This is a genomic window from Nocardioides marmoriginsengisoli (assembly GCF_003725695.1).
In the GTDB taxonomy this organism is placed as follows: Bacteria; Actinomycetota; Actinomycetes; order Propionibacteriales; family Nocardioidaceae; genus Marmoricola; species Marmoricola marmoriginsengisoli.
The window spans coordinates 524,831-568,093 of the sequence record NZ_RJSE01000009.1 but is presented as its reverse complement, the minus strand read 5'-3'; the positions used below and the strand labels follow the sequence as shown (position 1 = coordinate 568,093).

Sequence of the window (43,263 nt, the reverse complement as noted above, 5' to 3'; positions counted from 1 at the left end):
CCACCACGCGCCGACAACAACGCCACCACCTCATCGAGGTCCAGCGCAGCACCGCGCTCCGCACGCACCAGCGCACGGCGGATCTGTTGCGGGGTGGCGATCAGGGGTACAGCCCGCGCTGCTTGTGAGCCTGCGCGACCGTCTGTACGGCGAGCTGCGTCGCAGCCGCGCGCAACGAGATGCTTCGACCCGTCGCGTAGGCACTGACCCGCTCCCACGCGGTCAGCATCCGCACGCGCAGTCGCTCCTCGACCTCGACCTCGCTCCACCAGTAGGCCTGGTTCGCCTGGACCCACTCGAAGTAGGAGACGATCACGCCGCCGGCGTTCGCCAGGATGTCGGGGACGACCAGCTGGCCGCGCTCCTCGAGGATCCGGTCGGCCTCCGGCGTCGTCGGACCGTTGGCGCCCTCGACGATGATCGGTGCGACTACCCGCGCGGCGTTGTCCGCGCGGATCACGCACTCGACCGCAGCCGGGACCAGCACCTCGACGTCGCACTCGACCAGCAGCTCGCCGTCCAGCGGCTCGGAGCCGGGGAAGCCGACGACCGAGCCGGTCCGGTCGACGTGCTCCTCCAGCGCCGCGACGTCCAGGCCGTCCTCGGAGCGGATGCCGCCGTACTGGTCGGAGATCGCGGTGATCCGCACCCCGGCCTCGGCGAGGAAGACGGCCGCGCTGCGACCGACCTTGCCGAATCCCTGGATCGCGGCGCGCGACCGTGTCGCCTCGAAGCCGCGGTCGGCGAGCGCGGCCAGCGCCACGTGCACGACACCGCGGGAGGTCGCCGTCGCCCGGCCGAGCGACCCGCCCAGCGAGATCGGCTTCCCGGTGACGACACCGAGCACGGTGTGGCCGGAGTTCACCGAGAACGAGTCCATGATCCACGCCATGGTCTGCTCGTCGGTGCCCACGTCGGGCGCCGGGATGTCCTGCTCCGGCCCGATGATCGGCATGATCTCGCTGGTGTAGCGACGCGTGACCCGCTCCAGCTCGGCCGGCGAGTAGTTCCGCGGATCGATCCGGACCCCGCCCTTGGCGCCGCCGTACGGGACGTCCAGCAGGGCGCACTTCCAGGTCATCCACATCGCCAGCGCCCGGACCTCGTCCAGGTCCACGTCCGGGCTGTACCGCAGACCGCCCTTCGCCGGACCCCGGGACAGGTTGTGCTGCACCCGGTGACCGGTGAGCACCTCGACGGTGCCGTCATCCCGACGCAGCGGGATGCTGACGGTCATCTCGCGACGCGGGGAGGCGAGCATCTCGAACATGTGCTGGTCGTAGCCGAGCGCCTCGACCGCCTGCCGCAGCCGGCTGCGGGCGTCGCCGAGCGGATCGGCCGCCTCGGCGACCTCCTGGGCGGCCTCCTGGACGACGGTCATCACTGCACCTGGGCCGAGCTCAACCGGGTGTACAGCTCGGGGCGGCGGTCGCGGAGGAACGGACGACGACGGCGTACGGCGTCCACCTCGGCCAGGTCGACGTCGGCGATCGCGAGCCCGTCCTGGTCGTCGGGAGCCTGCGCGAGCACGTCACCGTTCGGACCGTAGACCGCGGAGAGCCCGAAGTACTCCTTGCTGCCCTCGACCCCGAACCGGTTCGCGCAGATCACGAAGAGACCGTTGAAGACCGCGTGCGCACGGAGCTCGAGCTGGAAGACCTCCTTCATCGGCGCGCTCGCCGAGGCGACCGGCACGCAGAGCACCGAGCCGCCGCGCAGCGCGACGACGCGGCCCAGCTCCGGGAAGTGCCGCTCGTAGCAGATGATCGTGCCGATGCCGCCGTCCGGCGTCTGCACGACCTCCGGCTCGGTCTCGCCGGGACGGAAGTAGAACTTCTCCGGGAACCCGTTGGAGAACGGCAGGTGCGACTTGCGGTAGACCGAGCGCAGCTCGCCGCCGACGTACGTGCAGGCGGTGTTGTGGTAGACCCCGGGCACCGCGCTGGCCTCGAAGATCGAGGAGACCACCGTCATCTGGTGCCGCCGGGACGCCTCCTGGGCCATCGTGTTCGACGGGCCGTCGAGCGTCTCGGCGTGCACGAAGTACTCCGGGTCCGGCTCGGGCTGGACGAACGGGACCGCGAACATCTCCGGGAGCAGCAGCATCCGGGTGCCCTGGGCCGCGGCGTCGTCGATCAGCGCCTCGGCGCGTCCGATGGTCTCCGCGCGGTCGTCGGAGGCGCGGAGTTGTACGGCGGCGAGCTTCATGGTGTGACCTCCAGCGATCGGTAGCAGCAGAACGGGGTCAGGCCCGGGCGGCCTGGGCGAGCCGGGTGAGCGTCTGCTCCTTGTCACCCAGCGTGGAGATGATCGGGCAGCGGACGCCGGCCTCGTGGTAGGAGACCAGCTTCTCGAAGGCCTGGTCGGTGGTGCCGCACGCGGTCACCCGCTGCACCAGCTCGTTGGGCACCAGCACCATCGCGCGCTTGATGTCCTCGGGGGTGGCCGGCCAGCCGGCGATCTCCTGGAGCCGGTCGACCAGCTCGCGCTCGACACCGCAGTGCTCGGCGATGTGCGGCTGCTGGCACAGGTAGAGGGTCAGGAACGCCTTGCAGGCGTCGATGGCCTCCTGCGGGTCCTTGTCGTTGACGCTGCACGAGACGATCTGGGTGAGGTCGATCTCGGTCTTGCCGTCGGTGCGCTTGGCGATGCCGCGGTCGATGGCCTCGATCGCTCCGGTCATGTACGACGGCGGCAGCAGGAAGTCCATGTGCACGCCGTCGGAGATCTCGCCGGCGAGCTCGAGCATCTTCGGGCCGACCGCGCCGATGTAGATCGGTACGTCGACCGGCTTGTTCTCGCGGTACATCGAGTCGAACCGGACGTCGCGCATCTGCACGAACTCGCCCTCGAAGTTGACGACCTCGTTGCGGAAGAACGCCTGGCAGACCTCGATGTACTCGCGCATCGACTTCAGCGGCTTCTCCAGCGGCTGACCGACCTTGGTGGCCAGCGGCTCCCACCAGGCACCGATGCCGAGGATCGCCCGACCGGGAGCGACCTCGTCGAGGGTCTTGAAGGTGACGGCCATCAGCGCGGCGTTGCGGCTCTTGTTGTTGAGCACGCCGGTGCCGATCTTCACGTTGTTCGTCTTGCTCGCGATGATCGCGGCCGGGACGATGCCGTCGCGCGAGAGCCGGCCCTCGGCGACCCACACCGACTCGAAGCCGTTCTCGTCGGCGACCTGGGCCTGCCAGTAGGTCTGCTCGAGGCTCAGTCGCTCTCCGACATGGATCCCAAGGGGCAACGCCTGCATCGAATTCCGTCCCGTCTGTGTCTCGGTCGGTGGTTCAGTAGTTGAACCACTGGTTCATATACTTGAGGACTTCGCAGGCTCTGTCAACACCTGACGACCACAAGTTTCCGCCCCCGCGCGAAACCCGTGGTCAGGAGGCTTCGCCGACGTCGACCGACGGGTCGCACCGGACGTCGAGCAGCAGCGGACGCCGGACCTCGGCGAACAGCTCGCCCGCCCGGTCGAGCTCCTCGCGGGTGCGCACGGTGATCGCGTCGGCACCCAGCGCGCGACCGATCTCGACGAAGTCCGGCCACGCGCACCGGGCCGGTGAGGGGTCCAGCCCGGCATGCACCAGGTGCCGGTACTCCATCCCGTAGGCGCCGTCGTTGCAGACGACCACCACCAGCGGAAGGCCCAGACGTACGGCGGTGCTGAGCTCGAGCAGGTTCATCAAGCCGCCGCCGTCGCCGACCACCGCGACGGTGAGCCGGCCGCTCGCGACCGCCGCCCCGATCGCCGTACCGAGTCCGAGGCCGATCGACGCGAAGTTGCAGGTGTGCACGAAGTCCGTCGGGGCGGCCACGCCGAGGTAGCGCCACGGCGCGTAGACGAACCGGCCGGTGTCGGTGACCACCACCCGCTCCCGCGGCAGCACCGCGTCGAGCGCCAGCATCACCGTGCGGCCGTCGAGGGTGTCGACGCCGCTGCGGTCGGTGAACTCGTCGTACGGATCGTGCGCGGCGAGCCGCTCGGCCAGGTCCGCGGGATGACCCGAGGAACCCGGGTGCTCGACCTCGACCAGCAGCTCGGTCATCGCCAGTACGGCGGCCCCGACGTCCGCGACCACCCCAACCGCGGCCGCTCCGGAGAGCCGAAGCGCATCGTGGTCGACGTGCACCACCGCGGCGCCGGCGAACAGCGAGCCGTCGACGGTGGTGTAACGGTTCAGCCCGGCGCCGAGCACCAGCACGCAGTCGGCGTCGCCCACGGTCCTGGCGGTCACCTCCGAGCTCAGCGTGCCGATCACGCCGAGGTCGAGCGGCTCGCCCGCGAAGAGGCCCTTGCCGAGCAGCGTCGTCCCCACCGGTGCCCCGAGGACCGCGGCGAGGCGGAGGATCTCGTCCCGGGACCCGGCGGCACCGCGGCCGGCGAGGATCACCGGCCGCCGCGCACTGGCCAGCACGCCGAGCGCCCGGTCCAGGTCGTCGGCTCCCGGAGCCGGTCCGGCGCCGAGGTCGACCGGACGCAGGATCGGCGCCTCCGCTGCCTCGGTCCCGTGCAGGTCGACCGGGACGTCGAAGAGCACCGGCGTGCCCGACCGCAGCACCCGCCGGACGACGGCGTCGAGGTCGCCGGCGACGTCCTCGGCCCGCAGCACCCGGTGGTAGCCGGCACCGGCCACGGTGGCGAGCGCGCGCAGGTCGAGGGCCTGCAGGTGGTCGGGCCGGGAGACGGTGTCGCCGGTCAGCACGATCAGCGGCGTCCGCGCGCGGACCGCCTCCACCAGCGCGGTCAGCATGTTGGTGGCGCCTGGACCGTGCGTCACCGAGGCGACGCCGAGCCGGCTGCCGACCCGGGCGTACCCGTCGGCCATGCTGACCGCGGCGCCCTCCGTCACGGCGGTCACCACGGTGCCGCCGAGGTCGTCGAAGTCGATCAGGTGATGCAGGTTGCCGTCACCCATCAGGCCGAAGACGGTGTCGACTCCGAGCTCGCGCAGCGCCGCGGCGAGGCGGCGGGGGACCAGCACGTCAGTCCGCGACGGCACCCACGAGGGCCACCGAGTTGCCGAAGACCTGTTCGCCACGGCCCATCTCGGAGTGCACCCGGGGCAGGTCGGCGAAAGCGACGACGCGGCCGAGGCAGGGGTCGAGCTTGCCGGCCACCATCAGGTCGTTGTACGCCCGGGCCTGCTCGTCGTTGGTTCCGTGGCTCCCCTGGAAGCGCTTCTGCCGGGTCCAGTGGTAACGGAGGTCGACGACGGCGTCGAAGCCGGTGGTGCCGGCGCAGATCACGACCATCCCGCCCGGCTCGCAGACCATGATGCTGGTCGGCACGGTGGCCGCGCCCGGGTGCTCGAAGACGATCGCGGGGTCCTTGCGCTCGCCGACGATGTCCCAGAGCTTCTTGCCGAAGGCGCGGGCCTGGCCGAGCCACTCCTTCTGGCCGGCGGCGTCGTCGACCAGCGGCGGGATGCCCCAGTGGGTGAAGTCGTTGCGGTTGATGTAGCCGATCGCACCGCGCTCCATCACGTACTTGCCGCGCTCGTCGTCGGAGACCACGGCCACCGCCTTGGCTCCGGCGAGCGCCGCCAGCTGGACCGCCTGGGTGCCGAGTCCACCGGAACCACCCCAGACCAGGACGACGTCGTCGGGCTGGACGGTGTTGCCAGCGAAGCCGTGCAGCATCCGGTACGCCGTCGTGCCGACCAGCGTCGGGGCGGCGGCCTCCGCCCAGGAGAGGTGCGGTGCCTTGGGCAGCACCTGGTGCGCCTGCACGCGGGTGAACTGGCCGAACGAGCCGTAGTTGGTGTCGTAGCCCCAGATCTTGGCCGACGGCGCGATCATCTGGTCCTTGCCAGCGGCGATCCACGGGTCGTCGGCGTCCCAGACACCCGGGTGCACCACGACCTCGTCGCCGACCGCGACCCCGGTGACGCTCTCGCCGACGGCGTAGACGATGCCGGAGGCGTCCGAGCCGCCGACGTGGAAGTCCTCGGTCTCGCCGCGCTTCTGCCGGGTCGCGATCTGGTCGACCGGGTAGCCGCGGGCGGCCCACACGTTGTTGTAGTTGACGCCGGCGGCCATCACCGCGATCAGCACCTCGTCCGGGCCGATCGGCGGGACCGGGATCCCGGTCTCGACCTTGAACGCCTGCTCCGGGTCCCCGAAGCGGTCCTGGCGGACCACCAACGCGGTCATCGTTCGCGGTACCTCACCCACCGGCGGCAGCTGGCCGAGCTCGAAGGTGGCATCGGTGGTGGAGACATTCTTGCGAACGATGTCGGTCATGGGTTCCTTCCCTAGAGCCTGGGCCGGTGCCTCAGGCGATCGCTTCCAATCCGGTGATCCGCACCCCGGTATGGGTCTTGTAGCGCATGTTCAGGCCGATCAGCAGCGGCGTGATCGACTCGGTGAGCCGGCTCGCCTCCAGCGGTCCGGCATCGATCGCGCGGAGCCCGGGCACCACCTGCAGGTGGTCGGCCACGACCTTCTTCGCCTCCGCGGCGCCGGCCAGGAACGTGTCCTCGTCGACCTCGTGCCCGAGGTCGGTGAGCGCCGCGGCGCTGATCGTGTGCAGGGCGCTGACGACCCGGACGCCGGCCGGCACCAGGGCTGCCGCCTGCTGGGCGGCGGAGCCTTGCCAGACACCGACGAGCTGGGTCGGCCGGCCGCCGACCGCGGGCGCGAGCGGGACGGTCGTGTCGAGCACGACCATCCCCTCGCGCAACGATCCGGAGACCGCCTTGAGCGTCTCGGCCTGGCTCGCGAACGGCACCGTCAGCACGACCAGACGGGTCGCGTCGGCAGCGGCGTCGGCGTACGACATGCCGTGCACCCAGGCCTCGGGCACCAGCTCGGTCGCGCGCTCGGCGGCCGCCTTGGCGCGGTCGGCGTCACGCGACCCAATCGCCACCTGATAGCCGGCCGCGGCGAACCGGAGCACCAGGCCGAAGCCGAGTGCACCGGTACCCCCGAGCACCGCGACGGTCGCCATCAGGCGGTCGCTGCTGCTTCGTCGGCGATGCCGAGCACGTCGTCGAGGATCCCGACCGCGAGGTCGATGTCCTCGGCGCCGATCACCAGCGGGGGAGTCAGCCGCAGCACGTTGTTGTTCGCCGACAGGTAGAGACCCTGCTTCTTCGCGGCGGCCACGATCGCGCCCATCGGCGCGGCCGCGGGACCGACCGCGTTGAACGGCACCAGCGGCTCGCGGGTGCTCCGGTCCTTGACCAGCTCGACGCCCTGGAAGAGACCCAGACCGCGGATCTCGCCGATGCTCGGGTGCCGCTCGGCGAGCCCGTCGAGGCCGGCGCGCAGGCGCTGGCCCATCTCCCGGGAGTTCTCGACGATCTTCTCCTCGCGCATGATCTCGATCGAGGCGACGCCGCTGGCGCAGGCCAGCGGGTGACCGGCGTACGTCTGGCCGCCCCAGAACTTGTTCTTCATCAGCCAGCCCGAGATCTCCTCGTTCACCGTCATCGCGCCGAGCGGCACGTAGCCGGAGTTGAGGCCCTTGGCGGTGATCAGGATGTCCGGGGTGACGTCGTAGTTGTCGCACGCGAACCACTCGCCGGTGCGGCCGAAGCCGGCCATCACCTCGTCGAGGATCAGCAGGATGCCGTACTTGTCGCAGGTCTCCCGGATCGACTGCAGGTAGCCCGGAGGCGGCGGCAGCAGACCGTTGGTGCCGGTGACGGTCTCCAGGATCACCGCGGCCACCGAGGTCGGGTCCTCGTACTGCAGGATCTCCTCGAGGTGCGGTCCGCCGGTGCAGACCGGGCACGGGTCGGGGTGACCGGCCGAGCAGCGGTAGGTGTAGGGGTCGAACATCCGGACGACGCCGGACGGCGTCGGCTCGGCGTGCCAGCGACGCGGGTCCCCGGTCATCGCGATCGCGCCCGCCGTCGCACCGTGGTAGCTGCGGTAGCGCGCGACGACCTTCTGGCGGCCGGTCACGTGCCGGGCCAGCCGGATCGCGTTCTCGTTGGCCGCGGCACCACCGGTGGTGAAGAAGCTCATCTTCAGGTCACCGGGGGTGACCTCGGCCATCAGCTCGGCGAGCTCCGCGCGGGAGCGCTCGGCGTAGTTCGGGCCGATGTAGCACATCTCGGCGGCCTTGGCCTGGATCGCCTCGACCATCTTCGGGTGCTGGTGGCCGAGGTTCATGTTGACCAGCTGCGACTGGAAGTCGAGGTACCGGTTCCCGTCGTAGTCCCAGAACCACGCGCCGAGTCCGCCGGCGATCGGAGTTGCGTTCACTGCTCCCTGGTTGGACCAGGAGTGGATCACGAACTCCTTGTCGGCAGTCCGGATTCGCTCTGCGTCCCAGGTGGAGGCCACATCGCTGGTTGTCATGGGGTCCTACTTCTCGCCGGTCTCGGCACCGAAGGTCGCCAGCCGCGAGAGCGGACGGCCGGAGCTGGTCGCGACGCAGCCGACGAGGATCTCGTTCGGCAGCGGGGCGCCGGGGACCTGCAGCGTCACCGTCTGGTGGTGCGAGCGGGTCTTGGAGTCGGTCTTGTGCTTGAGCGGTACGTCGATCGGGTCGCCGGGCAGGCCGACCTTCTCCGCGGCGGGCAGCAGCTCGGTGCCGCCGGCGGCGTTGCGGAAGACGTTCCCGAACTTGAGGTTGTGGATCAGCGCCGAGCCGTGCTCGACCTCACCGCCGATGCCGACCAGGGCCACCTTGCCGAAGGCCTCGACAGGGGCGCCGAGGAGCTCGACGCACGCCGGGCCGGTCAGGTCGCCGATCGACTCGGCGATCTCGTCGGCCAGGGTCACCAGGTCCTGGGTGTAGCCGGAGCCGTAGGGGTTCTCGATGACGATGCCCACGAAGGCCAATCGATGCTCCGGCGAAACCGGCTGCCCGTTCTCGAGCTCGGTCACCTCCAGGTGCCGCACCGTCTTCCGCACCGAAATGGTCATCATCTTTCCCTTCTCCGTCTGGTTCATTAGTTGAACCGGTGGTCCACATCCTCGCGAGACGACGACGCCATGTCAAGTACCTGGGGAAATTCGATACGCCCGATTTCACGCTCCGGGTACGACGACGGCCCCGGAACGAGCCGGGGCCGGGCACGGCGGAGCGGACCTCCCGCTAGGGGAGGCCGGGGGGCGAGGCGGGCAGCCTCAGACCTGCATGTCGCTGGGCAGCCGCAGATCCGTGTAGGTGAGCAGCTCGCCGAGCTTCGCCGACGCCTCCAGCAGCAGCGGCGCCACGCCCTCCATCCACTCCGGCGTCAACCGGAAACTGGGTCCGCCGATCCAGACGGCGTACGGGAAGGTGTCGCCGACCCGCACCGGGGCGGCGACCGAGGTCGCACCGTCCTCGAGCTCGTCGCGGGTGTAGGCGTAGCCGCGGTCCCGGATCGAGTCCAGGGCGGCGACGAACTTCTCGACCCCGCCGATCGACGGCGGCGCGTTCTTCTCGATCTCCTCGGCGTACTCGTCGAGGAAGAGCTGGCGGTCGATCTTGGCCAGCAGCACCTTGCCGGTCGAGGTCGCCCACACCGGCTGGGTACGCGGGACCGGCTTCATCGTCTGGCCGATCAGTCGCGGACCGGCCGCCTGGGCCACGACCATGACGTTCGGCGGGTGCAGGACGTCGAAGCCGCAGGTCTCCTGGGTCGACGCCGCCAGGTCGGTGATCACCTGGCGCATGTGCCGGTAGCCGCCGTTGCTGTCGAGGAAGCCGCCGACGATCGAGAGCAGCCCGAGCGAGACCTTGTAGCGCCGGGTGTCCGGGTCGAGGGTCAGCCAGCTCTCCCGCTCGAGCACGTTGAGCACTCGGTAGCAGGTCGCTTTCGGGATCCCGGACTCGCGCGAGACCTCGCTGAGCCCGACGCCGTTGGGGTGCGCAGCGACAGCACGCAGTACCCAGATCGTGCGTCGTACGAGCCCAGACTCACTGGCTGACATGTCAACCTTCCGTAGGTGATTTCCGCCGAAGACTAGCGCAGTGGGGTCAGCGCAGGGTGGGGTCGAAGGTGTCGCGCAGTCCGTCACCGACGAGGTTGAGGCACAACACCGTCACCAGGATCGCGAGTCCGGGGAAGATGCTGATGTGCGCTGCCGAGGCCACGTACTGGCGACCGCCGGCGAGCATCGCGCCCCATTCCGGGCTCGGCGGCTGCGCTCCGAGGCCCAGGAAGCTGAGCGAGGAGATGCCCACGATCGCCAGCGCCAGGCCCACCGTGGTGATCACGATGATCGGCGCGCTGATGTTCGGCAGCACGTGCTTCCAGGCGATCCGAGGCCCCCGTACGCCGGAGGCGTGCGCCGCTTCGACGTACTCCTTGCCCATCACCTCCAGCGTCGCGCCGCGCACCACGCGGGCGTACTGCGGGATGTAGGTGATCCCGATCGCGATCGCGGCGTTGCGCAGGCTGGGCCCGGCGACAGCGACGACCAGGATCGCCAGCAGGAAGTACGGGAACGAGAGCACCAGGTCCATCGAGCGCATCAGCAGGCTGTCGGCGAACCCGCCGCGGTAGCCGGCCACGACGCCGATGATCGTGCCGATGATGCCGCTCAGCAGGACCGAGCCGACGGCGGCGAGCAGCGTCGCCCGGGCACCGACCATCACCCGGGACAGGATGTCCCGGCCGAACTCGTCGCGCCCGAACCAGGCGTCTCCGCTGGGGCCCTGGCGTCGCAGGTCCAGGTTCTGGGCGACCGGGTCGTGCGGGGCGATCCAGGGAGCGAGGAGCGCGACGACGATCAGCACGACCAGGATGACCAGACCGACGACGGCCGCCTTGTTCTTGGCGAAGGCGCCCCAGGTCTCCGACCAACGGCCCTGCTCGGCGAGCTGCGTGGGAGCTGCTTGATCACTCATCTCAGATCTCTCTCTGCCGGGGGTCGACCCACTTGTACAGGACGTCGACGATCAGGTTGATCAGCACGAAGACGACGGTGCCGAGCAGCACCGCCCCCCGCACCAACGGGTAGTCGCGGCCCTCGATGGCGGTCACCATCAGCCGGCCGAGGCCGGGGATGCCGAAGACGGTCTCGGTCAGCACCGCGCCGCCGATCAGGGCACCGAACTGGAGGCCGATCACGGTCATCACCGGGCCGAGCGCGTTCTTCAGCGAGTACTTGAGCACGACGGTGCGCTCGGGCATCCCGGCCGCGCGGGCGGTCCGGACGTAGTCGCTGCCGAGCACCTCGAGCATGCTCGATCTGGTGAGCCGCGCGATCACCGCCAGGGGATAGGTGCTCAGTGCCAGCGCCGGGAGCACCAGGTGGTCGTAGGTCCCCCAGCCGAACGCCGGGAACAACGACAGCTTCACCGAGAACATGATGATCAGCAGGATGGCCAGCCAGAAGACCGGCACCGAGACCAGCGCCAGCACGCCGACCCGGACCACGTTGTCGATCCACGTGTACTGCTTGACCGCCGAGATGATCCCGACCGAGACGCCGACGATGATCGCCAGCAGCATCGCGGTGATCGCCAGGGTCGCGCTGACGCCGACGGTGCGGGACAGCTCGGAGACCACGTCGCGTCCGCTGCGGTACGACTGGCCGAGGTCGCCCTGGACGGCGTCGCCGACGAAGGAGAGGTACTGGACCACCACCGGTCGGTCGAGCCCGAGGTCGGCGTTCAGCTTGGCGACCTCCGCAGGGGTGGCGTTCTGGCCGAGCAGCAGGGTCGCGGGATCGCCCGGCGCCATCTCCAGGGCGATGAAGACGACGAAGGCGATGATCAGCAGCAGCGGCACGATCTGTGCCACCCGCTTCGCGATGTAGAGGGCCATGCTTTGTCCTTCCCGGCACGTCGGCCCGATCCGGGTGAGGATCGAGAGCCTAGGCGGAGATCAGTCGGTCTGGTACGGGGTGTCCCTGGCTTCGAGGAAGGCCTTGAAGCCCTCTTCCTGTCGGATGGTGCGCAGCCGGTCGCGCTCGGGCAGGCCGGTGGAGTCCAGGACGAGGGTGTCGGCGAACCGGTGCCCCATCTGGGTTCCCTTGAATCCCTGGGCGTCGAGCATCATCCGCACCGAGCGCTTCACCGACTGCAGCGTGAGCAGCGGGGCGTTGGCGATCCGGTGCGCGAGCACGAGCGCTTCCGCGTCGACCCGGTCGTCCTCGACGACCTTGTTGACCAGGCCGAGCCGGTAGGCCTCGTCGGCCGCGACGCTGTCGCCGGTCAGGTACATGTGGTTCATCAGCTTGAAGTGCGTCAGCCAGGGGAGCAGCAGCAGCGGCGACAGGGTCCCGTGCCGGATCTCGGGCTCGCCGAACGACGAGGACTTGCCGCAGACGGTGAGGTCGCCGATCAGGGCGAGGTTGCAGCCGGCCGCGAGCGCGACGCCCTTGACCGAGGTGATCAGCACCTTGTCCAGGTACCAGAGCCGCTCGATCATCCGCGCGTTCCGCTGGGCGATCGCGTCGACCTCCATGGTGTTGGCCGGTGCCGGGTCGTTGACCAGGTCCACACCCGAGGAGAAGGCCCGGTCCCCGTCGGCGCCGAGGACGACGACCTTGACGTCCGGATCCGCCTCGACCTCGTCGATCGCGCGGTTCAGCTCGATCACCGTCTGGGCGCGCAGAGCGTTGAGCGCCTTGGGCCGGGCGAGCGTGATCAGCGCGACCTGTCCGTCGCGCGTCAGCCGGATGTCCTCGAACGTCACTGAGCAGCTCCTCCTGGTTCGATAGTCGAACCGTTGATTCGATTTAGGACAATCAACTTCACCGGAGTGCCGGCTGTCAAGACCCAGATCACCATCAGGCCCGGATCATTGACACCAGCGGCAGTCATTGATTCACTAAAGTGAACTGGCAGTTCGATGAGTGAACCAGTCGAGGTTCGCTCGCACCGAGGAGAGGCGGGACCCCATGGAGTTCGACGTTGCGATCACCGGGGGACGACTCGTCGATCCGCAGTGGGGTGAACAGCAGGCTACGCTCGCGATCCGCGACGGCCGCATCGCGGGCATCTTCGCGCCCGACGTACCGGTCCAGGCCGCGGAGGTCATCGACGCCACCGGGCTCGCGGTGCTGCCCGGCGTGATCGACCCGCACACCCACTTCGGCTACGCGCAGACCTTCGCCGAGGACCTCCGGTCCGAGACCAGGTCGGCCGCGGTCGGCGGCGTCACCTCGATCCTCTCCTTCTACCGGCAGTACAAGGGCGCCGACCCGGCCCCGTACGACGAGCTGCCGGAGCTGATCTCGGACGTCGACAGCTCCTCCTACGTCGACGTCGGCCTGCACTTCGGCATGCTCGCCGAGTCCCAGGTCAACGAGATCGCCAAGTACAACGACCTCGGCGTCAGCTCGCACAAGTTCTACATGGCCTACCGCGGACCCGACGGCGCCACCGTCGGCATGGTCAACGAGTGCGACGACGGCCTGCTCCTCGAGGGGCTCGCGAAGATCGCCGCGATCGACGGCGTCGCCTGCATCCACGCCGAGAACACCGACATCGTCAACCGGTCGATGAAGCTGGTGAAGGAGGCCGGCGAGGAGGGCCTGCGGGCCTGGTCGAACGCACGCCCCGCCTTCGCCGAGGCCGAGAACATCCGCCGGGTCGCGTTCCTGGCCGACCACGTCGACGCCACCGTCTACCTGGTGCACATCGGGTCGCAGGAGAGCCTCGACGCGGCCCGCTACGTCCGCGACAGCGGCAGCAAGGTGTGGGTGGAGACCTGCCCGCACTACCTGACGCACACCTACGACAGCCCGGTCGGCCCGATGGCCAAGATCAACCCGCCGGTGCGCAGTGCCGAGGACGTCGAAGCCCTCTGGCAGGGCCTGATCGACGGATCGGTCGACACCGTCGGCACCGACCACTGCGCCGTACCGCTGGCGAACAAGCAGACCGACATCTGGTCCGCCGCGGCCGGCTTCCCGGGGATGGCGACCACGCTGCCGGTGCTGCTCTCCGAGGGGCACCACAAGCGCGGCATGTCGCTGCAGCGGGTCGCCCAGGTCCTCTCCGGCAACACCGCGTCGATCTTCAACATGCCCGGCAAGGGCACCCTCCGCCCGGGAGCCGACGCGGACCTCGTCCTCGTCGACCTGGACCTCGAGCGCACCGTCGCCCACGAGGACCTGGACAGCTTCTGCGACTACAGCATCCTCGACGGCCAGGCCCTGCGCGGCTGGCCGGTCCGCACGATCGTCCGCGGTACCACCGTCGCTCTCGACGGCAAGGTCACCGGGGAACCCCTTGGCAAGTTCATCCGCCGCTGAGCGTGACAGCGCCCCGCGTCAACTAATTGAAAGATGAGGAAGCCCCACCCATGAAGGCAAAAGTACTGCTGATCCAGAACGGACCGGCCGGGACCGACACCCAGAAGAACATCGACGACAACCTGGCCCTGGTCCGCGAGGCGACCAAGGACTTCAAGCCGGACTTCGTCCTGTTCAGCGAGCTCTCGAACACGCAGTACTTCTGCGGGTACAACACCCCGGAGCACTTCAACCTCGCCGAGCCGATCGACGGCGAGTCGGTACGCCGGCACCAGGAGCTGGCCAAGGAGCTCGGCGCCTACGTGATCTTCCCGTTCTACGAGAAGGGCGAGGTCAAGGGCGAGTTCTACAACAGCGCCGCGGTGATCGACCGTGAGGGCAACCTGATCAAGGGCGACCTGCCCGACGGCCGCCAGGTGAGCGTCTACCGGAAGAACCACATCCCGGACCAGTGGAGCTACAGCCCCGGCCTGAACGAGCGCTACTACTTCAAGGAGGGTCCCGGCCTCGCGACCTTCAAGACCGAGTACGGCAAGATCTCGATCCTGATCTGCTACGAGCGCTCCTTCCCCGAGGCGTGGCGCGTGCTGGCCCTGCAGGGCTCGAAGATCATGTTCGTGCCGGTCGCCGCCTGGGGTCCGAACCGGGCCGACTCGTGGGGCGGCGAGCTGCGCACCGCGGCCATCCAGAACGGCCTCTTCGTGGTCGCCTCGAACAAGGGCGGACTGGAGGAGACCGAGGGCCCGCGGCACATGTTCGGAGCCAGCCGGATCTTCTCCCCGATGGGTGAGGAGCTCGCTGCCGGTCCCGCCGGCGAGGGCCCGTTCGTGATGACCGCCGAGCTCGACCTGGACCAGGTCGACCAGCACGGCGTCCGTTACACCTTCTTCCGCGACCGCCGCCCCGAGCTCTACGGCACCCTGAGCGACGACGTCGCCCGCGGCGTCCTCTGAGAAGGGGGACGACCATGGACGTCGGAGTCTTCCTCGGGTCGCAGTACTCGGCCGACGAGGACATCTCCGTCGCGGTCCAGGACCTGATCGAGCAGACCAGGCTGATCCGCGACACCGGGTACGACGCGATCTGGCTGGGGCAGCACTTCCTCAGCCACCCCGCCCAGTACCTGCAGACCACGCCGTTGCTCTCCCGGCTCTCGGCCGAGGCCGGGGACATGAACGTCGGCACCAACCTGCTGCTGCTGCCGATGCTCAACCCGGTGGACGTGGCCGAGCAGTACGCCACCCTCGACGTGATCACCGGTGGCAAGCTGATCCTCGGGGTCGGGCTGGGCTACCGCGCCGAGGAGTTCGCGGCGATGCAGCTCGACAAGAAGGACCGGGTCGGCCGGCTCGTCGAGGGGGTCGAGATCCTCAAGCGGCTCTGGACCGAGGACAACGTCTCGTACCAGGGCAAGCACTTCACCCTGGACAACGTCAGCATCGCGCCGAAGCCGCTGCAGAACCGCCCGCAGATCTGGTTCGGCGCGACGGCCGACAAGGCCATCGAGCGGGCCGCGCTGCAGGCCGACGCCTGGATCGCCACCTCGATGACCGAGTGGGGCGAGATGAAGCGCCAGGTCGACCTGTACCACCAGACCCGGGCCGACGCCGGCCTGGCGAAGGAGGTCCGGTTCGCCAAGTGCGTCGAGCTCTTCGTCGGCGACGACAAGGAGAGCGCGCTGCGCGAGGCGGAGCCGTTCATCGGTGCGAAGTACAAGGCGTACTACAGCTGGGGGATGGGCGACAACGTCCCCGGCGAGAGCGGTGCGGGGATCAGCGACTTCGGTGAGCTGACCAAGAACCGGTTCATCGTCGGCGGCGTCGACGACGTCATCGAGGACTGCCTGTACCACCGCGACGTCCTCGGCGTCACCGACCTGATCGTCCGGCTGAACTTCCCGGGGATGCCGCGCGAGCTGGTCCGTCGCAACATCGAGCGCTTCGCGTCCGAAGTGATCCCGCAGGTTCGCTGACTCCCCTTCGGCGTAGCTGCTTTCCCCAGACGTGGCCCTGTCTCCCCCGACAGGGCCACGTCTGCGTTTCCGGGGTCAGGCCCCGGCAGGCTCCTCGTCGCGGATCAGCAGGCAGTCGACCGCCGCGACGCCCTGGCCCTCCTCGCCGACGAGCAGCGGGTTCATCTCGGCGGCCGCCAGTCCCGGCAGCGAGGCCGCCAGCGCGGAGAACCGTACGGCGGTCTCCACCAGCGCGTCCCGGTCGAAGGCCGGCCCGCCCCGGTAGCCGGCGAGCAGGGTGCCCAGGACGCTCGCGTCGATCAGCTCCTCGGCGTCCTTGCGGGTCAGCGGCACCGGCCGGGCGGCGGCCGGGCCCATCAGCTCGGCGAGCACGCCGCCGGGCGCGATCGACATGCAGAGGCCGACCTGGGAGTCGGCGACGACGCCGATCAGGCACTCCAGCCGCTCGCCGGCGACCATCTCCTGGATCAGGATGCCGTCGATCCGGGCCTCGGGCTCAGCGGCCCGGACATCGGAGAGCAGCCACTCGGCCTCGGTCAGCGCGGTCTCCGGGCGGACCCCGAGCCGGACGCCTCCGACCTCGGTCTTGTGGGCGATGTCGGGCGAGTCGATCTTGAGCACCACCCGCTCACCGACCGAGGCGACCAGCTCCGCGGCCGCGGCAGGGTCGGCGGCGACGTCGTACCGGGCGACGGGGATGCCGGCGGCCACCAGCGCGTCCAGGGCGTCCCTCCCGGCCGCTACCGGGTACTCGGAGGGCCACCGGTCGGCGCGCTCGACCTGCGGCCGCTCCTCGGCGACCAGGCCGGGCCAGCGCAGCCACGAGGAGATCGCCTTCAGCGCCGGGCGCAGCCCCATCACCACCGGGACGCCGGCTTCCTGGGACACCGCGGCGATGCCCTGGTCGAGCGCGCCGCCGGTCAGGGCGAGCAGCACGACCGGCTTGGCATCCGCGGCGGCCTGGCGGGCCAGGATCTCGGCCTGGGTGCGGTAGAAGTCCTCCTGACCGGGTCCGGCCAGGCCGACGTTCATCGCGAACGCGACCAGCCCGATCGCGGGGTCGGCGGCGGCCACCCGGAGCGCGGCGCCGAGGATCTCGGGATCCTCCGCCGCGGCACCGGTGACGTCGAGCGGGTTGTTGACCGCGGCGAAGTCGGGAAGGACGGCGACCAGCTCGGCCGTGGTCTCCGGCCCGAACACCGGAAGGTCGACGCCGACCGCCTCGGCCGTGTCCGCGGTGAGCCCGCAGGCTCCTCCGGAGATGGAGAGCGTCGCCACCCCGGCCGCGGCCGGCGTACGGCCGGCGAGGGCGGAGAAGAGCAGCAGCGTCTCGCGCAGCTCGTCGAGGTCGTCGACCCGGATCGCGCCGCTGGTGGCCAGCAGGCCGTCGAGCGCCGCGGAGCCGCCGGAGATCGCGCCGGTGTGCGCCATCGCGGCCCGGCGTCCGCTCTCCGACCGGCCGGAGGCGAGCACCACGACCGCCTTGCCACGGGACCGCGCCAGCCGGCACGCGGCGGCGAACTTGTCGGCGTCGCGGAGGCCCTCGATGAAGACGCCGATCACCTCGGTGCTGGCGTCCTCGGCGTAGTGCGCGACGTAGTCGGAGACGGTGGCCGAGGCCTCGTTGCCGGTGGTGACGATCGCGGAGACCGCCAGGCCGCGGCCGATCGCCGAGTCGGTGACGGCGTGGGTCAGCGCGCCGGACTGCAGCACCAGCGCCACGTTGCCGGCCGGCAGCGGGTCGACGATCCGGCCCGAGTACGCCGCCGCGCCGCTGGCCAGGTCGAGGGTGCCGTAGCAGTTCGGGCCGCAGCCGACCATGTCGTACTTCTCGAGGGTGCCGACCAGGGCGGCGAGCCGGTCGCCGCCCTTCTCGCCCTCGCCGAAGCCGCTCCCGATCACGACCACGGCGCCGATGCCGCGCTCACCGGCGGCCTGGACGACGTCGAGCGCACGCTCGGCGGAGACCGCCACCACGACCAGGTCGATCCCGTCCGGGAGGTCCGCGACACTGGGCACGCAGCGTCGTCCGAGCACCTCCTCGTGCTTCGGATGGACGACGACCACATCTCCGGCGAACCCGAACCGGTCGAGGTTCTCGAGCACCCTCGAGCCCCGGTTCCCGCGGGGCGAGGCCCCGACGACGGCGATCGCGCGGGGTGCGAGCAGAGGCTGGAGATTCCGGAAGTTGGTCGTCATCATCAATGGATCCCAATCTTTTTCTGTGCCTACGCTTGTGGGGTCCCATCGTAGCGGTTATCTTGATCCAACGGTTTACCTAGTGAACCGCACTAGTCAGTTGATCAGGCCAGGGAGACGTCATGTCAAGCAACGCCGAGCACAGCGGTGTGATCCTCGAGCTCCGAGGACTCCGCAGTCGCATCGAGACGCAGCGCGGTCCGGTCTATCCGGTCAACGACGTGTCCCTGGAGTGCCACCGCGGCCGGACCCTCGCCGTGGTCGGCGAGTCCGGCTCCGGCAAGTCGATGACGTTCCTCTCGACCCTGGGCCTGCTCCCCGCCGGCGGCGTGATCGAGTCCGGCGAGATCCTGTTCGACGGCCAGTCCATCGACGTCACCGACAAGGACTCCCGGCGCGCGCTGCGCGGCAAGTCGATCGGGATGATCTTCCAGGACGCGCTGGCCGGCCTGAACCCGGCGTTCACGATCGGTCAGCAGATCGGCGACGTGATCCGCCACCACGACAAGGTCTCCCGCAAGGTGGCCCGCGCCCAGGCGATCGAGACCCTCGGCCTGGTCGGCATCCCCAACCCCGAGCAGCGGGTGGACGCCTACCCGCACCAGCTCTCCGGCGGCATGCGCCAGCGGGTGATGATCGCGATGGGGATCGCGCTGCGGCCGCAGGTGCTGGTCGCCGACGAGCCGACCACCGCCCTCGACGTGACCGTCCAGGCGCAGATCATGGAGCTGCTTGACAGCCTCCGCACCCAGCTCGGGATGTCGCTGGTGATCATCACCCACGACCTCGGCGTCGTCGCCCGGTACGCCGAGGAAGTCGCCGTGATGTACGGCGGCCGGATCGTCGAGCGCGGCACCGTGCACCAGGTGCTCGAGTCCTCGGTGCACCCGTACACGCAAGCCCTGCGCAACTCGACGCCGCGCCCGGACTCGGACGCCGCCGGGCTGGCCGCGATCCCCGGGCAGCCGCCGAGCATCGCCGACGTACCGGCGGGCTGCAGCTTCCACCCGCGCTGCCAGGTCACCGCCGGGCGCGACGACTGCCGCCAGGTGATCCCGGTACTCCGCCGGCTCACCCCGGACGGTCAGCTGACCGCCTGCCACCACGCCGAGGAGATGTCGCTGTCGGCGACCCGTCAGGAGATGAGCGCGTGATGTCCGTCCAGCCGCTTCCGTCGACCGAGACCCTGCCCTTCGTCTCGGGCGACAACCCGATCCTGCGGGTCGAGCACCTGAGCAAGGAGTTCGGCAAGCGCCGCCGCCGCGGCACCAGCACCACCGTGAAGGCCGTCAACGACGTCTCCTTCGACCTGGCCCGCGGCGAGACCCTCGGCCTGGTCGGCGAGTCCGGCTGCGGCAAGACCACGCTGAGCCGGATGCTGCTGCGCCTGATCGAGCCGACCTCCGGCAGCGTCGAGGTGGAGGGCGAGCAGGTGACCGGCCTCAAGGGCAACGACCTGCGCCGCTTCCGGCAGCGCGCCCAGGTGGTCTTCCAGGACCCCTACGCCTCGCTCGACCCGCGGCAGCGGATCTCCGCGACCGTGGCCGAGCCGCTGGTCAACTCGGGCAAGTCCAAGGCCGAGAAGAAGGAGATCGTCGACGGGCTGCTCGCCCGGATGGGTCTGCTCCCGGCGCACGCGAGCCGGTTCCCGCACCAGTTCTCCGGCGGCCAGCGGCAACGGATCGGCATCGCCCGGGCGCTCTCGGTGACTCCCGACCTGCTGCTGCTCGACGAGCCGGTCTCGGCGCTCGACGTCTCCATCCAGGCCCAGGTGCTGACCCTGCTCAGCGACCTGCGCGAGGAGTTCGACCTCAGCTACATCCTGATCTCCCACGACCTGTCGGTGGTCCGCCACGTCAGCGACCGGGTGATGGTGATGTACCTGGGCCGGATCGTGGAGATGGCCGACAAGAACAGCCTCTTCACCGCGCCCCGGCACCCGTACACCGTCTCGCTGCTCTCCGCGGCGCCGGTCCCGGACCCGACCATCGAGCGCACCCGGCAGCGGATCGTCCTGCGCGGCGACCCGCCGAACCCGGCCAACCCGCCGTCGGGCTGCGCCTTCCACCGACGCTGCTTCCACGCCACCACGATGGCGGCACAGCTCCCCGGCGACCAGGTGACGACCCTGGACGACGGCAGCCGGGTTCCGACCGCGTGCACCACCACGGTGCCGCTGCTGACCCCGGACAGCGCGACGCACTGGTCGGCCTGCCACTTCCCGATGACGCCCGAGGACAACGCCGCGGTGGGCGTCACCGCAGCTCTCTGACAGACCCTGACAACGCAAGAGGCCGGCGCACCAGCGCCGGCCTCTTCGTCGTTCCGGCTCAGGAGGCGAACGGGTCCGCGATCGCCAGGTAGCGGACGTCCAGGTACTCCTCGATGCCCTCGGCGCCGCCCTCGCGACCCATCCCGGACTGCTTGATGCCGCCGAACGGAGCAGCCGCGTTCGAGATGATCCCGAGGTTGAGACCGAGCATCCCGGACTCGATCGTCTCGGCGAGGCGCAGACCGCGGGCGCCGTCCCGGGTGAACACGTACGCCGCCAGGCCGTACTCGGTGTCGTTGGCGAGCGCGACCGCCTCGTCCTCGGTGCTGAACGTGACGATCGGGGCGACCGGCCCGAAGACCTCCTCGGCCAGGATCCGCGACCCGGCCGGTACGTCGACCAGCACCGTCGGGCGGTAGTAGTGGCCCGGCCCGTCGACGAGCTCGCCGCCGGTGAGCGCCCGGGCGCCGCGGTCGACGGCGTCGGTGACCAGCTCGTGCACCTTCGCCCGGCTGGGCTCGTCGATCAGCGGGCCGATGTCGGTCCCGGCCTCGGTGCCGCGCCCGGTGCTCAGCGCGTCCATCCGCTTGGCCAGCCGCTCGGAGAACTCGACCGCGACCGACTCGTGCACGATCATCCGGTTGGCCGCCGTGCAGGCCTGGCCCATGTTGCGCAGCTTCGCGGCCAGCGCGCCCTCGACGGCGAGGTCCAGGTCGGCGTCCTCGAAGACCAGCAGCGGGGCGTTGCCGCCGAGCTCCATCGAGGTGCGCAGGACCTGGTCGGCGGCGTCGCGGAGCAGCCGGCGGCCGACCTCGGTGGAGCCGGTGAAGGAGAGCTTGCGCAGCCGCGGGTCCGCGATCAACGGGCCGGTGACCTTGCCGGCGCTGGTCGTCGGAACGACGTTGAGGACGCCCGCGGGCAGTCCGCACTCCTCCATCAGCTGGGCGAAGAACAGGGTCGAGAGCGGGGTCAGCGCCGGCGGCTTCATCACCATCGTGCAGCCGGCCGCGACCGCGGGGGCCACCTTCCGGGTGGCCATCGCGAGCGGGAAGTTCCACGGGGTGATGAACAGGCACGGGCCGACCGGGCGGCGGTGCACCAGCAGCCGGTTCTTCCCGTCCGGCGCGACCGTGTAGCGGCCGTCGATCCGGACCGCCTCCTCGGAGAACCAGCGCAGGAACTCGGCGGCGTACAGGACCTCGCCGCGGGCCTCGGCGAGCGGCTTGCCCATCTCGATCGTCATCAGCAGGGCGAAGTCGTCGGCCCGCTCGATCATCCGGTCGTAGGCCTTGCGCAGGATCTCGCCGCGCTCCCGAGGCGCCGTACTGCCCCAGGCTGCCTGCGCCCGGACGGCGGCGTCGAGTGCGGCGGCACCGTCCTCGGCGGTGGCGTCGGCGACCGCGGTGAAGGCCGCCCCGGTGGCCGGGTCGGCGACGTCGAACGTCCCGCCCCCGGTCGCCGGGCGCCACTCACCGTCGATCAGCAGGTCGGTACGCACCTGCGCGAGCAGGCCGGCTTCGTCGTGGTTGTGGCTCACTGTTCTCTCCCGTGGTGATCTCTCGTTGGTTGCTCGGTCCGGGCTCAGACCCGTCCGAACCTGTCGATGTCCTCTTGGAACGCCGCGGCCATCTCGGCCCCGACGGTCGGTCGCACCAGGGCGATGGCGTCGAGGTAGTCCTCGGTCTCCGCGCCCCGGCTGCCCCGGGGCTGGCCGACGGCGAGGCCGCGCTCGAAGGAGCGGTGCGCCGCGGCCTGGGCGCAGTGCGCCAGGTCGGCCGGGGTCATGTTCTCCGACGCGTCGACGAGGCGGTCGAGGTCGACGTCGTCGCGCTCGGCGCGTCCGACCAGCGAGGTCCAGATCGCCCGGCGGCCGACGTCGTCCGGCGGGCCGACCGGCACGATGTAGTCGAAGCGCCCGGGCCGGAGGAAGGCGCTGTCGATGCTCCGCACCGAGTTGGTGGCGCAGATCAGCAGCCGGGAGTCCCGCTCCCGGAACGCCGGCACCAGCTTCAGCAGCTCGTTGACGACGCCGTGCGCGCCCCGGCCCGGTTCGCTGGCCGCGGGCGTCGAGCGCTCGGAGACGATCTCCTCGACCTCGTCGATGAAGACGACGACGCGTTCCAGCAGGTCCAGCCGGGCGAAGGTCTCGCGCAGCCCGATCGCCAGGCCGTGCGGGTGGCTGGAGAGCCGCGACGGGTAGATCTCGACGAACGGCCAGCCGAGGCGGCTCGCGATCGCCCGCGCGAAGCTGGTCTTGCCGGTGCCCGGCGGACCGAACAGGATCACCGAGCGCGGCGGCACGAAGCCGTGCGCCCGGGCCTCCTCGCGGCGCTGCAGCGGGAGCACCACGTGCGACTCGATGAACTCCTTCTCGAAGGTCATCCCGGAGAGCCCCTCCCAGAGGCCGTCGGGCTGGATCCGTCCGCCGAGCGACTCCAGGGTGGCCGCCTCGCCGGGGCCGAGACCCTCGCGACGCTCGTAGTACGCCGCCGCCGGCAGCCGCTCGTAGCCGGCCTTCTCCAGCCCCATCGCCAGCTGCTCCTCGTACGGGAGCACGTAGGAGATCCGGCGGGCGCCCTGGCTGAGCAGGTAACGCTCCAGGCTGGTCAGCAGCGAGCTGACCAGGCCCTGCCCGCGGTGGTCCGGGTGCACCGCCATCCGCATGATCCAGGCGCGGTCGGTGTCCACCGTCGAGACGGCGGCCGCGACCAGGTGCCCGTCCCGGACCGCCACCACGGCCGGCTGCTTGGCGGCCAGGGCGGCGAGGCACTCGCCGACGCTGAAGATGCTGGGCTGGCCGAGGGTTGCGGTGGCGTCCCACAGATGAACGATGTGATCCAAGTCGTCATCGGTGTACTCCCGCACCAAGTACTCCATGTCGAGCCTCGATCTCTCCGGTGTCAGGACCGGGTCAGGCCCGGGTCACGCACCGCGGCGCTCGGCCGAGTCCATGGTCTGGGCGAGCAGCGTCGCGATCGTCATCGGGCCGACCCCGCCGGGGACCGGCGTGATCCAGGAGGCCCGCTCCGCGGCGGCGCCGTACTCGACGTCACCGACGTTGCCGGCGTTGTAGCCGGCGTCGACGACGACCGCGCCGGGCTTGATCCAGGCGCCGCGCACCAGCTCGGGCCGGCCGACCGCGGCGACGACGACGTCGGCCTCGGCGACCCGGTCGGCGAGGTCCGTCGTCCGGGAGTGGCAGATCGTGACGGTCGCGTTGCGCTCGAGCATCAGCATCGCCATCGGCTTGCCGAGGATCCGGCTCCGGCCGACCACGACCGCGTGCTTGCCGGCGAGGTCGACGTCGTACGCGTCGAGCAGCCGCATGATGCCGCCGGGTGTGCACGAGGCGTAGCCCGGCTCGCTGAACGACATCGCCGCGAAGCTCGCCAGCGTCACGCCGTCGACGTCCTTCTCCGGGCTGATCGCCTCGAACGCGAGGTGCTCGTCGATCTGCGGCGGCACCGGGTGCTGGAGCAGGATGCCGTCCACGGCGTCGTCGGCCGAGAGCGCCTCGACCGCGGCGACGAGCTCCTCGGTCGTGGTCTCCTGACCGAGCTCGACGCGACGGGACTCGATGCCGACCTGGCGGCACCGGTTCTGCTTCATCTTGACGTAGGTGTGCGAGGCGGGGTCCGAGCCGACGAGCACGGTCGCCAGCATCGGCGCCCGGCCGGTCCGCTCGGTGAATTCCGCGGCGCGGAGGCCGACGTGGGCCAACAGGTCCGCTGCTGCTGCTTGGCCGTCGAGGATGGCCATGGACGTTCCTTCCGTGGTTGCTTCAGGGGGGTGAGGGTGCGCGGGTGTCCGGTCCGCTCAGCGGAAGACGACGGTGCGGTGACCGTTGAGCAGCACCCGGCGCTGGACGTGCCAGAGCACCGCGCGGGCCAGGGTGTGCGACTCGGTGTCGCGCCCCAGGGCGACCAGGTCCTGCACCGACGCCTGGTGGTCGACGCGGGCGACGTTCTGCTCGATGATCGGGCCCTCGTCCAGGTCCGAGGTGACGTAGTGCGCGGTGGCGCCGACCAGCTTGACGCCGCGCTCGTGCGCCTGGCGGTAGGGGTTCGCGCCCTTGAAGCTCGGCAGGAACGAGTGGTGGATGTTGATCGCGCGACCGTCGAGCTCCTTGCAGAGGTCCTCGGAGAGGATCTGCATGTAGCGCGCCAGCACCACCAGGTCGACGTCGTGCTCCTCCACGATCGCGAGCAGCTCGGCCTCGGCGGCCGCCTTGGTCTCCTTGGTCACCGGGATGTGCCGGAACTCGATGCCGTGCCGGGCCGCGAGCGGTTCGAGGTCCGGGTGGTTGGAGACGATCACCGGGATCTCGGCCGGCAGCAAGCCGCTGGACCAGCGGTACAGCAGGTCCTGGAGGCAGTGGTCGAACTTGGAGACCATCAGCAGCAGCCGGACCGGGCGGCCCAGGTCGCTGATCTCGTAGTCCATCGCGAACTCCGCCGCGATCGGTGCGAAGGCAGCTTCGAGCTCGGCCAGTGCGGGCGTGGAGTCGCCGGTGCGCATCTGCACCCGCATGAAGAACAGACCGGACGACGGTTCGCCGAACTGGTTGCTCTCGACGATGTCGCAGCCGTTCCGGAAGAAGAAGTCGACCACCGCGCGGACGATCCCGGGCCGGTCGGCGCAGGACAGGGTGATCACCAGCCCCCCGGCGTCCGGCTCGGTCTTGCGCTGCGGGGCGGTGAGGGTGCTCTCGCTCATGTCCTCAGCCCTTCAGCCGCGAGCCGGTCGGGTCGTACGGCGCCTTGAGGCTGACCTCGGCGTCGAAGACCACGCCGGCCGCCTCGACCTGGTAGGTCCCGCCGCGGACGTAGTCGGCGTCGGCGATCTCCACCTCCGGCTCGACGTACGCCATCGCGACGCAGCGACCGAGGACAGCGCTGTACGCCGCCGAGGTCACGAACCCGCGGGGCTCACCGTTACGGAGCAGCAGCTCACCACCCCAGAGGACGGCGTCCGGGTCGTTGAGGGTGACCGAGACCAGCCGGGCACGCGGGCCGGCGGCCTTCGCCTTCTCGACCGCTTCCCGGCCGCGGAAGTCGACCCCGCTCGCCAGCTTGCAGGTGAACGTCATCCCGGCCTCGACCGGGGTGCGGTCCGGGGTCAGCTCGCGGCCCCAGGCCCGGTAGCCCTTCTCGATCCGCATCGCGTCGACCGCGTAGTGGCCGACTGCGGTCAGGCCGAGATCGGCGCCGGCGTCGACCAGGCGCTCGTAGGCGGTGACGGCGTACTCGGTGGGGATGTAGAGCTCCCAGCCCAGGTCGCCGACGTACGAGACCCGGGTCGCGCGGACCGGAACCGGCCCGATGTCGATCTTCTGGCTGGTGTAGAACGGGAACGCCTCGTTGCCCAGGTCGGCGTTGCTGAGCCGGTTGAGCAGGGTCCGCGACTGCGGCCCCATGATCCCGAGCACCGCGTACGACGAGGTGACGTCGACGACCTCGACCCGCGAGCCCGCAGGCAGGTGCCGGTTGAGGTAGTGCTCGTCGCGGGTGCCCTGGGCCGAGCCGGTCACCAGCAGGTACTCGTCGATCGCCGTCCGGGTCACAGTCACGTCGGACTCGTAGCCGCCGCGGTCGTTGAGGATGCCGGTGTAGACGGTGGTCCCCGGTGCGACCGCCATGTCGTTGGCGCAGATCCACTGCAACGCCGCCTCGACGTCCGGGCCGCGGAGCAGGAACTTGGAGAACGCGGTCTGGTCGAGCAGTGCCACCTGGTCACGGGTGGCCTGGTGCTCGGCGTTCACGTACGGCCGCCAGTTCTGGTGGCCGAAGGAGTACTCGGTGACCCGGGCGACGCCCTCGGGGGCGAACCAGTTCGGCCGCTCCCAGCCGTTGCGGTTGCCCATCACGGCACCGCTGTCGTCGAGCAGGTGGTGGATCGGCGAGCGGCGCAGCGGGCGACCGGTGTCGGGCTCCTTGTTCGGCCACGGGATCGCGTAGTGCAGGCCGAGGGTCTCCTTGGTGCGCTCGCGCAGCCAGGTCTCGTTGGAGTTGAACGGCGCGAACCGGCGGATGTCCACCGGCCACAGGTCGCGGTCGGGCTCACCGGCGACGATCCACTCGGCCATCGCCATACCGGCGCCGCCGGCCGACGCGATCCCGGTGGAGTTGAAGCCGGCGAGCACGTACATGTTCGGGCACTCGACGGCCTCGCCCATGATGAAGTTGTTGTCCGGCGTGAACGACTCGGGGCCGTTGTAGAGCTTCTTCATGCCGGCGGTCTCGAGCGCCGGGACCCGGGTGATCGCGTTCTCCATCAGGATCGCGAACTGCTCCCAGTCGTCCTCGAGCAGCTGGAAGACGAACGGGTCCGGGATGTCGTACGGACCGACCCACGGCTTGGCGTCGGGCTCGAACCCGCCCATCACCAGGCCGCCGACCTCTTCCTTGAAGTAGATGTAGCCGTCCTGGTCGCGCATCACCGGCAGGTCGCGGTGGACGCCCTCGATCGGGTCGGTCACGACGTAGAAGTGCTCGACGGAGTGCAGCGGGACCTTCACCCCGGCCATCGCGCCGATCTGGGCGGCCCACTGGCCGGCGCAGTTCACGACGGTGTCGCACTCGATCAGGCCGTTCTGGGTGCGGACGCCGGTGATCCGGTTGCCCGCCATCTCCAGGTCGGTGACCTGGGTGTCCTCGCAGACGATCGCGCCATGGCTGCGGGCGCCGCGCGCCAGCGCCTGGGTGAGGTCGGTGGGGTTGGCCTTGCCGTCACCCGGCAGCCAGACCGCGCCGACCAGGTCGTCGGTCCGCATCAGCGGCCACTTCTCGCCGGCCTCGGCCGGGGTGAGCCGCTCGGCCTCGACGCCGAACGCGCGGGCGGTGGCGAGCGTGCGCATCAGCGACGTCATCCGCTCCTCGGTGCGCGCCACCGAGAGGCTGCCGCAGCGCTTCCAGCCGGTGCCGAGACCGGTCTCCTCCTCGAGCGTGGCGTAGAGCTGGGTGGAGTACTGGATGAGCTTGGTCATCGCGTCGGTCGGCCGCAGCTGGCCGACCAGCCCGGCGGCGTGCCAGGTCGTTCCGCCGGAGAGCTTGCCCTGCTCGAGGACTACGACATCGGTCACCCCCAGCTTGGTGAGGTGGTACGCGACGCTCGTGCCGACGATGCCGCCGCCGATCACAACGACCTGTGCTCGGGACGGCTGGGGGGTAGCCATTGTTCCTTCTTTCAGTGAGTGCTGCGGGGGGTGGGTGCGGTGGGGTGCCGCGCGGCGAAACGACGGCACCCCACCACGATCAGTCGACCGTGACGTCAGACAGATCGATGAGCTCCGACGTCGTCGTGTGGAAGTTCTGGACTCCCTTACGAGCGGCGAAGAAGTTGACCATGTGGTACAGCGGGATGACGACGGCGTCGTCCTCGACCAGCTTGCGCTGGACGTCCTGCATCACCTGGTTGCGCTCGTCGCTGCCGACCTCGAGGGTGGCGAGCGAGTCGATCTGAGCGTCGACAGCCGGGTCCTTGAACTGCGACATGTTGTTCACCGAGTCGCTGCGGAACACGCGGAGCAGCATGTCGCCCGGGTCACCGGAGCTCATGCCCCAGCCGAGGTAGTACATCTCGGTCTTGTGGTCGAGCAGCGACTGGTACCAGGTACCGGCCTCCTGCACGTCGAGCTTCAGCGTGATGCCGACCTTCGCCAGCTGCTGCTGGACGACCTCGCCGATGTCCTTGTCCTTGAGGTAGCGAGCCGCCGGGAGCGTCAGCGTGAGCTTGACGTTCGACAGACCGGCGTCCTTGAGGAGCTTCTTGGACTCTTCCGGGTTGTAGTCGAGCTTGATCGGCGGGTCGTTCTTCAGGAACTCCGGCGACACCAGACCCTCGTTGGCAGCGTTGCCGATGCCTTCGAGCACGTCGTCGACGATCGCGTTGCGGTCGATCGCGTGGGCGACGGCCTTGCGGATCACCGGGTTGGTGACGGTCTTGAGGTTGAAGCCGAGGAAGATCGGCCGGGCCTTCGGCTCGGTGATCAGGTAGAAGTCCGAGGACGACTTGAGCGAGGCGGCCTGGTCCGGCGGCGGGTTCTCGATGACGTCGATGTCACCGGCCTGGAGCGCGCTGTAGCGGGTGCTCGCCTCGGGGATCGGGATGAACGAGACCTTGTCGACCGAGGGCTTGTCGCCCCAGTAGCCGGAGTACCGCTTGAAGGTCATCGAGGTGTCCGGGATCCACTCCACGAACTCGAACGGACCGGTTCCGACCGGCTCCTTCGCGATCTTGTCGCCCTTCTCGTCCAGCGCCTTGGGGCTGATGATCGCGGCGACCGGAACGGTCAGGTTGTTCAGGATGCTGGAGAACGGGTTCGTCAGGACGAGCCGCGCCGTCATCGGGTCGGGGGTCTGAACTTCCTTGATCATGCCGAGGAAGCCCTTGCCCTGAGCCTGGGTCGAGGCCCGCTCGAGGCTCTTCTTGACCGCGGCCGAGTCGAAGTCGGTGCCGTCCTGGAACTTGACGCCCTCACGGAGCTTGAAGTCCCACTCGGTGTCGGAGACCTGCTTCCACGACGTCGCGAGGCTGGGCTCGAACTGGCCGTCGTTGGTGAGCTTCACCAGGCCTTCGTAGACCAGGTTGTCCCGCGTGAAGTCGCCCGCGAGGACGAAGTTCGGCGGGTCGAGGCTCTGCGCATCGGAAGCCATTCCGATGCGGAGCGTCTTGTTGCCGTTGCCGGACGGCTCATCGCCGCCGGAGAGGCCACCGCATGCACTGAGCACGAGGGCGGAAACCAGAGCAAAGGTGAGCCCGATACTCCACCGAAGCCGGCTACCTGGAGGTTGCGCCATTGCTAGAACCTTCCGTTTGACAAGGGTGAGATCTCCGACTGCTCGGGCCGCCCTTGGTTCACTGATCAAACCGTTGATCCGAAATACTGGTGTCTTGGGTCACGTGTGTCAAGGGATCTCCTGAAACTCGAAAATGCGCGCGCTCAAAATGACCCGCCCAGCCTCCCTCGGCCGTGCACGTCGCGCGCGCCGGGGGTGCCCGGGCAGCGGCAACTAGCCTGGAGCGGTGAACACCGAAGACCTGCGCCTGGCCGTGTACCGCGCGTTCGCCGCGGGACGGTTCCCGACGATCGCCACCCTCGCCCTCGAGCTCCGGGCGATGCCGGACCAGGTCCGCACCGGCCTGATCACGCTCTCCCTCGGCCGGCACGTCGTCCTCGACAGCACCGGCGCGATCCTGATGGCGCACCCGTTCTCGGCCGTTCCGCAGGGATTCGCAGTGATGGGCAAGGACGTGCTCTGGTGGGGCGGCTGCGCCTGGGACTCGTTCGCGCTGCCGCACCTGCTTCCCGAGCAGGCTCCCGTGCTGGTGTCGACCCGGTGCCCCGCCTGCGACCGCCCGCACGTCTGGAACGTCTCCGACCAGGAGCCTCCCGAGGGCGACCAGGTCGCGCACTTCCTGGTCCCGGTGGCGAACATGTGGGACGACGTCGTCCGCACCTGCGCCCACCAGCGGATCTTCTGCTCCGAGGCCTGCGTCGACAACTGGACCGCGTCCGCCGGCAGGACCAAGGGCGAGGTTCTCGACCTGCCTACGCTCTGGCGCCTCGCCGAGCACTGGTACGACGGCCGCCTCCAGCGCGGCTACCGGCGGCGGGACCCGGCCGAGTCGGCGCAGTACCTGCGCGAGGTCGGCCTCACCGGAGCGTTCTGGGGCAGCTGATCCCGCTCAGAACCGGTGCGCCCGGGCGATCCTGACCAGGTCCGCGGACGGGCCGGTCAGGCGTCGGGGCCCGGTCCAGACGGCGCGGAGCTCACGACCCAGGTCGAGGTCCACCGGCACCTCCAGGACGGCACCGGTCGCCAGCGCCTCGGCCACCGACAACCGACTCAGCACCGCGGGGCCGGCGCCGGCCTGGACAGCCACGCGGACGGCGGCGTTGCTGGCCAGCTCCTGCTGCGCCGTCACGACCCGGCCGGTACGCCGGCGCAGCTCGTCGTCGAGACGGACCCGCGTCCCGGAGCCGGGTTCGCGGGTCAGCATCGGGGTGTCGACCAGCTCCTCGCTGGTGACCCGGCCGCGCCGCCGCGCCCACGGATGCTCCGCGCCCACGACGAGGACCAGCTCGTCGCGGGCGACCACCGCCGAGTGCACCCCGCTCGGGGCCCGCGGGCCCTCGACGAACCCGACCTCGCACGAACCGCTGAGCACCGCGGCGAGCACCGCCGCCGTGTTGAGCACCTCGACCCGGACGGCGACGTCCTCGTGCTCCGCGCGCAAGGACGCCAGCCAGGCCGGGAGCAGGTGCTCGGCGATCGTCTGGCTCGCCGAGACCGTCAGCTCGCCGCCGCCGGAGCTCGCCAGGGTCGCGGCTCCGTGGATCAGCACCGAGGCGGCCGAGAGCACGTCGCGGGACCAGTCCACGACCATCAGCCCCGCAGGAGTCAGCCGGGCACCGGTGGTGGAGCGCGTCACCAGGCTGACGTCCAGGGCTCGCTCGAGGCGGGCCAGCGACCGACTGGCATTGGGCTGCGCCATCCCGATCGCCTTCGCGCCAGCGCTGACGCTGCCGTGCTCGGCGATCGCGACGAGCAGCTCGACGGCGCTCAGATCAGGCCATTGCGTCATCTCCGAAGGATATAGCGGCATGGAGAAGTGACGGCTACTGCGACCGCCGGTGTCGGCACAGAGTGGAGGCATGACGACGGCGACCCGGCAACCAGCGGCACCAGCGGCACCAGCGGCACCAGCGCGGCGTACCGGGTTGGCTCCGGGGGTGGCGGCCTGCGGTGCCGCTGCGGCGGTCGCGTTCGGCCTCGCCCACCTCGTGCCGGCGCTCAGCCCGCTCCTCGTCGCGATCTTCCTCGGGACGGCGGTCGCCGCCGTCGCCGCGCCCGGTCCTCGCCTCCTGCCGGGTCTCGCCTACGGGTCGCGGACGCTCCTCCGCGCCGGGATCGTCCTGCTCGGCCTCCAGGTCTCGCTGCGTCAGATCGCCGACCTCGGACCGCGGACGCTGGTCCTGATCGTCGTCGTGGTCGCCTCGGGCATCGCGTTCACCCTGGCCGTCGGCCGTGCCCTCGGCGTCTCCTGGACGCAGCGGGTGCTGATCGCCTGCGGCTTCTCGATCTGCGGCGCCGCGGCGATCGCTGCGGTCGACGGGGCGATCGACGCCGACGAGGAGGAGACCGCCACCGCGATCGCCCTGGTCGTCGTGTTCGGCACCCTGATGATCGGCGTCCTCCCGGTGGCCGCCCTGCTCCTGAACCTCGACGACCGCACCGCCGGCACCTGGGCCGGAGCGTCGATCCACGAGGTCGCCCAGGTGGTCGCCGCCGGAGGCCTGGTCGGGAGCGGTGCCCTGACGGTCGCGATCGTCGTCAAGCTCGGCCGGGTCCTGATGCTCGCGCCGGTGGTCGCCTGGGTGACCTGGCAGCAGCGCCGCCGGCTCCGCGCGAACCGGACGGTGACCACCCTCCCGCCCCTGGTCCCTGGCTTCATCGCCGGCTTCGTGGTGATGGTCCTCGTCCGCACCTGGGCCGCCCCGCCGGAACTGGTCCTGGAGCTGGCGAAGAACGCCGAGACCCTGCTCCTCGCCGCCGCGATGTTCGCGCTCGGCTGCGGGGTCCAGGTCCGGGTGCTGCGCGCGGCCGGGTGGGCGCCGATGCTGCTCGCGGGCGCAGCGACCGCGTGGGTGACCGTGGTCGGGCTCGTCGGCGCCGTGCTGATCCACTGACCGGCGCAGCGATCAGGCCTGTCGCAGCATCCGCTGACGGCTCACCCAGCGCAACGAAGACGTCGCTCATGTTCGGCGCATTGATCATCACCGCACTTCGCTCGGTGCGAACCCGCGTTCTGGGCCCTAATTCACCAGAAGGTGAACAAGAGTGAACTTACGGCAGGACCGGGTAGTGGCTGGTGATCGCGACCCGGTTCCAGGCGTTCATCACGGTGACCAGCCACGCCACGGCGGAGGTCTGCTCGTCCGACAGGGAGCCGTCGTCCCAGGACCGCGACTCCGGCACCGCGAGCGAGGTCATCTGCTCGGCCAGACCCAGAGCCGCCCGCTCCTGAGCGGTGAAGTACGCGGTCTCCCACCAGGCCGCAAGCACCGCGAGCCGATCGGCGGTCTCCCCGAGCGCCAGGGCGTCGCGTGAATGCATCCGCAGGCAGAACCCGCACCCGTTGAGCTGCGAGACGCGGATCTTGACCAGCTCCACCAGCAGCGGCGCCACCCCGGCCGCCGCCAGCGCGGCGGCGCACTCCTCGTCGAGCTTCGTCATCTGGCGGTAGACGCCCGGATGGATCTTGCTCATGTTCACGGCGATCGCCCCTCCCGACTCGGTGTTCACTCTCGTCGCGATCAACCTAGCGGCGAGCCCAGACGTCCCCGTGCTCGCACGAACCGTCACGAGAGACGCGGAGAGCCGGGCCCGAAGGCCCGGCTCTCTCGTTGTTCACACGTGCGCGAGGGGGGATTTGAACCCCCACGCCCTTTCGGACACTGGCACCTGAAGCCAGCGCGTCTGCCGTTCCGCCACTCGCGCGTGAAGCGGGGACAGGCTATCCCAGACCGACTCGCCTGCCCAAACCGGGAGGGGACGAACCCGTCGCCCCGCCCTATACGCTGGGCGGGTCGCGGAATTGGTCCGCGCACTGTCGCATGTGCTGAAGGGGGTGAGGACCTGAGCGGGCTGCAACGCTTCGAGAACCGGTTGGAGCAGATGATCTCCGGGGTCTTCGCGCGCACCTTCCGCAGCGCGGTCCAGCCGGTCGAGATCTCCTCGGCCCTCGTGCGCGAGGTCGACAACTCCGCGCAGGTGCTCAGCCGCGACCGCCGGCTGGCCCCCAACGACTTCCACGTCGAGCTCTCCGAACCGGACCACGCCCGGCTCACCTCGTTGGGCGACGCGCTGATCGCGGAGCTCACCGGCCTGCTCAAGGACCACGCCGCGGCCCAGTCCTACGTCTTCACCGGCCCGGTCGGGATCACCCTCGAGGTGGCCGACGACCTCACTACCGGGCGGTTCCGGGTCCGCAGCCAGGCGATGGCGAAGGTCAGCCAGAGCGGGCCGGAGATCAGCGAGACCCAGGTACGCCGCGCCACCGCCGTCCTCGACATCAACGGCGAGCGGATGCCGCTGGCGCCTCCGGGGATCGTGGTCGGCCGCGGCAACGACGCCGACCTCCGGGTGAACGACCCGGGCGTCTCCCGCCGGCACGCCGAGTTCCGGGTGGTCAGCGACGAGCACGGCCCCCGGGTCAGCGTCCATGACCTCGGCTCCACCAACGGCGTCCTGGTCAACGGCAAGCGGGTCGAGAACGCCGCGCTGGCCGACGGCGCCGTCGTACGGATCGGCAACACCACGATGACCTTCCACCAGAGACCGGAATGAGGACGCGATGTCTGAGCTGACTCTGGTGCTGATCCGCTTCGGGTACCTGGCGATCCTGTGGATCTTCGTGCTCTCCGCGATCTCGGTGATCCGGACCGACATGTTCGGTGCCCGGGCTGCCCGCGAGGCCAGCCGCGCCCAGGAGCGCCGCGCCGCGAAGGCGGCGGGGAAGACCCGGACCAAGCCGGTGAAGGCCCGTCGCGGCGACCCGACCTCGGTGGTGATCCTCGAGGGCGGCAACTCCGGCGAGACCGTGTCGCTGGCCGCCGCGCCGCTGCTGATCGGCCGCGGCAACGACGCCGCGATCCGTCTCGACGACGACTACGTCTCCACCCGGCACGCGCGGATCGCCAGCTCCGGCGAGCAGTGGTACGTCGAGGACCTCGGCTCCACCAACGGCACCTACGTCGGCAACAGCCGGATCACCCAGGCGACGGCGATCTCGCTGGGCACCCAGATCCGCATCGGGAAGACGATCCTGGAGCTGCGGAAGTGAGCCAGGGATGACGCTCTCGCTCCGCTTCGCCGCGCTCTCGGACGTGGGCCGGGTCCGCCGCGACAACCAGGACTCCGGGTACGTCGGACCGCACCTGCTGATCATCGCCGACGGCGTCGGCGGGGCCGCCCGGGGCGACATCGCCAGCAGCGCGACCGTGGACGCCCTCCGCAAGCTCGACGCCGCGCCGGGCAACGACGCCCTCAGCGAGCTCGCCGCGACCATCCACCTGGCCCACGACCGGCTCGCCGAGATCGTCGAGGCGCATCCCGACCTCGACGGCACCAGTACGACGGTCAGCGCCGCGATCTTCGACGGCACCCACCTGCGCCTCGGCCACATCGGGGACAGCCGCGCGTACCTGCTCCGCGACGGCCTGCTCCGCCAGCTGACCTCCGACCACACCCTCGTGCAGAGCCTGGTCGACGAGGGCCGGATCACCGAGGAGGAGGCCCGGGTCCACCCGCACCGCAACCTGATCCTCCGCGCGGTCGACGGCGTGCACGACCCCGAGCCCGACCTGTTCTCGGTGCCGGTCCAGGCCGGCGACCGGCTGCTGTTCTGCTCCGACGGTTGCTCCGGCGTGCTCGAGCCCGAGACCCTCACGGCGCTGCTGGTCGGCGACCCCCTCGAGGACGTCGCCGCCCGGCTGGTGCGCAGCTCGCTGGAGGCCGGCAGCTCCGACAACGTCACCGTGGTGGTCGCCGAGGTCGTCGAGGGCGACGATCCGCCGGCCCGCCCGCTCGTGGTCGGCGCCGCGGCCTCGACCCCGCACCTGCTGATCAGCAACGAGTCGACCGGCAACCTGGACGAGGCCGACGTCGATCGCCTCGCCGAGGCGATCGATCCGGAGGCGATCCGGTACGCGCCGCAGCCGCCCCCGCGAGGCCTCTGGCTCCGGCGCCTGCTCGCCGTCCTGGTGGTCCTGGGCCTGATCGGCGCCGCCGGCTGGGGCGCCTACCGGGTCTCCCAGAACGGCTACTTCGTCACCGAGTCGAACGGCAGCATCGCGGTCTTCAAGGGCGTCAACATCGACCTGCCGGTAGTGAAGATGCACACGCTGGTCCGGACGACCGACTTCACCCTGGAGGACATGGGCGAGTTCGCCGACGAGGTCCGCGACGGCAAGGACTTCACCACCCTCGCGCTCGCGATCGGCTTCGTCTACCAGGCGGCGTGCCCCACGACCGACGCTGGCGCCGCGACCCCGACCCAGGACACCGGCCGTACTTTCTTCGACCGCCTGCTGCCGCCGATCGGGCCGCAGTCGACCACCCCCGACACCAGCCCGTCGGGCGCCAGCTGCGCCGAGGCGCCATGAGCCGGACCTCACCGACCCCCACCCGTCCACGGGACCCGCGTCCGGGCCCGCTGATGGAGTTCGTGCACCGCCGCCGCCGCGGCGCCGAGCTCTTCCTGCTGATCCTCAGCCTGGTCGTCGGCATCGGCGCCTACGCCGCGGTCGGGCTCGGCGTCGACGGCAGCGTGCCCGCCGACATCTACAAGTACGGCGGCTGGCTGACGGCGCTGATCGTCGCGGCGCACCTCACCATCCGCTGGAAGGCCGCGTACGCCGACCCGATCCTGCTGCCGATCGTCGCCGCCCTGAACGGTCTCGGCCTCGCGATGATCCACCGGATCGACCTCGGCATGCAGGCCAAGAAGCCCGACTACCAGGCGCTCGCGTCCTCGCAGCTGATCTGGATGACCCTCGGGGTCGCGCTGTTCATCGGCGTCCTGGTGCTCCTCCGCGACCACCGCCGGCTGCAGGCCTTCACCTACACCTCCGGGCTGGCCGCGCTGGTGCTGCTGCTCCTGCCGATGGTCCCCGGGATCGGCCGCAACATCCGCGGCGCCCGGATCTGGATCCACCTCGGCCCGCTGAGCTTCCAGCCCGGCGAGGTCGCCAAGGTGCTGCTGGTGATCGCGTTCGCCGGTTACCTGGTGCTCTACCGCGACGCGCTGGCCCTGGCCGGACGCCGGGTCCTCTTCGTCGACCTGCCCCGCGGCCGCGACCTCGGCCCGATCCTGGCGATGTGGCTGATCAGCCTCGGCATCCTGGTCTTCCAGAACGACCTCGGCTCGTCGCTGCTCTTCTTCGGGATGTTCCTGGTGATGCTCTACGTCGCCACCGAGAGACCCGGGTGGCTGGTCATCGGCGGCCTGATGTTCATCGCCGGCGCCTACTTCGGCTACCTCACCACCGGGCACGTGAAGGTCCGGGTCGAGGCCTGGCTGGACCCGTTCAACCCGGACAACAACGGCTACCAGATCGTGCAGGGGATGTTCGGGATGGCGTGGGGCGGCCTGACCGGGCGCGGCCTCGGACTGGGCTCTCCGCAGGACACCCCGATCGCCTCGTCCGACTTCATCATCCCGGCCCTCGGCGAGGAGCTCGGGCTCACCGGCGTGATCGCGATCATCCTGCTCTACGGGCTGCTGGTCGAGCGGGCGCTGCGGACCGCGCTGATCTGCCGGGACAATTTCGGCAAGCTGGTCGCCACCGGCCTCGGGGTCGTGTTCGCGCTGCAGGTCTTCGTCGTCATCGGCGGCGTCACCAAGCTGATCCCGCTGACCGGCCTGACCACGCCGTTCCTCTCCCAGGGCGGCTCCAGCCTGGTCGCCAACTGGGTGATCATCGCGCTGCTGCTGCGGATCTCCGACCAGGCCCGGCGACCACCGCCGGAGTTCCTGGAGCCCGGTGAAGACATGGACTCCACCCAGGTGGTGAGCATGCGATGAATCGCCCGATCCGCAACCTCGCGATCGCCTGCATGGCGATGTTCCTGGCACTGATGGCCAACGCCACCTACCTGCAGTACTGGCAGGCCGACTCGCTCAACTCGCTGACCGAGCACGACAACAACACCCGGGTGAAGGACGCCACCTTCTCCGAGCCGCGCGGGCAGATCCTGGTCGGCAAGAAGGCGATCGCCCTCAGCAAGAAGTCGAACGACCGGTTCAAGTACCAGCGGGTCTACCCGTTCGGCGCCGAGTACGCGCACATCGCCGGCTACTTCTCGCGCAGCCGGTTCGGCGGCATCGAGTCCAGCCAGAACAACATCCTCACCGGCGACGCCCCGGGCCTCTTCGTGAACCGGGTGATCGACCTGCTCGGCAACCAGGCTCCGCAGGGCGGCAACGTCGTGCTGACCCTGAACGCCAAGGCGCAGAAGGCCGCCTACGAAGGGCTCAAGGCGCTCGGCAACAACACCCGAGGCGCGGTGGTCGCGATCGAGCCGGCGACCGGCCGGATCCTCGCGATGGTCTCCAGCCCGACGTTCAACCCGACCCGGATGGCCAACCACGACATCTCGATCTCCGACAAGGCCTACGACCGGCTGCTCGCCGACAAGCTGATCCCGCTGAACAACCGGGCGATCGAGGAGCGGCTGCCTCCGGGCTCGACGTTCAAGCTCGTCACCGCGGCCGCCGCGCTCAGCAGCGGCAAGTACAACCCGGACACCCTCGTCCCCGGCGGCGCGTCCCTGGACCTGCCGCAGACCTCGAAGGACCTGGTCAACGAGAGCCGCGGCTCCTGCGGCGGCAACAAGATCACCCTGACCCGCGCCCTCGAGGTCTCCTGCAACGTCGCCTTCGGCGCGGTCGGTCTCAAGCTCGGCGCCGACGCGCTGCGCGAGCAGGCCGAGAAGTTCGGCTTCAACAAGCGCGACTTCTTCACCGACCTGGACGACCCGCTGACCTCCCAGGCCACCAGCGAGTTCCCCCAGGACGTCGACGCACCCCAGACCGCGCTGTCGGCGATCGGCCAGGCCAGCGTCACCGCGACGCCGTTGCAGATGGCGATGGTGGCGGCCGGGATCGCCAACAACGGCCGGGTGATGACGCCGTACCTGGTCGACGAGATCCGCTCCGCCGACCTCGACGTGATCAAGCCGATCGAGCCCAAGGTGCTCACCCCGCAGGCGATCACGCCCTCGGCCGCGAGCAAGCTCGCCGAGATGATGGTCGCCGTGGTCGACAACGGCACCGGCCGGACCGCGCAGATCCCCGGCATCAAGGTCGCCGGCAAGACCGGCACCGCGCAGAGCCTGCCCAGCCGGCCGCCGTACGCCTGGTTCGTGTCGTTCGCGCCGTCAGTAAATGCCCGGGTGGCCGTCGCAGTACTGATCCAGGACGCCAACGTCGACCGGGACGCGATCTCCGGCAGCGGCCTCGCCGCCCCGATCGCGAAGTCCGTGATGGAGGCGGTGCTCAACCCATGACCCGACCGCAACACCGTGAAGACCTGACCAGCACTGCACGTGAACGAATGAGGGGACACCTCGATGTCTGAGCCCACTGGACCGCACCGCATCGGCGGCCGCTACGAGATCGGCGAGCTGCTCGGCCGAGGAGGGATGGCCGAGGTCCGCAAGGGCACCGACGTCCGCCTCGGCCGCACCGTCGCCATCAAGCGGCTGCGCACCGACCTGGCGAGCGACGCGACCTTCCAGGCCCGCTTCCGCAGGGAGGCCCAGTCCGCGGCGTCCCTGAACCACCCGGCGATCGTCTCGGTGTACGACACCGGCGAGGAGATGTCGACCGACGGCAGCAACGTCGCACAGCCCTACATCGTGATGGAGTACGTCGCCGGCCGCACCCTGCGCGAGATCCTCCGCGAGGGGCGCAAGATCCTTCCCGAGCGGGCCCTGGAGATCACCTCCGGCACGCTCGGCGCGCTCGACTACAGCCACCGCGCCGGGATCATCCACCGCGACATCAAGCCGGGCAACGTGATGTTGACCCCGGCCGGCGACGTGAAGGTGATGGACTTCGGCATCGCCCGCGCGGTCGCCGACGCGCACAACACGATGACCCAGACCGCGGCGGTGGTCGGCACCGCCCAGTACCTCTCCCCGGAGCAGGCCCGCGGCGAGACCGTCGACTCGCGCTCGGACGTCTACTCGACCGGGTGCCTGCTCTTCGAGCTGCTCACCGGGCGGCCGCCGTTCGTCGGCGACTCGCCCGTCGCGGTCGCCTACCAGCACGTCCGCGAGCAGGCCCCGGCCCCGTCCAGCCTGGACGCCGACCTGCCGCCGGAGATCGACGCGATCGTCGCGAAGGCGCTCACCAAGCGCCTCGAGGACCGCTACCAGAGCGCTGCGGCGATGAAGGAGGACATCGACCGGTTCCTGGCCGGCCGTCCGGTCCAGGCGCCCCCGGTCCCGTCCGAGCCGGCGTACTCCGCGCCGCTGATCCCGACGCTCGGCACCGACACCGCCTCGACCTCGGTCGTCCCCGGCGCCGGACCGTGGACCCCCGAGCCGAAGCGCCGGGTCGGCCCGCTGACCCTGCTCGCGGTGCTGCTGGTCGCGGTGATCGTCGGCGCGATCTTCCTGATCCCCAAGCTGATCGGATCCGCCCCCGAGCAGGAATCGGTGCCGAACTTCGCCACCATGACCGAGGCCGAGGCCCGGGCGGCGATCGCCGCGAAGGGCTTCACCGTCGGCGAGATCATCCCCGAGCCGAGCGACACCGTCGAGGACGGCATCGTGATCCGCTCCGACCCCGAGTTCGGCTCCTTCGTGGACCCCGGCGCGACCATCGACCTGGTGATCTCCAGCGGCAAGAAGGTCGTCACCATCCCGGACCTGATCGGGCAGAACAAGAACACCGCCGCCGAGCAGCTGAAGGCACTCGGCCTGAAGGTGTCGCTGAAGCCGAAGACGTCCGACGAGGCCAAGGACAACGTCGTCGAGATCGCACCCGCCGTCGGCGCCAGCATCCGGGTCGGGGAGCGAGTCACCGTCTACTTCTCCGAAGGACCGCAGAAGGTCCCGAACGTGATCGGCAAGACCGAGGCCGAGGCGGTGCAGCTGCTCGAGGCGGCCGGTTTCCGGGTCAGCAAGGAGCTGGACTCGAACTCGACCGAGCCGAAGGGCACCGTCACCAACCAGTCGCCGCCGGCCGGCAGCACCCAGCTGCAGGACACGACGATCCAGATCTTCGTCTCGACCTACGAGGAGCCGCCCCCGCCCACGGACACCCCGACGGGCACGCCGACCGGGACCCCGACGGGAGAGCCGGAGATTCCGTAGCCGCGGATCGAGACCCCGCCCGACCCGAGGTGCCGACGCGACCGCGTCGGCACCTCGGTCAATTCTCGGGCTTGACCGGGCCGACCACCGTGAGCGCCGCGATCAGCGTGGTGATCGGCACCGCCAGCACCAGGCCGATCCCGCTCGCCAGCGTCCGGACGATCTCCTCGGCGATCGACTCCGACGAGAGCAGGTCGAAGATCGGCCGGTCGTAGAGCGAGAGCAGCAGCAGCACCGCGAGCGCGCTGCCGGCGTACGCGAAGACGATCGTGTAGATCGTCGAGGCGATGTGGTCCCGGCCGATCCGCATCGCGCTGGTGAACAGGTCCCGCCGGGACGTCTCCGGCGCCGCCTCGCGCAGCTCCCAGACCGCCGACGCCTGGGTGATCGTGACGTCGTTGAGGACACCGAGCCCGGCGATCACCAGAGCGCAGGTGAACAGGCCCTGGAACGACAGGCTGCCCGCGAACGCCGAGAGCAGCGCGGTGCCCTCGTCGGCGAACCCGGAGAGGTTCGAGCCGTTGATCGCGATCTGCCCGACCGCCGCCGTCACCCCGACCCCGAGCAGCGTCCCGGCGAGGGCGGCACTGGTCCGGATCGACGGGCCGTGCGCCAGGTAGAGGACGACGAACATGATCGCCGCCGAGCCGGCCAGCGAGACCGCCATCCCGGACGAGCCGGAGAGCAGCGCCGGCAGCATGAACTTGAGCAGGACCAGTCCGCCGAAGCCGAGGCTGATCAGCGCCAGGATGCCGCGCAGCCGGGCCACCAGCGCCACCACCACGATGAACGCCACCCAGAGGATCCACAGCGGCTTCAGCCGGATCACCTCGTCGAAGGAGTACGTCGCGGCGGCACCCGAGGTCCCGGGCACGCGCATCAGCCGGACGGTGTCGCCGCGGGCGAGGCCGGAGTCCGCGACCGCCGTGGGCACGCCGACCTGCTGGGTGCTCCCGGACTCCGGTCCCGAGGACACCACCGCCGCGACCGTGCCGCAGGCAGGTGCCGAGATCGGGTCGGTCGAGGCCGGACCGGTCGGCTCGGCCCCGGGCTCGGTCGGGCAGGCCTTCTGCACCGACTCGACCGTCGCCTTCACGAAGGTCACGCCCGGAGCGGCGAACTGCGCCTGCTCCCGCAGCTTGGCGACCTTGGCCGAGTCCGGCCAGAGCATCGACACGGCCACCACGGTGGCGACCGCGGAGAGCGCGAGGAACATCAGCAGGACGGTGACCGGTCCGCGCGCGACCGCCACCCGGGAGGGGCCGTGCCGATGCGCGTGGGAGTGCGAGTGCGCCACGGTTCTCCTCTGCGGCTGTCAGCCGCGGCTGGGCTGGTCGGGCGTGCCGGGCACGGCGTACTTGAGCGCCGACGTACCGGTGTAGCCGCCGAACTCCAGGGAGATGCTCGGCGTCACCTCGTACCCGAGCTGGTAGGCGTCCACGAAGGTCTTGTAGGCGTCGACGTACACGCTGTTGTCCAGGCTGGCGTAGAGGTCCGAAACGCTGCCGATCGCCGAGATCCGGTACGGCGGGGAGTAGTTGACGCCGTGCAGGATCACGGTGTTGCCCACGCACTTGATCCCGGTCGTCGAGATCACCCGCTCGCCCTGGATCGTCATCGCCTCCGCGCCGCCGGCCCAGAGCGCGTTCACGACCGCCTGGATGTCCTGCTGGTGCACGACCAGCTCGTCGGGGGTGATCCCGCCCGGCTCGTACGCCGCCTTGATCAGGTTCTTGGGAGCGTCGTCGAGCACCACGGTCAGCCCCGGGCCGCGGACCGGGGCGAAACCGGCCGGTTCGCGCAGCTCGTCCACCTGCCGCTGGAGCTCCTCGACCTGGGCGTTGTCGACCAGCCGGGTCAGCCGGCCGACCTCGCCGTTGAGGCTGGCCACCCGGTTCTGCAGGTCGTTGGCGTGGATCCGCTCGGAGCGGACCACGTGGTCGAGGTCGGTGATGCTCGCCGCCCGCAGGTCCAGGCCCTTCGAGTTCACCGAGGTGGTCACGAAAAGGGCTCCGGCGAAGACGAACATCGCCACCGCCGCGGGGCGCCAGCGGCCCCGGAAACGGAACCGGAGCAGGTCGCGCCAGCGCGCCAGCGATTCGTTGCGACCGGTCGTCACGACACCCTCCCCAGCACACTCGAGACCGCCAATACCTGGCCGCTACCCCGGAACGGGCCAGCGGTGACTACGCTAACCGACGACCTCCAATCTCTAAGCCTCGATCCTGGGAGCCCTGCCGTGTCCAAGCCCGCCGCCCGAAACACGTCTCCGACGCTGAGTGGCTACGAGACGTCCCTGGTGCGCTGCGCCATCGTCGTCCTCCTGGTCGCCGCCGGAATCGCCTGGATGGTCGTGTACACCCACGTCGCCATGGACCCGGCCGAGTTCGCCCACAAGCTGCTCGTCGAGAAGCCGAAGGACCCCCTTCCGTGGATGAGTGACATGTACCGGTGGAACTACGCCATCGGGTTCGGGCTGATCTTCCTCGGCCTGATCATCTCCGCGCACCCGAAGACCCCGCTGGGTCGCGGGCAGGGCGTGGTCGTCGGCATGCTCGGCTGCTTCCTGCTCGGCCTGATCTGGATCGTGACGTACTACTTCGTCGGCCAGGAGAGCGGCGACGGCTTCCACATCCCGGTGATGGACAAGCTGGACCAGATGAACCTGATCGTCGGGGTGGCGTTCATGGCGGTCGGGTTCACGTTCGCCACGAAGTGGGAATGACACCGGTGTAGTTCTCCACAGGGTTGTCCCCAGGGTGGGGATAAGTTCT

Annotated in this window: 37 protein-coding genes and 1 tRNA gene; 14 read left to right on the top strand and 24 right to left on the bottom strand. The window is 70.2% G+C overall.

All coding sequences use genetic code 11. From position 1 onward, the window contains the following. Nucleotides 1-100 precede the first annotated feature (100 nt). The 12 genes from EFK50_RS21280 to EFK50_RS21225 form a co-directional block, all read right to left on the bottom strand. Nucleotides 101-1,381 carry a Glu/Leu/Phe/Val family dehydrogenase gene (locus EFK50_RS21280; protein WP_123229573.1) on the bottom strand — a complete coding sequence of 427 codons (1,281 nt, stop codon included), beginning with the start codon at nt 1,379-1,381 and terminating at the stop codon, nt 101-103. After that, a complete protein-coding gene (locus tag EFK50_RS21275) occupies nt 1,381-2,208 on the bottom strand; it encodes a carbon-nitrogen hydrolase family protein (protein WP_123229572.1) in 828 nt (275 codons plus the stop codon). Before EFK50_RS21275 ends, EFK50_RS21280 begins: the two co-directional genes overlap by 1 nt. Nucleotides 2,209-2,245: 37 nt before the next feature. Next, a complete protein-coding gene (locus EFK50_RS21270) occupies nt 2,246-3,256 on the bottom strand; it encodes an LLM class flavin-dependent oxidoreductase (protein ID WP_123229571.1) in 1,011 nt (336 codons plus the stop codon). Between the two features lie 130 nt (nt 3,257-3,386). Continuing rightward, complete coding sequence (locus EFK50_RS21265) at nt 3,387-5,006, bottom strand: thiamine pyrophosphate-binding protein (RefSeq protein ID WP_183407948.1); 1,620 nt, start codon at nt 5,004-5,006, stop codon at nt 3,387-3,389. Further along, a complete protein-coding gene (gene ccrA / locus EFK50_RS21260) occupies nt 4,990-6,249 on the bottom strand; it encodes a crotonyl-CoA carboxylase/reductase (RefSeq protein WP_123229569.1) in 1,260 nt (419 codons plus the stop codon). The genes EFK50_RS21265 and ccrA overlap by 17 nt, the downstream gene beginning before the upstream one ends. A gap of 31 nt (nt 6,250-6,280) precedes the next feature. Then, nucleotides 6,281-6,955 (bottom strand): NADPH-dependent F420 reductase, encoded by a 675-nt coding sequence (gene npdG, locus EFK50_RS21255; RefSeq protein ID WP_123229568.1) that lies wholly within the window; start codon nt 6,953-6,955, stop codon nt 6,281-6,283. After that, nucleotides 6,955-8,316: an aminotransferase class III-fold pyridoxal phosphate-dependent enzyme gene (locus tag EFK50_RS21250; RefSeq protein WP_123229567.1), complete on the bottom strand. Its 1,362-nt coding sequence runs from the start codon at nt 8,314-8,316 to the stop codon at nt 6,955-6,957. Before EFK50_RS21250 ends, npdG begins: the two co-directional genes overlap by 1 nt. A 6-nt stretch (nt 8,317-8,322) precedes the next feature. After that, nucleotides 8,323-8,889 (bottom strand): amino acid synthesis family protein, encoded by a 567-nt coding sequence (locus EFK50_RS21245; protein ID WP_221177501.1) that lies wholly within the window; start codon nt 8,887-8,889, stop codon nt 8,323-8,325. Between the two features lie 201 nt (nt 8,890-9,090). Next, nucleotides 9,091-9,879 (bottom strand): IclR family transcriptional regulator, encoded by a 789-nt coding sequence (locus tag EFK50_RS21240; RefSeq protein ID WP_123229566.1) that lies wholly within the window; start codon nt 9,877-9,879, stop codon nt 9,091-9,093. A gap of 46 nt (nt 9,880-9,925) precedes the next feature. Continuing rightward, nucleotides 9,926-10,798 (bottom strand): ABC transporter permease, encoded by an 873-nt coding sequence (locus EFK50_RS21235; protein ID WP_123229565.1) that lies wholly within the window; start codon nt 10,796-10,798, stop codon nt 9,926-9,928. Between the two features lies 1 nt (nt 10,799). Continuing rightward, nucleotides 10,800-11,720, bottom strand: a complete 921-nt coding sequence (locus EFK50_RS21230; protein ID WP_123229564.1) for an ABC transporter permease — start codon at nt 11,718-11,720, stop codon at nt 10,800-10,802. A gap of 60 nt (nt 11,721-11,780) precedes the next feature. Next, nucleotides 11,781-12,593 carry an enoyl-CoA hydratase/isomerase family protein gene (locus EFK50_RS21225; protein WP_183407947.1) on the bottom strand — a complete coding sequence of 271 codons (813 nt, stop codon included), beginning with the start codon at nt 12,591-12,593 and terminating at the stop codon, nt 11,781-11,783. Between the two features lie 205 nt (nt 12,594-12,798). On the opposite strand from EFK50_RS21225, the gene EFK50_RS21220 reads away from it, so the two are divergent. From EFK50_RS21220 to EFK50_RS21210, 3 genes are read left to right on the top strand one after another with little or no spacing between them, the layout of a single operon-like run. Next, nucleotides 12,799-14,157 carry a dihydroorotase gene (locus EFK50_RS21220; RefSeq protein WP_123229562.1) on the top strand — a complete coding sequence of 453 codons (1,359 nt, stop codon included), beginning with the start codon at nt 12,799-12,801 and terminating at the stop codon, nt 14,155-14,157. A gap of 50 nt (nt 14,158-14,207) precedes the next feature. After that, the gene (locus EFK50_RS21215; RefSeq protein ID WP_123229561.1) at nt 14,208-15,110 is read left to right on the top strand and encodes a carbon-nitrogen hydrolase family protein; all 903 of its coding nucleotides are present in this window, start codon (nt 14,208-14,210) and stop codon (nt 15,108-15,110) included. A gap of 14 nt (nt 15,111-15,124) precedes the next feature. Further along, entirely contained in the window at nt 15,125-16,129 is a 1,005-nt protein-coding gene (locus EFK50_RS21210) for an LLM class flavin-dependent oxidoreductase (RefSeq protein ID WP_123229560.1), read from the top strand. Nucleotides 16,130-16,204: 75 nt separating this feature from the next. Here EFK50_RS21210 and EFK50_RS21205 read toward each other — a convergent pair whose 3' ends face one another. Beyond that, a complete protein-coding gene (locus EFK50_RS21205) occupies nt 16,205-18,331 on the bottom strand; it encodes an acetate--CoA ligase family protein (RefSeq protein WP_123229559.1) in 2,127 nt (708 codons plus the stop codon). A gap of 119 nt (nt 18,332-18,450) precedes the next feature. Here EFK50_RS21205 and EFK50_RS21200 point away from each other — a divergent pair, with 119 nt between their 5' ends. Both EFK50_RS21200 and EFK50_RS21195 read left to right on the top strand, forming a co-directional pair. Then, nucleotides 18,451-19,482, top strand: coding sequence for an ABC transporter ATP-binding protein (locus tag EFK50_RS21200; RefSeq protein ID WP_123229558.1), 1,032 nt, complete (start codon nt 18,451-18,453; stop codon nt 19,480-19,482). Further along, nucleotides 19,482-20,600 (top strand): ABC transporter ATP-binding protein, encoded by a 1,119-nt coding sequence (locus EFK50_RS21195; RefSeq protein WP_123229557.1) that lies wholly within the window; start codon nt 19,482-19,484, stop codon nt 20,598-20,600. Before EFK50_RS21200 ends, EFK50_RS21195 begins: the two co-directional genes overlap by 1 nt. A 58-nt stretch (nt 20,601-20,658) precedes the next feature. Here EFK50_RS21195 and EFK50_RS21190 read toward each other — a convergent pair whose 3' ends face one another. The 6 genes from EFK50_RS21190 to EFK50_RS21165 all read right to left on the bottom strand — a co-directional run bounded on the left by EFK50_RS21190 (nt 20,659) and on the right by EFK50_RS21165 (nt 29,254). Beyond that, the gene (locus tag EFK50_RS21190; RefSeq protein ID WP_123229556.1) at nt 20,659-22,137 is read right to left on the bottom strand and encodes an NAD-dependent succinate-semialdehyde dehydrogenase; all 1,479 of its coding nucleotides are present in this window, start codon (nt 22,135-22,137) and stop codon (nt 20,659-20,661) included. Nucleotides 22,138-22,181: 44 nt separating this feature from the next. Continuing rightward, nucleotides 22,182-23,477 (bottom strand): ATP-binding protein, encoded by a 1,296-nt coding sequence (locus EFK50_RS21185; RefSeq protein WP_123229555.1) that lies wholly within the window; start codon nt 23,475-23,477, stop codon nt 22,182-22,184. 45 nt (nt 23,478-23,522) lie between these two features. Continuing rightward, complete coding sequence (locus EFK50_RS21180; RefSeq protein ID WP_123229554.1) at nt 23,523-24,359, bottom strand: bifunctional 5,10-methylenetetrahydrofolate dehydrogenase/5,10-methenyltetrahydrofolate cyclohydrolase; 837 nt, start codon at nt 24,357-24,359, stop codon at nt 23,523-23,525. Between the two features lie 57 nt (nt 24,360-24,416). Continuing rightward, nucleotides 24,417-25,316 carry a formyltetrahydrofolate deformylase gene (gene purU / locus EFK50_RS21175; RefSeq protein WP_123229553.1) on the bottom strand — a complete coding sequence of 300 codons (900 nt, stop codon included), beginning with the start codon at nt 25,314-25,316 and terminating at the stop codon, nt 24,417-24,419. Nucleotides 25,317-25,320: 4 nt separating this feature from the next. Beyond that, nucleotides 25,321-27,774 (bottom strand): GcvT family protein, encoded by a 2,454-nt coding sequence (locus EFK50_RS21170; protein WP_123229552.1) that lies wholly within the window; start codon nt 27,772-27,774, stop codon nt 25,321-25,323. A gap of 79 nt (nt 27,775-27,853) precedes the next feature. Further along, complete coding sequence (locus EFK50_RS21165; RefSeq protein WP_183407946.1) at nt 27,854-29,254, bottom strand: ABC transporter substrate-binding protein; 1,401 nt, start codon at nt 29,252-29,254, stop codon at nt 27,854-27,856. A gap of 370 nt (nt 29,255-29,624) precedes the next feature. Between EFK50_RS21165 and merB the strand changes: the two genes are divergently transcribed. Beyond that, entirely contained in the window at nt 29,625-30,281 is a 657-nt protein-coding gene (gene merB / locus EFK50_RS21160) for an organomercurial lyase (protein ID WP_221177500.1), read from the top strand. A 6-nt stretch (nt 30,282-30,287) separates the two neighbouring features. On the opposite strand, the gene EFK50_RS21155 is transcribed toward merB, so the two are convergent. After that, nucleotides 30,288-31,187: a LysR family transcriptional regulator gene (locus tag EFK50_RS21155; protein ID WP_123229550.1), complete on the bottom strand. Its 900-nt coding sequence runs from the start codon at nt 31,185-31,187 to the stop codon at nt 30,288-30,290. 70 nt (nt 31,188-31,257) lie between these two features. Here EFK50_RS21155 and EFK50_RS21150 point away from each other — a divergent pair, with 70 nt between their 5' ends. After that, nucleotides 31,258-32,292, top strand: coding sequence for a YeiH family protein (locus tag EFK50_RS21150; protein WP_123229549.1), 1,035 nt, complete (start codon nt 31,258-31,260; stop codon nt 32,290-32,292). 157 nt (nt 32,293-32,449) lie between these two features. On the opposite strand, the gene EFK50_RS21145 is transcribed toward EFK50_RS21150, so the two are convergent. Together EFK50_RS21145 and EFK50_RS21140 are read right to left on the bottom strand one after the other, a co-directional pair. Further along, nucleotides 32,450-32,908, bottom strand: coding sequence for a carboxymuconolactone decarboxylase family protein (locus EFK50_RS21145; protein ID WP_246004266.1), 459 nt, complete (start codon nt 32,906-32,908; stop codon nt 32,450-32,452). A 112-nt stretch (nt 32,909-33,020) separates the two neighbouring features. Further along, nucleotides 33,021-33,103 (bottom strand) — tRNA-Leu (locus EFK50_RS21140). Between EFK50_RS21140 and EFK50_RS21135 the strand changes: the two genes are divergently transcribed. The 6 genes from EFK50_RS21135 to pknB all read left to right on the top strand — a co-directional run bounded on the left by EFK50_RS21135 (nt 33,104) and on the right by pknB (nt 40,489). Then, complete coding sequence (locus EFK50_RS21135) at nt 33,104-33,952, top strand: FHA domain-containing protein (protein ID WP_281274067.1); 849 nt, start codon at nt 33,104-33,106, stop codon at nt 33,950-33,952. It begins immediately after the preceding tRNA gene. Between the two features lie 7 nt (nt 33,953-33,959). Next, entirely contained in the window at nt 33,960-34,448 is a 489-nt protein-coding gene (locus tag EFK50_RS21130; protein WP_123229547.1) for an FHA domain-containing protein FhaB/FipA, read from the top strand. 7 nt (nt 34,449-34,455) lie between these two features. Next, nucleotides 34,456-35,769 carry a PP2C family protein-serine/threonine phosphatase gene (locus tag EFK50_RS21125; RefSeq protein ID WP_123229546.1) on the top strand — a complete coding sequence of 438 codons (1,314 nt, stop codon included), beginning with the start codon at nt 34,456-34,458 and terminating at the stop codon, nt 35,767-35,769. Further along, nucleotides 35,766-37,190: an FtsW/RodA/SpoVE family cell cycle protein gene (locus EFK50_RS21120; protein ID WP_246004265.1), complete on the top strand. Its 1,425-nt coding sequence runs from the start codon at nt 35,766-35,768 to the stop codon at nt 37,188-37,190. Before EFK50_RS21125 ends, EFK50_RS21120 begins: the two co-directional genes overlap by 4 nt. Further along, a complete protein-coding gene (locus EFK50_RS21115; RefSeq protein ID WP_123229544.1) occupies nt 37,187-38,674 on the top strand; it encodes a peptidoglycan D,D-transpeptidase FtsI family protein in 1,488 nt (495 codons plus the stop codon). Before EFK50_RS21120 ends, EFK50_RS21115 begins: the two co-directional genes overlap by 4 nt. Nucleotides 38,675-38,737: 63 nt before the next feature. Then, nucleotides 38,738-40,489 (top strand): Stk1 family PASTA domain-containing Ser/Thr kinase, encoded by a 1,752-nt coding sequence (gene pknB / locus EFK50_RS21110; protein ID WP_123229543.1) that lies wholly within the window; start codon nt 38,738-38,740, stop codon nt 40,487-40,489. 58 nt (nt 40,490-40,547) lie between these two features. On the opposite strand, the gene EFK50_RS21105 is transcribed toward pknB, so the two are convergent. After that, on the bottom strand, nt 40,548-41,786 hold the full coding sequence (locus EFK50_RS21105; RefSeq protein WP_246004264.1) for a YibE/F family protein: 1,239 nt from the start codon (nt 41,784-41,786) through the stop codon (nt 40,548-40,550). Between the two features lie 18 nt (nt 41,787-41,804). Next, on the bottom strand, nt 41,805-42,608 hold the full coding sequence (locus EFK50_RS21100) for a DUF881 domain-containing protein (RefSeq protein ID WP_123229542.1): 804 nt from the start codon (nt 42,606-42,608) through the stop codon (nt 41,805-41,807). Between the two features lie 120 nt (nt 42,609-42,728). On the opposite strand from EFK50_RS21100, the gene EFK50_RS21095 reads away from it, so the two are divergent. Next, nucleotides 42,729-43,214: a cell division protein CrgA gene (locus EFK50_RS21095; RefSeq protein ID WP_246004263.1), complete on the top strand. Its 486-nt coding sequence runs from the start codon at nt 42,729-42,731 to the stop codon at nt 43,212-43,214. The last annotated feature ends 49 nt before the right edge of the window (nt 43,215-43,263 follow it).

Excerpts from the sequence above, each read along its gene's own strand:
- EFK50_RS21280 (WP_123229573.1), bottom strand. The coding sequence starts at position 1,381 with ATGACCGTCGTCCAGGAGGCCGCCCAGGAGGTCGCCGAGGCGGCCGAT.
- EFK50_RS21275 (WP_123229572.1), bottom strand. The coding sequence starts at position 2,208 with ATGAAGCTCGCCGCCGTACAACTCCGCGCCTCCGACGACCGCGCGGAG.
- EFK50_RS21270 (WP_123229571.1), bottom strand. The coding sequence starts at position 3,256 with ATGCAGGCGTTGCCCCTTGGGATCCATGTCGGAGAGCGACTGAGCCTC.
- ccrA (WP_123229569.1), bottom strand. The coding sequence starts at position 6,249 with ATGACCGACATCGTTCGCAAGAATGTCTCCACCACCGATGCCACCTTC.
- npdG (WP_123229568.1), bottom strand. The coding sequence starts at position 6,955 with ATGGCGACCGTCGCGGTGCTCGGGGGTACCGGTGCACTCGGCTTCGGC.
- EFK50_RS21250 (WP_123229567.1), bottom strand. The coding sequence starts at position 8,316 with ATGACAACCAGCGATGTGGCCTCCACCTGGGACGCAGAGCGAATCCGG.
- EFK50_RS21245 (WP_221177501.1), bottom strand. The coding sequence starts at position 8,889 with ATGATGACCATTTCGGTGCGGAAGACGGTGCGGCACCTGGAGGTGACC.
- EFK50_RS21240 (WP_123229566.1), bottom strand. The coding sequence starts at position 9,879 with ATGTCAGCCAGTGAGTCTGGGCTCGTACGACGCACGATCTGGGTACTG.
- EFK50_RS21235 (WP_123229565.1), bottom strand. The coding sequence starts at position 10,798 with ATGAGTGATCAAGCAGCTCCCACGCAGCTCGCCGAGCAGGGCCGTTGG.
- EFK50_RS21230 (WP_123229564.1), bottom strand. The coding sequence starts at position 11,720 with ATGGCCCTCTACATCGCGAAGCGGGTGGCACAGATCGTGCCGCTGCTG.
- EFK50_RS21220 (WP_123229562.1), top strand. The coding sequence starts at position 12,799 with ATGGAGTTCGACGTTGCGATCACCGGGGGACGACTCGTCGATCCGCAG.
- EFK50_RS21215 (WP_123229561.1), top strand. The coding sequence starts at position 14,208 with ATGAAGGCAAAAGTACTGCTGATCCAGAACGGACCGGCCGGGACCGAC.
- EFK50_RS21210 (WP_123229560.1), top strand. The coding sequence starts at position 15,125 with ATGGACGTCGGAGTCTTCCTCGGGTCGCAGTACTCGGCCGACGAGGAC.
- EFK50_RS21205 (WP_123229559.1), bottom strand. The coding sequence starts at position 18,331 with ATGATGACGACCAACTTCCGGAATCTCCAGCCTCTGCTCGCACCCCGC.
- EFK50_RS21200 (WP_123229558.1), top strand. The coding sequence starts at position 18,451 with ATGTCAAGCAACGCCGAGCACAGCGGTGTGATCCTCGAGCTCCGAGGA.
- EFK50_RS21195 (WP_123229557.1), top strand. The coding sequence starts at position 19,482 with ATGTCCGTCCAGCCGCTTCCGTCGACCGAGACCCTGCCCTTCGTCTCG.
- EFK50_RS21185 (WP_123229555.1), bottom strand. The coding sequence starts at position 23,477 with ATGGAGTACTTGGTGCGGGAGTACACCGATGACGACTTGGATCACATC.
- EFK50_RS21180 (WP_123229554.1), bottom strand. The coding sequence starts at position 24,359 with ATGGCCATCCTCGACGGCCAAGCAGCAGCAGCGGACCTGTTGGCCCAC.
- purU (WP_123229553.1), bottom strand. The coding sequence starts at position 25,316 with ATGAGCGAGAGCACCCTCACCGCCCCGCAGCGCAAGACCGAGCCGGAC.
- EFK50_RS21170 (WP_123229552.1), bottom strand. The coding sequence starts at position 27,774 with ATGGCTACCCCCCAGCCGTCCCGAGCACAGGTCGTTGTGATCGGCGGC.
- EFK50_RS21165 (WP_183407946.1), bottom strand. The coding sequence starts at position 29,254 with ATGGCTTCCGATGCGCAGAGCCTCGACCCGCCGAACTTCGTCCTCGCG.
- EFK50_RS21155 (WP_123229550.1), bottom strand. The coding sequence starts at position 31,187 with ATGACGCAATGGCCTGATCTGAGCGCCGTCGAGCTGCTCGTCGCGATC.
- EFK50_RS21150 (WP_123229549.1), top strand. The coding sequence starts at position 31,258 with ATGACGACGGCGACCCGGCAACCAGCGGCACCAGCGGCACCAGCGGCA.
- EFK50_RS21130 (WP_123229547.1), top strand. The coding sequence starts at position 33,960 with ATGTCTGAGCTGACTCTGGTGCTGATCCGCTTCGGGTACCTGGCGATC.
- EFK50_RS21125 (WP_123229546.1), top strand. The coding sequence starts at position 34,456 with ATGACGCTCTCGCTCCGCTTCGCCGCGCTCTCGGACGTGGGCCGGGTC.
- EFK50_RS21120 (WP_246004265.1), top strand. The coding sequence starts at position 35,766 with ATGAGCCGGACCTCACCGACCCCCACCCGTCCACGGGACCCGCGTCCG.
- EFK50_RS21115 (WP_123229544.1), top strand. The coding sequence starts at position 37,187 with ATGAATCGCCCGATCCGCAACCTCGCGATCGCCTGCATGGCGATGTTC.
- pknB (WP_123229543.1), top strand. The coding sequence starts at position 38,738 with ATGTCTGAGCCCACTGGACCGCACCGCATCGGCGGCCGCTACGAGATC.